Origin of the sequence: Klebsiella quasivariicola (assembly GCF_002269255.1) — a bacterium.
Taxonomy (GTDB): domain Bacteria; phylum Pseudomonadota; class Gammaproteobacteria; order Enterobacterales; family Enterobacteriaceae; genus Klebsiella; species Klebsiella quasivariicola.
The window spans coordinates 3418659-3471421 of sequence record NZ_CP022823.1; the positions used below are offsets into that span (position 1 = coordinate 3418659).

Genomic DNA, 52763 nt, shown 5'->3' on the forward strand with positions numbered 1-52763 from the left:
TGTGGTGCCGGGTGCCTCCCGGTGAGTCTTTGGTTAAACACCTTAACTCGCATTAACCATGCTAATCAGAAAAGGGTGGAAGCTTATCTCCGGTAGCTGAGGTTACGCCCCTCCGCATAGGGGGATTCACCACGCGCATACATTAGCTATGCAACATTCACTTAGTCAACACGCTGCGATACCAGTGCGCTAACTTCTTCCTTAAGATTCAATAATCAGTCGGATTATGCATAATCAATGCATGAAATATAATTTCAATAACAACAATAAAAAATCATCTAAAATTATAAATTTACCAAAACTATTGATTAGGATTTTTCTTACCCTCACCATAGAATCCTCCCCACAAAAAAACAAAAATGTCCACATACATTTCAAGGGATTAAACCTGCATGGCAAATTTACTCATTTTAGCACTGGCGGTAGTTCTTTTTATAGTCGCTGTACTTTCTTTCGTTTCTTACACCAAGGACAGGAAAAAGCTTAAAAATACTTTTAAGAAGCGGTATTGATCATGCGCTGATCTTTATCTTAAAGAGGCTGAGCCCGTCAGCCTCTTTTTATTCTGATTGGCCAGCACACCGCCAGCGCCCCGACGATAACCACCAGCAGAACCAGATCCATCAGCATGCCAGCCACCCGCCAGGCTACGAACAGTAGAACGACAAACAGCGCCCAGAAACACAGCCTGCGCAGCATGATTACTTACCGTTGGTGCCGAGTACCCGGCTCAGGTTTTTCAGCAGGACAGTCGAGGCCGTTTCCAGCATGTCATCACCGGCATCGGTATTGGCGACCACCAGCGTCTTAGTGCAGGGAACCTTCACCTTCGAATCACTCAGCCAGCCGGATTCGGTAACCGCCTTTTTCATCTCGTACACCGGCTTCCCGTTCGGCAATTTATCGTCAACGTGCCAGCCGTTCATATCGATCATCGTCAGGCCGCTGCCTTCCTGGTTAACCGCCTCCAGAAACTTATTCGACCGGTCCGGCGCAGATACCCAAAGGAAGGCGTCATACTCGCCAGTGGTGACTTTCGCCAGCGAGCGCACACCGCCTTTGGCATAGGTCTCTACTTTGGCGTAATCCTTTTCCAGCCCCTGCAGATATTGCCAGGATGCATACGATCCGCTGGAGGGCTCACCGACCGCGATTTTCACACCTGCCTTTAAATCACCTTCATCGCTGACCTTGCCGCCCTTCTTCACCGCGACAAAAACGCATTCATCAGCCAGCTCGCCGATGATGTCCACCTTCTGCGCTTCGTTGCTGTGGCGGCTGCGCCAGAACTGGAAAGCATCAGCCTGAGTGAAACCGATCTGGGCGGTACCGCTGGCGACCTTGTCGAGATTGTCCAGAGAGCCTTTACTGGGGATCACCGTCGAGCTGTAACCATACTCGCTGAGTGTGCTGGCGAGATTAACGCCGTACACCTGTAAGTATCCCGGCAAAACGAACCATTCACTTTTAGAGATCTTCCGACATACTGATAATGTCCCCTGAGGAGATCGCTATGCGTAAGATCCGATTCACTGAACACCAGATCATCGCCGTTCTGAAGTCCGTCGAAGCCGGACGTACCGTCAAGGATGTGTGCCGTGAGGCCGCTATTTCGGAAGCCAGCTATTACAACTGGAAGGCGAAATATGGCGGGATGGAAGCGGCCGATATTAAAAAAATCAAAGATCTTGAGGATGAGAATCGACGTTTAAAACAGATGTTTGCTGATCTCAGCCTTGAGTGCCGGGCACTTAAAGACGTCATCGAAAAAAAGCTTTAAAACCAGCGATAAAGCGTGAACTCGTCAGCTATCTGACGGTGCAATTTGCCATGAGTTTACGCCAGGCCTGCAGGACGTTATCGCTGAGCAGGACGGTGTATTTTTATCAGCCCGATACCCGGCATGATGAACCAGTGATCCACGCGCTGACTGAGCTGGCAGAACGCTATCCGCGCTACGGTTTTAAGAAACTGTTCCAGCTGCTGCGCAGGCAGGGTAATACCTGGAACCATAAACGTGTTCACCGGATTTACTGCCTGCTGAAACTGAATTTTCGCCGCAAGGGAAAACAGCGGCTGCCTGTGCGTAATCCCGCACCACTGGCGACACCGCAAGCGTTAAACCAGAGCTGGTCCATCGATTTTATGCACGACGCGCTGGTCTGCGGCAGACGCTTCCGAACCTTTAATGTGGTGGATGATTTTAACCGTGAAGCACTGGCGATAGAAATCGACCTGAATATCCCGGCTCAGCGAGTCATCCGGGTGCTGGACAGGATCGTGGCAAACCGCGGCTACCCGCTGAAAATGCGGATGGACAACGGGCCAGAGCTGGTCTCGCTGGCGCTGGCACAATGGGCCGAAGAACATGGCGTACAGCTCGAATTTATCAAGCCGGGTAAGCCGACACAAAATGCTTTTATCGAACGGTTCAACCGAACATACCGGACAGAAATCCTGGATTTTTACCTGTTCAGAACACTGAATGAAGCACGGGAAATTACCGAGCGCTGGCTGATGGAATATAACAACGAGCGGCCTCATGAATCCCTGAATAACCTGACACCGGAAGAGTACCGGCTGATGGCTGAAAAACCGGAACTCTCAAAAAGTGCATGGAACTGAAGCAGGGGTGCTTACACACCGCGTTATAGGTCAGGCCCTGTTGACCCGTAGTGATAACGACATCCGCAGCCGAAGCGGCGTTACTCAGGCACAGCGAAGCGACCGCAATAGCGGCCATGATGACTTTTTTCATGTGACTATCCTTTTGAGGTGAGCCTTCGCCCGGAGTGGTCGCCCTGCAGAACAGTCACACGACCATTCCAAAGGCTCACCCCGAAAAGCTCTGCAGGTTTTATGCGCCGGGCGTGGCGCGGATAAAAAAAGGCCACGCTAAAGCGCAGCCCTTAAATGTCTTATGGTTTGTAGCAATGCCTTAATCAGGCGAAAAAAAGCCCGCTCAGAGGGGCGGGCAGAAGGTAGGCAATACTGATTCTTCAACGGTTCGAGGCGCACCTAATAGTCCGAGCTACCAATTTACCAGGAGAGCGCTCGTTTTCCGTTACTACCTTTTAAACATAGCTGGAGAAGCCGAAACGGCAACCCCACTACCAAATAGCTTAGTAGCATTGCGTGGTGCCGGGTGCCTCCCGGTGAGCATGCCCCAGTCGGCATGGCCCGCGCTGCATTTACAGGTTCTGTAACTGACTGGACGCCCCTCCGCATAGGGGGATTCACCACACCAGAAATTTAACATTCAGTCTTTCTGGTTTCAATGCTCTGCTTGTCTGAGGTATCGGCTCACCATAACCGCCCAGCCTGATGTTATCAGCGTGTAGCGGCTTGTTTTTCTCTTTGATAAAATTGATTCGCAAATGATTAAAACATCAACTGGTGAAAATATGAGTAAGTACTCAGACCTTTTACAGGTAATCAAGTCCCGGGTTTGTCAAAATAACAACTTCCCCCAAACATTACTGGCAGACTCACACAGTTACAGATCCAGGCAGGTTTGGTATCGAATAGGACAAATATTCACTCTTGAATGTATTCTCGATGAGTACAGGAAACATTTTTCATCGGATTATTATTATCTTGATAACGATAAGGCTCTTCATCACCTTATCTTCGAAATGACCAAGTGGAAACCTGAAGAGATTAGAAGACTCTCGCTAAACGACTGTCTCTTTATCATTGCCAGTCAACTAAAGCCCAGTTATATGTCAGAAGATGCTGCCGCTGTCCTGGCGTCACTCAATCTGCCGACTGGCCACTATCCTGTTGAGGATTTTCCACAAGAGGACTGGCATCCCAGGGAAAACTCAGCATTCCTTCAAAGCTACCAGTAGCGACTCGCCCAATCTCCGCAGAGATCTGACTCAGTCGCTCCTCAAGAGCGGCTTTTTCTGCTATCAGACGGTTGAAGTGGGCAAGATAGATTTTCTGTTGCCCAAGCCAGTCTTCAAGCTGTTGAGTGGTCATGCCCGGGTTAAAAAAATATGGTTGCTGCATAGCTTCCCCCAGATAAGTTACGCATTGTGATAGGGATTCGCTTCAGACGCTGGCCCCTCTGCCGTTCTGGTGTGATGCGCCGCGCGATAAATGCGCCCATTTCCGTGAGATAAATGGCATCGCTGCGGCGTTTCAATATTCGCAAAAGAATTACATTCCTACTGCGTTATCCTTCCTCTGACCATCCACCGGAAAGTATCGGTAAAGCGTCGATAACCCTACACCATAGATAATGGCCAACTGCTGGCGGGTGTGCCCCTTCGCCAATAGCCGCCCAATCTGCTCTCGTTCATGCAGTTTTAATGCGTTGGGCCTTCCACCTACGCGTCCTTGTGCTCTGGCTGCTGCCAGCCCGGCCACTGTTCGTTCGACGATTAGCTCGCGTTCCATCTCCGCCAGTGCCGACATCACGTGGAAAAAGAAGCGCCCCATGGAAGTGCTGGTATCAATACTGTCTGTTAAAGAGCGGAAGTGGGCACCGCGTTCATGTAACTCTGATATCAGTGCGATCAGGTTCTTAACGCTGCGCCCCAGCCTGTCCAGTTTCCACACGACCAGGGTGTCTCCGCTATTAACGCACTTTAAAGCGCGTTTCAGACCGGGACGGCTGGCAACTTTTCCACTCATACGGTCTTCAAAAATGCGGTCACAGTTTGCACTTATGAGTGCATTACGCTGTAAATCGCTGTTCTGGTCGATTGTTGATACGCGGATATAACCAATGACGGCCATCAATTCTCCTCCTCTATGTCGCGGTGGGAGGATTTTTACAGATTTCACTATGTGTAACTGCTTTTCCAAAAACCTTGGTTTGGGAGAAGCGGCGAAAAGGGATGTGGGCACAGGAGATAATCAGATACCGGATATGGGAGCATTCGCTTCTGGTTCGGGATGGTTCAGGCTACCAGGTGGATATATTGTTCAGTTTGGCACTTTTGCAGGAAACACGACCCGCTTTATCAGTGGACACTTCCCTATACCATTCCCTAATCAGCCGATGGTTTCAGTCAGTGTTATGTCTGATGCCGTTCAGTCAGACCCGTCGATTCCTGCCCCGCAGGTTTTGTCTGTAAATTTTGAACATATCAGTAATTCAGCGTGGCGTGTGGCAACCAGTGATATCTCACAGCAATACAGATTCAGTTATATTTCGATAGGACGGTAGAAATGCAGAAATATATTTTCAGTGCCGATAAAAATGCGTTTTTCCCTGTGGAGCTTAAAATCGCTTATCAGGAATCCGGCGAATGGCCCGATGATGGAATCGAAATTGACGACACTGTTGCTGCCGAATTTATGAAGGAAGCACCAGAAGGAAAATACAGAGGTGTCATCGACGGAATGCCTGCATGGATTGATATTCCACCGCCAACTCATGAGGAACAAATTGCCGCAGCCGAACTGAAAAAGCAGCAATTGATTAATCAGGTCAACGAATACATAAACAGTAAGCAATGGCCTGGTAAAGCGGCGATTGGTCGCCTGAAAGGTGAGGAACTGGTGCAATATAATTTGTGGCTGGATTATCTGGACGCACTGGAGCTGGTCGATACTTCCGGTGCGCCAGATATTGAATGGCCTACGCCTCCTGCGGAGTAATTTCTGGCGGAGGGGCAAATGCCTCTCCGTCATATGTCCAGTCGATACCAGCCGATATGTCGTCAATATTCACAGTAATATAATCATCGAAAATGTCTCCAGTGCCATCCCATACAACAACATTTTCAACGACGCCATTTTTAACTAGCGCATAATTACTCATTATGCCAGCTCCTCAATGATTACGATTCCCGGGCGTCCCGCTGCGCCTGATTTAGCTGGTTGGGATGAGCCATTCGAACAGCCGGATGCTCCAGAACCATAGCCCCCACCGGGATTTGCCGGGTCATTAATTGCAGGAATCGATCCGCCTACCCCAAATATACTATTTGAACCACGCGAGCCAGCGGCATAGCTATATGTAACAGCTACGGCTGGTTCTGCCCCTGCTCCAGATGAGCCGACAATATTCCACCCAGTCGGGCCATCGCTGTTAGTATTGGCCACGGGCTGAAATGGTGGGTTTGCCGGGCCGGCGGGTAATCCAACTTTCCCGCCGGGCGATGAAATAAACGAACCAACTGAGCTAGCTCCGCCGTCAGCGCCGTATATTGAATCCGCCGTTCCTCCTGCACCGCCTGAACCGATGACGACTGACGCCGTTGTTATTGACGATACGTCATAAATGCCCTCAGCATATGCCCCTGCGCCGCCCCCGTTACTCACGGAAACCTCGTTACTACCCGTTGCCGGTGCAGCTGAACTGCCGCCCCCCCCACCGAGACATTTAATTCGCCATTTTTTTGCGCCTGGCGTTTTTGTCACTGTCCCGCTGGCAGTGAATACCTGTATTTTTAGCAGCCTACCAACGTATCCGCTCGCATCTCCCAAACCAAGGTTTTTGACAAAGAGCGCCGGGTCAGGAATATCTGCGCCGTTCTGGTCTTTGGCCAGCTTCTCCGCCAGTTTGTTAAGCACCGTGGTCGCAAAATTCGGATCGTTACCGAGGGCATCCGCCAGCTCTTTAAGCGTATCCAGCGTCTCAGGGGCGCTGCCTGCAAGCGCTGCAAGTGCTTTGGCCACAAACTCAGTCGTCGCCAGCTTCTTGCTGTTATCGCTATTTGCAGGCGTGGGCGCTGTTGGCGTGCCGGTGAATGTCGGGCTGGCTTTCGGTGCGTACTGGGTATGCGGGTCTGCTGCCGCGATGTGTTTCGCAAGATCAGAACCGCCTTTTTCAACCTGTTGCTTCAGGTACAGCGTGCGGCTGGCCAGTTGTTTACCCTGACGGTTAGAAATTCCGTCAGGCCCACCCAGAACGGGGTCAGAGACCTCAATCTGGTAGATGCCTTCTTCCCACTGCGGGGTTTCAGGTAGGTTTGCCATAATTAACTGCTCCCGTGGTTATAGCTACCGTCATAGTTGACGGTGTTGTTGTAGCGAATGGCGACAGACTGATACTCAAGGCTCGCCAGATGGCAGCGGGCCGGAGCAAAGGCAGCGAGCGTCTGGCGTAAAAGTGCTGCCTGATCGTTAGTAATGGGCTGCTGAAGGATGACGCGATAGACCGCCCAGGCTTCTGCATCGCCATGGACGAAAAGCCCGTTGTACGTGTGTTTGCCGTCGTAGCCAATCTGGCCAGTGCCTTCAATCAGATCCACTTCGCCGAAGCCGAAACGGCGGATAATTTCCCGGATTGACCACGGCGTCCCTTTATAGCGGTGCAGCTCGATAGCAGATTTGATAAGCATGCGGCGTACATCGTCCGATTCCGCCAGCTCCCAGCCATCGCCAAACAGCGAGAACTGCTCGCCCAGCCATGGCAGCGCGGAACTGTCGACGATATCGACGAGATAGACCATCAGTACGCTCAGGTCGATGTTATCCAGCCGCCCGGCCAGTTTTCCCAGCGTTCTGAGGCTGATATCACCCTCAAGCGGCGGCGGGAGTTGTAGCGGCTCAGCCATCGGACACCCCGGTCATGTTAAGAGTGATCGCCGTGCAGTTTGCCCATTCGTTTTCTGCCACCACCTTCAGCACCGGTGTCACCAGTTCGACCTGGTAGACCCCGGCAACGGACAGCACGCTGATAATCTGGCTGGGGACAATATCGCGCCCCAGCGTGGCGGTACGGGACGCTACCCAGTTCTGTATGGCGCTGTTGGCGTTGTCCTTTATAGAGTTAGCATCCTGGTCACGATAGATAGTGATGTTGGCTTCAATGGCGTAATCCACCTGCACAGGTGTTTTAGCCCGCACGGTATCAGTGAGCGGCCTGACTTTTTCGTCCGAGCATAAACTCTCTACAAGCGTAAGGATGCTGTCGTCCGGCAAGCCGGTGCTGAGCAGCGGATACAGTTCTACAGTGCCGGGAACCGGGGAAAGCACGGCAACATCGACAATATTGGGATGGGCCTGCATGGCATGAAAGCGGTATGCCATACGGCTTCCGGCGTTGGTGAATGATTCCGGGGCCAGTTTGATACGCTCGCGGAGCCTGTCATTGTCTTCCTGCTCAGAACCGCCAGAACTGGCCGCCATATTGGTCACCTGCAGGTCGACGTTATCAATCTCATCGAGCAACTGACGGACCTGCGCAGGCTGCCAGCCGTTGCCTGCGGCTCCCGGCTCGGTACAGGTGGCCGTGGCATTGACAAGCAGCAATCCGGCTTTCAGCACTACGTCCGTATCGGTTGCAAAAATAATGCTGTCGGAAGCGCTGACGCGGGTACCTGCCGGAATCAGCACATCAATGGCCAGTTCCTCATCCACGGAGAACTGGAGCGTGGTGGTGGCAGGCTGCGCGGCCAGTCGGTATACACCAACCAGTTCACCGAGGTAATCAATCATCGGCTCACGGGCAAAGGCGACCAGATTCTGTTTGGCCGCTTCCTGCGCCGCCACCCTGACCAGCATTTCGCGGTATGCCCACAGGTCAATCAACAGGCGCTCAGCCTGAGCGGGGTATAGCGTCTTGCCAGTTGCGGCTTCGTACTGTGCAATCATTTCAGCCGTGATTTTGTCAGCATCACGTTCAATAAAATCGGGTTCTGTCAGCGCCATAGCAACTCCTGAGTCCGGGGTTGTCCGTCAGAGCCTTTCCAGCTCACCCGGAGCGTAAGATGTTCGCCGTCGACGGCGGGTTTAACCGACATAAGCTGGCAGCGAGGCTCCCAGCGGCGAATGGCATCGACGGATTCGCGCACCACATGCGGAATAGCCCGGTCAATAGGCCAGTCGATATAAAGGTGCAGATTGCTGCCGAACTCCGGGCGATGCGGGTCGCTGCCGCGAGGAGTACGCAGGATGATTTGAATGGCCTGCCAGATATCATCCAGCCCCCGGACGATTTCGCCAGGGGCCTGCAGAGCCGGTTGCCAGAATACTGAGGTTGTTTTCATGGGGGCAGTATTGCCCCTGTGCGGGAACGCCGATATTAAAGGCGTTTAAGAAGGTCAGTGGGAATGGTGATTAGAGTTCGGGCCGTCAGAGAGCATGCTGCCTGTCGAGTGGGCATTGCCGTTGATTTCAAGGTTGCCGTTCACCGTGGTGGTGTCAGCGGTCAAATCAATGGTTTTCCCCTTCAGGCTGATACCCACTGCAACCTCGATCACCACATGCTCGATACCACCTTTGACTGTCAGCGTATGGGTCGCACGGTTATAGCTGAACTCTGCGCCATCCGCGTATTTCGTGCCCCGGACATGTTTGTCGCTGAACGGCGGTTTATCGACTTCTGAGTACACCGCGCCCAGAATGACACCATCCTCGCCGTTGGCATCGAGCAGCACTTCAACCTGCTCCCCCACGTCAGGGAGCCAGTAATCCTTGTTATCCTGGGTATTGCGCTGCAGCACGTTAAGCCAGTTAGTGCGCAGGTTATCGCATTCCGGCAGACGAACGCGGGCCTGAACCTTGTCGGCATCGACGGCGCTGACCGTACCGACCTGACGAGTGACGCCTGTCATTATTTTTTCTCCTTTATTACCGTGGACGTGCTGCCGTCCGGTTTATAGACGGTCAGCGTCTGGGTTTTTCCGGTCTTTTTACCTTTCTTCGCTTTGCCCTGCGTAACCGGCCCTCGTGCCACTTCCAGTTCGGTGATGTAGCCGCTGTTACGGTCAAACGCATGGCGGGCAGTAGTTATCAGCCATGGCCCGGATAACTGACCAAAACCCACCAGTTCAATTTTGTTGCCTGCAGTCAACTGAGGCGTCCCCATCAGCGTCAGCGAGCCGTTCTGCTGGTATTCGTTATGCCTGGCCAGCGCCGAATCTGCTTTAATCCGGGCGCTGTCCGGATCACTGACGCGGCTGTTGACCTTCAGTGAGTCGGCACTGGTGACCTTACCGCCTTTGGTTTGTTTGTCGCTTTCGCTGGTACCGCCATCAGCTTCATAAACGATCAGCTTTTTATCGCTGCTCTTCTGGTGTTTTACCTTCGCGGATTTGTAGACGCGGTTGATGGTGTCACGCAGGGAAAAGCTGTCCACATCCTGCGGCTTTAACTGCCTGATCGGCTCCTGACCGCGTAACGTGGCAAGATGAGAAAAAACCAGCTGGTCGCTGACCACTTTCACGGCATAACCATACTCGCTGGCCAGTCGGCGCAGGAAGCCCACGTCCGTTTCAGCATACTGGGTCACCCGGTCAATTTTGATGGACTCAATACTGCCAACCAGCTTCAGCTGATGCTTTTTGGCAATCCGTCCGGCGATGGCCGCCAGCGTGGTGCTCTCGAAACCACGACTGGATTTTGTCCGCAGGGCGTTGTTGACCGACGTGGCCACGCCCCGGATAGCGACAACGGACGCGGGCGAACTCACCTCGATCTCGTCTATAGAGAACGTACCGCAGGACAGCAGCTTCTCGCCCTGATAACCCATTTTCAGCGTCAGCGTGTCACCCTTGCCCGGATACCACTTATCCAGCCAGCGGCCATCGGTGTCGTCCAGTTCCACCTCAATGGTATCGGACTCGCTTTTGATGTTATCGCTGTAGGTTACGCGGGTGACATAGGGGGCGATATCGGTGGTGATGTTCTTCTGCAGATACCATAGCGTGAACACCGGACTCAGAACATCGCTGACGCCGGTTAACGCTGATGCGGCTTGTGCAGGGCTGTTTATCTCAGCCATGGGGCAATATCCTCTTCTGTACTGGCTTCTTCAGCCTCGATAACCGGAATCAGTAACAACAGCCCGGAGGGCAGCACCGGCGTGATGGCCACGTGTGGATTGGCGGCAATTATCCGGGGATAGCCCAGCGGGTCGCCGTAGTACTGCCATGCGAGAGAGTCCCAGCGCTCTCCGTCACGGGTGACATGTTCAAGAAACATCACACACTCCTCGCCAGAATTTTGGCTGCCATGGTGCTTAACCCCGGCGACATACGGGTGAAGGTGGTGCTGGCGGAGTTAAGCTGCCCGGAAACGGCATCCAGCGCCGCTGCGATATTGCTGCCGTCCACGCCGCTCAGTGAAGACTGTGCCTGTTGTACATACGTGGCCGCATCACTGGTGGCTCTGGCCAGACTGATGGCATCAGGCATGGATTCAGAAAGCGCATTAAATGCCGGAACGCTTTGACCCAACGCCCCGGACACGTTGCCCAGCCCGCTCATCAACCCCGGTACGCGGGTCAGTGCAACGGCGGGGTTATCCTTCATTTTCTGCGCCACCCGAACGGCACTGATGGTGGTCTGGAGAACAGACTGCGCCTGTTTGGCGTAGTTGACGCCGTCGCGGACGTACTGCGCTACCCCGGAAGGTGAAGGAACGGCACCGGAGACCGCCCCGACGCCGGGAACCTGCGTGCGTATTGCGGGTGGCTGTAGCGGGTTTTTCGGGTCGCCGATGTACTCCCGGAGAGACGCGGTGGCATTGACGGCCAGCACGTTGCCGGTGCTGTCGGTCTGCTCGCTGGTCGCAGTAACATCGGTAATCACGAACCAGCCGCGATAGTCACCGTTGCCGAAGACCAGCGCCAGCGCTTGATGGGCCTTCATGGCCGTTCGCAGTCTCGCCAGCTCCACGTCGGGCACACAATAGTGCTGATGGAAGACCAGGCTTATCTGGATTTCGTCCAGCTTATCGCCAACGAACTGCAGGCCGGGCTTACCCTCGATACGGGGATGCTCCGCATAATCGACGCCGAACGTGACCTCGAAGCCGTCCCAGTAGGTAATCAGTTCAAACTCAATATCACCCAATACTGCAAACATCAGCTGTACCTCCTGCGTTGTTGCTGAGCCAGCAGACGCTCCAGCATTTTCTCCAGCTCATGCAGGCTCATATTCAGTACGCCGGTCAACCCGTCAGGCGCTGCGGTTTCTTTGCCATTGAGGAAAAACTGAGGATTAAAGCTGACCTGGATACCGCCAGATGTTCCGCTGCCAGTTGCAGCTGCGCCACGACCTGAATATCCCGCCGCCATGATTTCCGGCGACGGGATACGGGGAACATCCGGTGTCATTTCAGTGGCCAGACGCTGCCCGGCCAGTGCAGCAAGTGGTGTGGTGCGCTGCAGGCCGATAGCGGCCCCCTGCGCAATGTTGTCACCAAAGCCTATAAACACACGGCTCGGCGAATGAATGCCCAGCTTTTCCTTAAACCAGCCGCCAACACTGTCGCCCATGTCTGTGACGGTAGTTTTGAGCGACTCCCATTTGTTTTTGATGCCGTTTATTAACCCGTCGATAAGATGGCCACCGAAGTCGGTGAACTTCGCTGGCAGATCAACACCGAGGTATTTCAGCGCAGCCGCAAAGGCTTTATAGAGCAGACCAACCGGCGACCAGTTAATCAGCAGCTTACCAATCCCCACGACACCGCCATTAAACGCCTCTTTAATGTCAGCCCAGCGCTGTTTAAACCAGCTACTGACTGCGCCCCAGTTGCGATAAATAAGGTAAGCTGCTGCCGCGACGGCGGTGATGGCGAGACCAATGGGATTCATCAGCAGCGCCCGGCCAATCCAGAGAACGGCCCGCCCGGCGATCATAATGCCGCGAACCAGCCCACCTGACAGCACACCACCCAGTGTTCTGGCTCCTCTGGCGACGGCGCTGAAGCCGGTCACCAGCCAGCGGAGCTTACCGCCTTCACCGAGTGCAAGCGACAGTCGAAGCCAGTTGGCCCGCAGTAAAACGGCATTTTTCCAGACGTTAACAAAGGGGGAAATAAGGAGATTCAGCCCCAGCTTGAGACCGATAGTGGCCATCTTGAAAGCGAGTAATGCTCCTACAACCTTTATGGTGCCGCTGACGATTTGCGGGTTTGCCGCTATCCATTTGCCGACACTGTCCATTAAAGGAATAAAAGTCTCACCCAGTTGGATCAAGGCCGGGCGTAGTGACTCACCAATGCTGATGGCTGCCTCGTTAAAACCAATCTGAGTTCTGCGCCAACGACCTTCGAGCGTATTATTTTGTTTTGCAGCATCCTTATCCAGCGTAGACATTGCTGACGGGGTATTCATTTCCTGCTTGCTGGAAAGGTATTTATCCCAGCCCTGACGCATTGACAGTAAATGGTTAACGGTCTGAATATCAGTGAAGACTTCTGCCAGACCAAATGACTCCATTAGCTTCTGCTGGCCTTCCTGATCGCCTCTTGAGCCTGCTGCTTTCCATTGCTGTAAAAACGCCTTACCTTTACCGTCGATAAAACGGTTGGCAATCATCAGTGAGGCTTCATACTGTGAGAAGCCCTGAGCGACGTAATTCTGCATTGACCCCTGGTAATCCACCCCGGCTTTAGCATATTTCTGGATGGTATCTCCGCGCCCCATCGCCGCCAGCCAGTTTGACATATTGGTGACGGCCTCTTCCGCTGAGCCGCTGCCTTTACCAACTTCCAGACTGGCGACGATCTGGGTAATCGCATCTTTTCCATAAATACCACGAGCAGCGAAGGCTTTAGCCATACCGGGTAATGCTTTTGCCATATCCTTCAGCTCAAATGACCCAAGTTTGGCTCCTGTTGCCGCAATACCAAATGCCTGTTCAAGTTCTTTCGCATCAGTGATTCTGAGTGCATCGCTGAAGGCATAAGTCATTTTGGCAAGGTCGGTCATATCGGCTTTGGTTGCTGTAGCGGTCTTTCCAAGCATCTCTGCAAACGTTGCTGCCCGTTCGGGGGCCATACCATCAGCAACTAATTGTCCGACTCCCCCTAACAGAGACTCCTGCAGTTGGTTAACCTTCAGCGAGGCCTGTCTGATAGCCAGGCCAATTGCACGTTCCTGCCTTGAATCCAGATCACCAGTGACACTGATATCCCGCAACTGCGATTCAAACGAGGCATATTGTTTGACTGAGGCCATGACCGGTGCACCCAGCGTTCGGGCGATGCCGTAAGTCTCTGCTCCCTGACCATAGAGCGCCATACGGTTGGACTTCAGCGCATCACTGGTGGCCGACACCGCCGACAGACGGCGCTGCTGGCGCTCAATTTGCTCCATTGTGCGGCTTACCCGCAGCAGGTCGCTGTTGAGGCGCTGCATCCGGGAAGAACCCAACTGACCATAGCGTTCTGTTGCACGGGTTAAGGCGTTTTGGCGTTCCTGCAGGCGGCGCGATGTATCGCCCAGGGAATCAAGGGCGCGTCGGGTACCGCTGACGGCTGAGCGGAAGCTACTCCCGACAATGCCGCCAATAATGACGCCGACTGAAAATTCACTGGCCACGGTGGTTATCCTCTGAAAGCGGAAAAACGGAAGGAAAATGTCTGAGAGCCATGCAGAACAGCCGCGAGTAGCGGCTGTTAAGTGATGAGGAGTTAATGATTATCGCCGAACTCGCTTCTGATTTGCACTTCAGCCTGCTCCAGCCACATCTCCAGATCGTCAGTATCGAGGGCATCAATCTCCCCCGGCTGAAATCTAAACCACCTCGCCAGCAGCCCCTGCGCCTGCATCAGCGTTTTCGTCGCTCTTGCCCAGCCCAGTGACTTGCTGAAATCGTTTCTGCAGCTCCATGTAGTCGGCAAGATCCATATTATCGAGGTCTTCCGGAAGAATACCGGTGCTACGGGCAATCAGCGGCTCGTCCCAGTCAGCCGGGTCTTTACTGATTTTGCGCACCTGCTTCAGGTCTTTGACCGTCAGGCGTTTCAGTTCAACCTGCTCAACTCTGGTGCCAGCAGCGGTGGTGAAGGGGTAAGACAGCTTAAAAGTATCGGATTGGGTTTGTGACATGATCGTGCTCCTGTGTAAGTTCAGAGCAGTATGTCTGGTGGTGGGACTGGCAGATATTAAAGGGGATTAAGAAGAAAGGGGCCGAAGCCCCTGTGATATCAGTGAGTGCGAAAGCCTTTGCAGTTACGCAGGAAGGCGATAAGAAGTACCTTTCCTTCAGATTTGCCGATGCCGGTGAACCAGTGGTCAGGTGGCTCCCATGCCTCAATCAGGTCAGCGAGCTTTCGTGCTTTGGAGCGTGTGCAGTCAATCGGGTCATTGGTTTTCTGGGTATTAAAAAGGTTTTCCACCCCTGAAATATCAAGGATGGTAAACCACGTACCATTCCCCATGCCAATCGAACCACAGTTCCCGCCTTTATCTTCAATCTCGACGGTCACCGTCAGCCCCCGATGTTGATGCGGTAGTCGGTCAACTGGTCAATGCCGCCGACGCGGAAGATGTTGGCCAGATAGTCCAGCTCCAGCAACTCTTCACCATCCAGTACCTGCTTGATGTACGTGCAGGTGAAGCTACTGGAGAACTCGGCGTTCTCATGCTGTTTGAACGTCCCCAGCGGGTTCTTCTTAAACATGATCGTCAGGAAAGTGACCAGCGGAATTTCGTCAATCAGCCCCTGCGAGCTGTAGCGCTGAACGCTGGAACGGCACTGCAGCGCCAGCGACTTATACGGGTTCGCGGCAGACAGCATCGCGTCGCGGTAAAAGCTGTTCCACTTGATCTCGCCCTCAAGCTTGTCGAAGCCAGCAGGGAGTTCCACCTTGCCCACCATCCCCAGCGCCTTATGCTCCTGCATGGTCATGGAGACGTCAGGCAGTTTGACCTCCTCGGCCCGGCCCAGCAGGTTAGCGCCATCCAGGTAGATGTTGGCATTCGTGATGCGGTTGATCTCAATCTTTGCCATCAGCTATTCCCCTTCAGGGTTAACAGGTATTCCGAGGTGATCTCGGTCTCAAACGTCAGTCGCTCCAGCGGCGGTGGCGGCGTGTATTTGTAGCTCAGCAACAGATGACCGGCGGCCAGCTCCATCTCTTCATTACGGGCCGGATCAAACCAGCAACTGAAGCCCAGCAGTGCACCGTCGCCAATCAGCTTGCGACCGTAGGCGTTGACCGACTCCGTCAGCGCATCAATCAGTGCCTGGGTAATCGGCATGTCGATGTACTGCTGGCTGAAATAACGCAGGGACTCGTTGATAACATCACCGGTGCGGCGAACGTTCTCAAAGTTGCGCATATGGGTGACCGTTGGCCATGCTGCCGTCCGGTTGCCCCACAGACGCAGGCCGCTGCCGTAGCTGCTGAAGACCGTAGTGATGCCCTGTTCGTTGAGCAGGTTCACCTCGCTCTGCGGGTCATCAATCATTGCCGACAGCTGGCGCTCCACGCCGGTGATACCCAGAATCTCCTGGTTGGAGGACGACCACCAGTAGCCCTTGTCCAGGTCGACCTTGGCACGCAGACCTGCAGCACGCTGGCTCAGCGGCTCCAGCCGTTCGCTGTTGGTGGCCGCGTCGTACACCTTGACGTGCGGATAGCACAGACGGACGCGGTCGGAGCTGGTATTGAAGTTAATGGTGCCTTCCGGGCCACGCCCCGCCAGAGCCTGCGCAAAAGTGGTACCAATCGGCGCGTCGATGTAGGTCACCGCGCCCAGCTTCTCAGCCATGGCGATAAGCTCAACCGAGACGCTGTTCTGGGTGCAGAATACCGGGGCAATCAGAATTTTGGCGAAGTAGCCAAACAGGTTGAAGCTGTCGTTAAGCAACTTCATGCCGGTACGGTTGCCTGCCGCGTTAACGGTACCGATGATATCAGCCGGGGTGACTTTGGTCGGATCGGCATAGTTATAGCTGGCCTTCACCGTTGCATCTGCAGCAATGCTTTTACCAAGATTAGTAATCACCCCGGTCTGCGCATCAAGCGAGTAGTCCTGACCTTCCACATAAGGCTGACCGTCGCTGTCCGGTTTCAGTACCAGCTGCGCGATCACCGGATTAGCCAGCTGTGCCTTGCCCGTCGCCTTTTCGAATGTTACGTCTTCATCGGCCACAGCGGTTTTATGCACAGCCGGATCAAGCACGTTAATGACCAGAACGGTGCCTGCCCCATGGTCGTAGATCGCATCCAGTGCCTGCGGAATGGTAAAGCCAGTGAGCTGGCTGCCAAACGCCGCTGCATCTTTCTCAGACAGGCACTGCACCAGCGTATTGACGTCTCCCATTGGGGCGGTACCAATCAGGCCAATGACGGCGGATTTCACCGTTTTAACCGGGCGGGCACCGTTTTCCACCTCAATGGTTTCGACGCCATGCAGATAGTTAGCTGACATGGGAGTCCTCCGTTTTCACATCGCTGTCGCCGCCGTTCCTGCGCTTTGGTGACTGCACAGCCGGTATGCTGGCGGGTTTAGTCTCTTCAGATACCGGCGTCAGATGCTTCAGCGCCACCAGTACCTTCACATAGTCATGCTCCTCCGGCAGGGAAACATTCTTCCCCGGCCAGAGCAGGATTTCGGTTCCGTCCGACAGCGTGACGCCGCTGGCCGGGCCGGAATAGCGGTATTCTTTCATCACTCGCTTTCCTCATAGTTCACTTCGGTTAACAGCGGGCCGGACGGTAAATCGCTGTCTTCGATAAAGACGCTTTCGGTTGCGAAGTCGAGAGCGTACTGCCACAGCCCCTTGGCCTCACCGATAAACACCTCACGGGTCAGCCAGATACGGCGGCGGCAGTTCGGCGGGGTGTAGCCGCCGAGTATGCGGCGGACTGCATCCAGAACGTCAATCGCACCTCTTTTACCGTTGAGCTGGCGGAAGACCACCGTGACGCAGAGCTGGATAGTCTGAGGCTGGATCACCGCACCAATATCATCGGGTTTGTCGAAGCGTGAACCGGCATAGCTCAGCAGCAACGCCCCGACAGGATGATTCAGACGGTATTCGGACGGCTTTTCCGGGAAGTACTCCACCTGCAGCTGGGGCAGCTTCTCGCGCAACCGGGCCAGCACAGCATCGAGGACGGGCAGAACGTTCATCAGTATTTCTCCAGTAAGCCGTCGCGCCCGCCAAAGGTGGGGCGACGTGCCCGCGCCCGGATTTCACCGGACTCAGGTACGTCTTTTTGAGTGGACTGCAGCCCCAGCGTCAGCTTCCCGTCGCGGATAGCCTCAAGCTGACGCCGGGCCTCTTTGTTGTCGTCTTTGACGGTGTCAGGCAGATCACCTTCAGGACGACGGACATACAGGCGGTAACGCACCAGCGTGATGGCAATATCCCGCAGAACGGTAGGCACTTCTGCCAGCGGCAGGGTATAGCGGCCACGAAGGTGCGCATCAATCAACTCCCCGGCGTAGCGAACACAGCTGTCCACAACCGTCACATTCACCGTGGCAGGGGTGTCGAAATCCACGACCTCGTTAGTGAGCTGAATCAGCGTTGACTCAGGCACTTGTTCCTGTAAATCCGCCAGGGTGCAGTACATGTCACACCCCGCGCAGGATGCGGATAACATCGCCTTCGGCCAGTGCTTCATCCAGCGCAATCCCGGCTGAAATACCTGCCGGGGTGTCGCCTGATGCTGCTGTCTGGGGAACGGCGCAGGCATTTGCATCCGACTGAACGTTCAGCCCCCTGGCAATCGCGGCACCGGCCTCGACGGCAACAATGCCCAGTACGTTGACCGGGGTTACATCACCGGCTGCGGCATCCACCTCTGCCACGCCGAGCGCGACGGCTCCGGCCTGACAGGGGGCGTTATCGGCACCGACAAAGCGCTGTTGCGTCAGCGCCGCACTGGCCGTCACGGTAGTGGTCAGAATGACCTGCTGTGTTGTACCCATGACCGTCTCCTTATTTCACGATGTTGGTGACGAGATACCCGGCATCGCCACCGACCACGGCGACTTTGTAGATATCGGTATAACGGCAGTACTTCACCTTGCCGCCGACGCCGTCGTATTTATCCGCCACCGGCATCCCTTTACGGCGCAGGGTGTAGCCGAAGGACGGCTCGTTTTCGTCGGCGCTGTCGGTGCCCGGCTGGGGTTTGCCGACGTAATGCAGCATCAGGTTGTCGCCCCAGATATCAGCCGGGACTTTGTCCTTGTTCTGCGCATCTTTCATGGAGGCCATAGAGACCGGCTCGCCGATCACCACATCTTCCAACTGGAAAAGGTCTTTCAGAATTTCGATGGTGATACGCTTGCGCTCGTTGGCTCCAATCGCGGCCTGAATCGCCGGGTGGAACTTCAGCAGCGACATGACGCTGGCCCCCATGGTCATCAGGTTTGGGCGCAGGCCGGTTTTGTTACGTACCGCCTCAATGCCACCTTCAATGATGCCAATTGGATCACCTTTACCACCGACCCAGCGTTCAGCAGCTGCCAGTGCTTTAACGGACGATGCCGGGTAAACGTTTTTGTCCTGCGCCAGACGGGCCGCATACAGTTCGCGCTTCAGGTTGACGCCACTGGTCACGCGACGAATGGCCTTGGCCTCTTCGTTGAACATCGACTCCGCCTGCTCGCGGTAGTCCACCGGCGCGGCCAGATCGTGCTCGTTAAGAACCAGATCCAGTTTGCCGGTCTTCTCACGTACCAGGACGTTACTGTCAGCCCCCACGGCACGCTCGGTGTCGTACTCAACAAAGGCGGATTTACCGAAGGTCGGGACGGTCACACCTTCCTTATCGGTCTGGACAATGGGGAAGATGCGTTCGCCGATAAATGCGGCATTTTTATAACCGCGAGCGATGCTGGTCAGCACCGGGTCAACAACGCGCTTACCCTTTAAATAGTCAGACATGTTCTCTCCTTAATTACAGGCAGCGGGAGACAGCAGCGTCGTAGCTGATGCCTTCTTTTTTCGACAGTTCCAGCGCTTTCTGATGCAGCGCCAGACGTTCCGGGTCGGCTTCAGCGAACTCTGCTGACGTCGTTTTGATCTCCGTGTTCACGCGGTCTTTGGTCGCGTGCTCACTGAAATTCAGTACCGGCTCAGTGCTGTCCAGCAGCGTCTTAAACGCCGTGGCCAGAGGGGTGCGGATATCGCCTTCGGCAAACTCAACCGGCTTGTCGCCTGCAGAGACCGCGTCCAGAATGGCCACGACAACCGACTTCGCTTTAGGAGCCAGTCGGCCATCGCCAACCAGCTTCTCGGCAAAGGAGACGTTGTCCGCGTGCAGTTTGTCCTGCTTAGCCTTCGCTTCCTGTTCCGCCCGCTGGGTGGCTTCCGCTTTCAGACGCGTGTTTTCCGCCTGAAGCGCTTTGATTTCGTCTTCAGTCATGGTGCTGTTCTCTTTTTGAGGGGTGGGATTGTGTTCACTGAAGTCCGGTTCAGACTTCCCGGTGTCGCGGTAAGCCTCTTCACGCAGGGAGTCCACCTGCCATGAAGGAAGCACCTTGTCGGTCTCGTCCAGCCCGAACTGGGCGATCAGAAAATCGCGCAGACGGCCCCATAAAGAGGCATTGGTGATATCACTCCAGTCGGCAAACTCCACGACGCCTTCTTCTTTCTCACCAAACGAAACCTGCTTAAGCCCCTTAATGGACGGTGGCTGCGCCCCCAGAAAGCCGACATGACGCAGGTAAAGCGTGCCGGGCTTCGGGTTGTTCGGTGAGTCCGGGAGATAGAACGAGGCTGAGACCTTCTTGAAGCGCCCGTTGCCCACCAGTTCGGCAAACTGCGGGTCGAGCTGGTCAGGCTCAGCCAGCAGATCGCCGCCGTTAAGCGACAGGGATTTCACCCAGCCCCACGCCGGGTCTTCCGTTTTGGGGTGGCCAATAACGAGTGGTGCTTCATGGACGGACGGGTCATAGGCTTTCACGCAGGCGGCAAGATCGCTTTGCGTGAACGGCAGTTTCGTGCCGTGCATATCGGTATGAGTACCGGCTTTAAAAATGTGAATGGCTGGCATTTTGCTGTCCCGCGTTACGTTGTCGGGGACAGTCTGTGGAAAAAGCGTCAGCAGCGCTTTTAATCTGCTTTAGAAAAAATCGGGGGTATCAGTACGGGGAATGTCACGCTGCGGGCGAATAGTGGTGCAAAGCGGGGGCTGTAAAGCCTTTATAAAGGTAATACAGCCCCTCAGCGGCTGGCAATGATAAATCACCCGCCTGCAGAGACAAAACTCAGCGACGGGCCGCTGCTTCAAGATGGCGGACAATCGTATCGAGGATAGGGACAACCACTTCAGGCTGCAGCTCACCGTCCCCCGTCAGCGGCAGGAACGGACGGGCAGGAAGTTCAACGGACTCATTACGCCCCGTTTTACCCCCAAACTGGTGAATCGGCCCATAAACGACATTAGTGCCAACCGCTGCCTGCCGGTCGTCATGGTCGGTTGATACCGACCCCATCAGACGCCCGGTATCCTGCAGCGTTTGCCCGTCGCGCTCCTGCGCTGCCAGCGAGGGAGTCCACCCCGGACGCCCCTCATCGAGAAAGTTAAACTGCGTTTCCGCCAGCAGGGTTCCGGCGATTTTGCGCATCGCGGGTTCCAGGTCTGTGGCAGCAAGATCCAGCGCACGGAGGCTCCGGCGCAGGGATTCATCGTTAATGGTGACATTGACCAGGTTATCGGAAGCCATCGTTATCCTCTCAGTTCCTGCTGTGCCAGCGGTTGAAGCGTCCCCTGATAGCGGGCAAGGTCGGGACGGTATGCTGCCCCCGGCGCATAAGACCAGCCGACGTCGGTAGCCACCTTCGTGGTGCCGGTATTGAAGGTGGCGACGTTCTGCATCTCGCCGGTTTTCTCTGAGACCAGCTTCAGCTCCCATCCCAGAGCTGCGCCAGAACCTGACACCTTCAGGCCACGGGCACGCACATCCGCCGCGCTCAGGGCAATCACGCCACAACGGCAGCGCCAGCCGTTCGGCGGATAGAACGCCTGCCAGAACGGGTCATCATAGCGCAGCACCAGACCATGCAGCGCCAGATGGCTCTTGCGGGTATGGCTGTCGTTGATGCCGGTATACATCCAGTACGGCCTGTCGTCGACGTTCTCCATCTGCTCAGCCCAGCGACCGGCGCTGTAGAGTACGGACATATTTGTGCGAAAGATGGTGTCGAGACGCCATGGGCTGCCCTGCTGGATGGTGACCGGCTCGCCCGTTACCGGGTCGGTGGTGTCACGTGACCCCCACCATCCCTTGCGCTGCAGCTCCGGCTCCAGCTCCTGCCGGAACCAGCGGCCTGTTTTTCCTTCATCGACAGCCTGCTGCAGTGCCCCGCGAATATCTTCCAGGATATCAAGGCGGGTCACTTTGGCGACGGTAAAGGCGCGGGCATGGGCATCCTGCCACATCTCCTCCCAGTCCCACGTGAAGCTATACCCTTTGGACTTCAGGTAACTGATAGCCCGTTTGGGGGGCAACGTCATGCAGTACGCCAGTTCAGCCGTTGTCACGCTCATGCAGACGCCCCCAGACAGTTGCAACAAACATAATCCGTGCCAGCCGTTCCTGCAGGTCTTCAGCGTTCATCTGCGGGTACAGCTCGGCCAGTTCGCCCAGCAGCTCAGACGGATTGACGCCATCTTCAACCCGCTTAAACAAAGGAGCCAGTACGGGTTCCAGCGTGCCATTTAACGCGCCTCCGTTCATCAGAATATCCAGCGCGTCGTCCAGGGCCTGCTGTGCCTGAATATCGGCATCAATAGCTTCGGCAAATGACAGCGGCAGCATGTTCTTCTGGCGTTCTGACGGTGGTGTCTCGTCAATATCACCGTCCTGCAGCTGGTACTCACGCTTGAAGTATTGCGGGGTGAAGACCACACCGGCGCGGCTGAGTTTCTCGTCGCGGGTTGCCTGGGTATCGTCGACCGTTCCCTGTTCCCACATCTTCCAGACGGGGCTGGCCACGTCGCCAAAGTTCATTGATACCGCCATCCTGATGGCCTGATTCACCGCGCTTTCCACGATATCAGCGTCAGCGTCACGGATATCATCAGTAACCTCCAGTCCGGCCTGCGCGGAGGCGCGGTTACTGTTGGCCTCGGTGGTCTGGTTCTGCCCCAGCAGGGCGATGGAGATTTCACTGCGGGCAAGCGTTATCAGGTTCTGATAAATATCGCTGCTGTCGGCCTTGCCTGCGGCCTCCTTAATTTCAATGGAGGAATCGTCGGGGATAGCGGCCACCGCGTCTTCCACCATTGCCTCCATGGAATCCAGCAGCAGGTCAATCTCACCCTGAGCGGTACCGCGCGGATGCTTGCCGATAACCCACGGTGAGCCATATTTCTCGGCAAAGCGCACCCAGAACTTCATGCCGCCTTTTTTGAAGGTCACGGGCCAGAAGCACATCGACAGGTCAGGGAAGCCATACGGGTTATCGTAGGTCGCGTCCTGACGCGGTACCACAAACTTGTTCAGCGGTACCGGCTCGCCTTCCAGCCCGGCGTCCTTGGCGCGAAAGCGCAGCAGGTTGTCGTTGTCGAACTGGAACCACTCAGGGGGTTTACCTACGATATCGGCAATGGCCCAGGATTTAACAGAGCGTCCCCACATGATCTCACAGGGCTGATACCCGTAGAGAACGGCGTCGGTCATCTCGCCGATGATGCGGGACAGATCCAGATCGTCGAGCATATCCCGGATGAAGCTGAATACCCGCGCCGGGGCATGACCACGTTCAAGACCGCGCTCCAGCGATTTGACCGCCGCCTTACGCCTGCGGATGCAGCCACCGACCAGCGGGTCGGTACGCAGCTCGCGATAGATGCGGATATCCCGGCCCTGAGATTTCAGAATGGGGTCAGGGTTAGGCAGGTACATCCCCAGCCCGAAGAAGTCGATGGAACGGCTGCGCGAGGCGATCTGCTCCGTCAGTGTTTTATTAGGTTCGGCAAATTTGACGAACTCACTGGGTGAAACCCAGAGTCCACGGGCCATCAGTAATCCTCCAGCATACGGGCCGCCTGACGACGACGGCGTGAGCTTGCCTTCACCGGCCCTTTGTTAATTTCACGACTGGCGAAGTACGCCAGCGCCAGTGCGATGGCTGAATCCCCGTGACGCTTGCCACTGTCAGACTTCGCTTTTGAGCGCTGTTCCGGCACGCGGGGAACGCCGTTTACCACCTGAACGGCCCGCAGGTCATCCAGCGTATCTTCATCCTTCGGTAAATCCACCAGGTTGCCATCTTCCAGCGCAGCCTTGACCGGCGGCATATGCTCGCGATACCAGTTTTCAGTTGGCATCACCTGCTTAACCCGGCTGGAGCCGTAGCGCTGCATGGCGTATTCGGCGAGGTAAGAGCCGTTACCACGGGCATCAAGCGCCGCGCCCATCAGGTTTGGCAGGCCATCCATCAGGTACCAGGCGATTTGCTCCTGCTGTTTGAACGGCACGTTGCGCAGCTCCAGCACGAACGGCACGCGGCGAACCAGGTTCTTCTCCTGCAGCAGGGGATAGTCCACCGACAGGTCACCGCTGCGGCCAAAGTCGCGACCCAGGAAAGAACGTGCGTCAGCGGGGAGCGCCTCCAGCAACGGTTTCAGATGTGTATCAAGCCACTCCTGCGTCTCGCTCCAGCGGACATCATCGGGCTTCAGCTCGTAACCCTCCGGGCAGGTCAGACGCAACACCGGCGTGCCAGCCGACATACGGGACTCAATCAGGGCGCGGGACAGCCAGGCTCCGCCACCGTTGGCCGGAACACAGTCAAGCTCCTCCGATGCACCGGCACCGTAGAATTTGTACACCGATGCCATCCACGCCTGCTCGGATGCTTCCGACCATTCTTTCCCGGTACGCAGGCAGACGCGGTGGAACAGCCCTTGGGACACAGCCTCCTGAAAAGTAATGCGATGTACGCTGCCCCCCTGACGCCCGGCCCGGATATCACCGATAAGCGTATTGAACGGGTTATCGTCACCGTCATGGGTGGAGATAACGCGCACTTTACCGCCCCAGATAAGCATCGCCAGCGCCGCCTTCAGCAGTTCGTCCAGTTGCTCATGGAACGCCGCTTCGTCGATAACGATGATGCCCTGACGGCCACGCAGGTTAGACGGACGGCTGGAGAGCGCGACAACGCGGAAGCCGGAGTCAGGGAATTTGATGGTGTAGGTCTTGATATGCTTGTCGTCTTCGTCCTCTTCCCAGAAACCCTCTTCGATTTCACTGGCGGCATAGTTGAATGCCCGCGCCCACATCGCACACGCCTGGATATATTCGACGGTCATGTCCTGGTTATAGGCGATGTAATACACGTTCATCCCACCCGCAGGGGCTGAAGAGGCTGCGGTCAGCACGTCATCGGACGCCTCAGCCCAGGTGATACCGGTTCGGCGGCTCTTCTCAATCACCTTGAGCGGAGACGTGTCAGCCACCCAGCGCTGCTGGTAGGGCATCAGAACGGCGGGGATATCCAGCGCCGAGGTGTCAGGCAAAACAGGAGCAAGCTGGCTCATGAGGCAATCCCCAGAATTTCACGACGCAGCGCCTGTACCGCATCGGTTGACAGTCCACCCTTACGGGCAATTTTCTCGGCGTTGCTGGCCGCCTGCTGCGCTCTGGCCCGGACTTCAGACTGGAACTTCTTGAGGTTGACGGAAGCGCGGGACAGCGTGGCCACGTTCTTTGCCACCTTCGACAACAGCGCCACGCGCTCTTTGGGGTCGACTTCGCCTTCTTCCGCTTCCTGCAGCTGGACGATGCTCTCGAACAGCTCGGTCTGAATCAGGGCGATCACCGCCTCCGAACGTGCATCCTGATCGTCAGCCGCACCTTCGGTCAGCATCCGGGCCGCTTCAGTGGCTGCACGGATAGCGCCATAGCGGCGCTCAATCTTCTGGCCATAGCGATGGATAGCCGATTTGCTGATGACATAACCCTGCTCACGCAGCAGGGACTCCAGCTCGTTATACCCGCTGAAGCCGGATTCAGTCAGCGCCCGCTCAAGCCAGCGACGCACGTCTTCCGGCAGCTTTTCTATCGTGCTGCGTCTGGCCATCATTCACTCCAGTACTTTTCCGGGCGGGCGATACCGGGGCCGCATTCCACGGTATATTCCACCAGGTCAACGCCGAGGCGGGTCAGGTCGGCAAACCAGTCGCCGGAGGGTTTTTTCTCCAGATCAACCATCTTGCGGTCGGACAGATAATCCAGCTCACGGCGCAGCTCCAGCGGAGTGGTGTCCGGGTAGATGGCGCGGGACACGTCCAGCAGCAGCGTCTCGCTGGCGGTGTACGGGCGGGTTTTGTTCAGAGCAACCAGCAGACTCCAGCGCAGGGATTCCCGGCGCACGCGGGCGATATCAACCATGGTGACCTCCTGTATGACGATACTGCTGTACCACTTCCAGTTTGTTGTAGAGTGCGTCCAGCTTGGCCTCGATGACCGTCTGCCCACGGATGTAATCCTCGCGGCGGACGTAGTTCAGCGGTAAATCCGCCTTAAACCGCATAAATTCTTTTTCCAGCTCGCCCCAGTTGGAAGCGGACTGTTGCAGCGACTGCTCAAGAGAGGCGAACCGCGCCGCCTGGCGCTCCTCCGCTTTACTGAACAGCCACTTGGCCATACCGCCGACAAAGCTCATGAAGGTGATGAGAAAGCCCACCACCGTCCAGAATTCAACCTGCAACGTCATTTCTGTAATCCTTCCCGTTCGTCCAGCAGCCCGTTTATCTGGCTGCGCCAGATGCGGCACTGCTTCGCGTTGTCGATGATGTTGGCGAGGACATCACGCTGGGAGACGCCTGAGTTGCGTAGCCAGGCGTCAGCGGCTTCAGGTTGCCCGGACGCTGCGCCAGTGCCGGTGCCAGCGGCGGCAGTTGCGTCTGAATGACCGGTGTCGACGGATGCGTTGTCATATCCGAGCGCGGCGTTGTACTGGCGCACGAAACCGCGAGTAAACACGCACTCAATGGGATGGCTCTTACCTTTTTCATCAATCCAGCGCTGTGTGACATCGTTAATTTGCCCCTGTAGTTGTTTGTTCTGGCTCTCCAGTTGAGCAATCTGCTCAAGGTAACTGGCTTCAGCCTGCTGCCCGGCGGCTACCTGTTCCTGATACCGTTTCGCCCAAGCCCGCAACGCAGCGTTCTCAAGCGTTGCCTGCTCCGTTTTGTACGTGTCGAATGCTGACTGCAACTCACTGACCGCCTTATCGCCGTCGCGCGTGGCGTTTTCATGCCCGCTTTTGTAGCCCAGGTAATAAAGCCCAATCAGAAAAGCATTTATGACCACCGCCAGCAGCAGACTGCGCCACGGCAGATTTTTTAGCAGGTTAGTCCACACAGCTGCCGCCTCCCCAGGTGAGATAACGCGGGGCCAGTTCGTGCAGGATGCGCTGCGGATAATGACGGTTCTCCCGCCAGTTGGCAGTGCTGCGTCCGGCATTCACCGTGGCGACATGACCAAACCAGCGGGTGCTGTCCAGCCCCTGCTGCGAGGCCAGCCGTTTGTCCCGCTGTACCCAGCCCAGACCACCGTTATAGCCTGACAGCGTCATGGCCATACGCTCGCAGTCATTGACGGCGCTGACGCGTTGCCACAGCCAGCGGTCATAGCTGACCAGCGCCCGGATGGCCCAAGACGGATTAAACGGTTCACGGCTGTTAAGCCCCGGCATCAGCTGACTTATCCAGTCAGCGGTGGTGGGCATAAACTGCGCCAGTCCCTGAGCGCCAACCGGCGAGACCGCATCAGGTCGCCAGCCGCTTTCCTGATGCAGCTGCGCGGCGAAGTCGGCCACCGGCGCAGACATTCCCCATTCAAGCCGGGCATTACGGATCACATCGTCGCGATACTGCAGCGCGGTCTGCGGTGGCTGGGCAGCGCGGGCCTGACTGAAGAAGCCGCCACACCAGAGCAGCCAGGCTACCGTTACTGAACCAAAGAGCTGCCACCAGAAACTGTGCTTACCCGTTCGGGCCTGCCCGTGGCGGGCCAGTTCGATGCCCAGCCCCAGCAGTACCAGCACGGCCCAGACAACCTGAGGCCAGTACATATAGAGGGTCATCATTAAAGCCCCATCGCTACGGCCAGACAGACTGCAGCAACAATCAGCGCACGGCGGATTAGCGCAGCAGAAAAGACCAGGTGAAGGCCAGTCTGGACAGGGAAGCGACCATCAGCCATCAGCCTGTCATCATGCTTCAGGTACTGACCGGGACGGGCTTTGGGGAAAAGCGAACGGTCAAGCCAGTAGCCCAATACTGCCGCCAGCGTGATGAGTGATAGCTTGTAGACAACCACCGGCAGCTGCTGGGGCGATACCAGACCGATGGTGCCGAGCAGCAGCACAGCGGTCAGCAGCCAGCCGCTGAGACGTGGCTTTTTAACAGGGGGAATGAATTTTTTCAGGTTTTTCATGAGCGTCTCCTTGTGTAGTGGAGACAGCATCACAAATGGTCGGGGAAAGGGATTTTAAACAGCGTTAATAGTGAGGATGCAGACGTGAACCGCATGATGGCTTTGAAAGAACGACCAGCCCGGTGCGGTAACACCAGGCTGGTCATCAACCCACAGGTATGCACTGTGAGCCGACCAGGGTTCAGTCAGTCTCGCGAGACCAGACTAGCCTGCCATATTTTCATTGATTGCAAAAGGCTTACGGATAATGAAAGAACAATCTTTACCCATCGTCCCATGGATTGGCGGTAAACGTCGTCTGGCGAAGCATATTTTACCATTGTTTCCGGCCCATACCTGCTATGTGGAGCCGTTCTGCGGGGCAGCTGCGCTCTATTTCCTAAAGACTCCCAGCAAGACCGAAGTCATTAACGATATCAACGGGGAACTGGTGAACCTCTATCGGGTGGTCAAGCATCATCTGGAAGAATTTATTCGCCAGTTCAAATGGGCGCTGGTCAGCCGTCAGATTTACAAATGGTTGCAGGATACGCCGGAAGAAACGCTCACCGACATTCAGCGGGCGGCCCGGTTCTACTACCTGCAGAAACAGGCATTTGGCGGCAAGGTCGCCGATCACACATTCGGTACCTCTACAACCAGTGCGCCGCGCTTCAATTTGCTGCGTATTGAGGAAGAACTGTCGATGGCACACCTGCGCCTGTCGAGAACGCTGATAGAGCATCTGGACTGGCACCAGTGCATAGAGCGATATGATCGCCCGCATACGCTGTTCTACTGTGACCCACCGTACTGGGGAACGGAAGGCTATGGTGTGGAGTTCGGGCTGGAAAACTATGATCACATGGCAGATTTAGCGCGAAGGATCAAAGGGAAGATGATTATATCAGTGAACGATATCCCGGAAATGCGGCAGGTATTCAACGGTCTGAACATGCAGTCGGTTGATATCAGCTACAACCTTAAGGTAACAGGCAAACCCAGCCCGAAGAAAGAGCTGGTAATTTGTAATTTTTGAAAGAGGTAGTTAAAGGTGGTGGTGCATCTGCAGCACCACCTAAACATTTAATCCTGCCTTGGACAAGTCCAATAATCATTATCTGGCTCTGGTGAATAAGCTTTCAAACAACCTGCTCGCGGGGTCTTACCATCATCTGTCATAGGAACTTTTTCCTTATCAAGTTTCACGGTCAGGTCTCCACCAGGAACATCCGTTTTATCGAAAAAAACAGCCTGACATGCTGATTTAGATATTTTCACTTCGTGGGCATTATTTGATATGAACAAATAACAATTATGACCAGAGGCTATGTAGTCACTTGGAATATTATTTTCGTCTTTAATATGAAACTGCACCGTTGTCACCGGGCGTTCGCTATCCTCGGATACTTCGACTTTTTCAAAACTGTCCGCGTACTTATCCAGGCCGGGGAGTTGTTGGCGAATAAACGGTAATTCGCGATTTACAACCGGATTATCTGTTTCAACGCTAAAAACCGCGTGCTCCTTAGCTGTGGTGGACGTATCAGCAGGATCGGTATTATCTCCACACCCAGATAAAACAAATATCAACGGTAAAAATAATTTGCGCATAGTCATGTCCTTATACCTCTAATGTTCTTAATAGGAACAGATTAACCCGTATTTTTTAATCTTTCGAACGCTGCGGACAGCTCCTTAAGCTGTTTTTCCATATCAATCATTCGCTGTTTTTCCTCAGCGCCTCGCAGCAACTCTTTTCGCACCTCTGGCTCCAGTTGGTTGAGCAGCTCCAATAACTTCAGATCAGACTGGTTGAAATGCTGCTCCTGATTAGCTGGCTGTGCTTTCTCTACCCCAACAGCTTCCCCTTTACCAGTAAGTAGCCAATCTATTGATATGTTCAAATGGGTGCTTAGCGCAACAAGAGCCTCTGCATTAGGTTCTCTCTCTCCACGCAGATAGTTTTGAAGTGAGCGATATGGAATTTTTGACAAGTCTGACAATGCCTTAATTGTCAGACCCTTAGCATCCATCGCTTCGCGCAATCTCTCTTTTATACTCATTTGAACATATCTCAATTTGACATACCCGTTTGGGTGCGTACAATAGACCCAATAGAGTACATCATAACCCAACAGGAACACGGTGCATATGAACAAACAACAAGTTCGGGCACGGCTGGTTGAAAGAGGCAGTAGCTTGCGCCAGTTCGCGCTTAACGCGGGCTATGAGCCACGAACAGTCACCCAGGCTGTCAGCCGCTGGGCAGGCAAAAGCGAACTTCCACGCGGTCGTTTGACTTATCGGATTTTGCGAGACCTTTCGGTCGCAATAGGCAAAGAAGTTACCCCCGGCATCCTCAAGGAGGCGTCATGAGTAAACCAAATACATCAAGCTCAGGTACCCGTATTTTGCGTGTCCTTAAGGCTTTACGCGGTCACGCTCTGAACGGTGTTTCTAACGGCGAGCTGGCGTCAGCTCTGGGCGAGTCCCCGGCGAATATCAATCGGGCGCTCAATACCCTTATCGAAGAAGGACTGGCCCTGAAACTGGATAACGGGCGTTTTGCCCCAGGAGTCCAGCTCTTACAAATCGCCATGGCGCACAGTACCGAAATGGCGCGGGCGCAGGATCGTATCAATGAAATTAACCAGCGTGTTATGGCTGGTAGTCGCTAAGGAGTTGAAATGGGACGCACAAAATCACAACCAGTTGAACTAGTGGAAGATGCACCGCTGACCGATGGTCTCAGTGTCAGTCTTAATGCTATGTCCGAACATCGCCTCGAAATCATGCAGCAGTTTGGTGATGGCCTGCCGTATGAACGTGATCGTATTGTCCATGAAACACGTTTTTATATGGCTCAGAGTGCTGAAGCCATGCTGGAGGCGGGTAAACGACTGGTAATTCTCAAAGAAAATGAACCACATGGTGACTTCATCGACATCGTTGAGTCTCAGTTGTCCCTATCCAAACGTACCGCGCAGGTGATGATGCAAGCATCCCTCAAATATTTGTCTCCCAAGCTTGAACCAAAAGCGCAAGCGCTTGCGCTTTTGGGTAAAACAAAGCTGTTTGAGTTGATGACGGAAGATGACGAAGACCTCGTCGAATTAGCCGATGGCGGCACGATTGCTGGTATGAGCCTCGATGATATTGATCGCATGACAAGCCGCGAACTGAAAGCGGCCCTACGCGAAGCGCGTGAAACCAACGCAGCACAACAGCGCGTGCTTGCCGACAAAAACGAAAAAATCGACTCGCTCTCCACAAAACTGGAGAAGAAATCCCGTATCCAACCGCCCAAGCCTGACGAAGAGGTGAAGAAGCTGCGTGCGGAAGTTACAGCGTTAGCGGTTGAGGCGGAATCTGCCATCGCCGTTCGACTGTCCAGCGCCTTTGAGACCCTGTGCGCATACTGTGCTGAAAATATGATTGATACCCCCAGAGACTTTATGGCCGGTCTGGTCTGCCAGTTGGAAAGCACCGCGCGTAGCCTGCGCTCCACATTTGACCTGCCGGACGAGCCGACAGGCAACGCCGCCCCTTCATGGCTGACTGACCCGACGCCAGAGATTAACGGGCAGGAGGCATAACCCATGAGTGCCGCCCTGACTGAACGACTGGTTTATGTTGCCCGCGCGGCACGTGACGCGGGGCATGGTAAGCGTGGTGCGATATATGATGCCGCCTGCGCCGAACTGGGCATTTCCCGCGCCACCCTGCTGCGCAAGCTGAAGGAGGTATCAGTGACTGACAAACGTAAAAAACGCGCCGATGCCGGGCGCAGTGCCCTGAGCCGCGACGAAGCCGCGCTGATATCTGCCACGCTGCGCGAGGCCACCCGTAAGAACGGTAAGCGCCTGTATTCCATCGCGGATGCGGTGGAGACCCTGCGGTCAAACGGCTTTATCACTGCTGGCAGAACGGACGAGGCCACAGGCGAGTTTTTCCCGCTGTCCGAGGACACCATCAGCCGCGCCCTGCGGAACTATGGTCTGCACCCGGAACAGCTTGACGCACCGGCCCCGTCGTCCGAGATGGCCAGCCTGCATCCCAATCACGTCTGGGAGATTGATGCCTCACTTTGTACGCTTTACTACCTGAGCAACGGCCATAAAGGGTTGCAGGTGATGGACAGCTCGAAGTTCTACAAGAACAAGCCTGCCAACATCGCCCGCATCGCCAGTGACCGCGTGTGGAGTTACGAGATTACCGACCATACCAGCGGCTGGATTTACGTTGAGTACGTGATGGGTGCGGAATCTGGTGAGAACCTCTGTTCTGTGCTTATCAACGCCATGCAGGAGCGCGGCGGCGCGGACGTGCTGCACGGCGTGCCGAAAATACTCTACCTTGATCCCGGTTCGGCGAACACCGCTGGCATGACGAAAAACATGTGCCGCTCGCTGGGCATCAATCTGATAGCGCACAAGCCGCATAACGCCCGCGCCACCGGGCAGGTGGAAAAGGCCCGTGACATTATCGAACGTAAACTGGAGCCGGGTCTCAAATTCCAGCCGGTTCATAGCCTGGACGAACTGAACGCGCTGGCGGTGAAATGGCGCAGCCACTTTAACGCCACGGCGGTCCACAGCCGCCACGGTAAAACCCGCACGGATATCTGGCTGAAGATTACTGCTGACCAGCTGAAAAAAGCGCCATCCGTTGAGGTTTGCCGCGAACTGGCGGTGGCCGCACCGGAACTCCGTAAGGTCACACCAAAACTGCGCGTCTCGTTCCGGGGCAATGAGTTTGACGTTTCGACGGTACCGGGCGTACTGGTCGGCGAAAAACTGATGATTACCCGTAACCCGTGGCGCAGCGATGTGGCGCAGGTGGTGCTGACCGGTGAGGACGGTCACGAGACGTTCTTCCTGGTCGAGGAGGTCAGAAAGAACGAGTTCGGCTTTGCCGAAAGCGCGGCGGTATTTGGCGAAAACTACAAAGCCCTGCCGGAGACCCCGGCGCAGACGGCGGCAAAAGAAATCGAAGAGCTGGTTACGGGCACCGATAACGCCACCGATGCAGCTGCTGCACGCAAGGCGAAGGCGCTGCCGTTCGGCGGGCGACTTGACCCGTACAAACATATCGACGACACCACGCTTCCTGCCTATATGCCGAAGCGCGGTCAGGCTTCAGACGTGCGCGGGCCGCGTATTGAGCAGCGTCCGCTGACCCATGTGGAGGCGGCGAAAGCCCTGCGCGAGAAGTTTGGCGCTAACGGCCATATCTGGACGCCGGAACATTACCGCCAGTTAACGGCGCAGTACCCGGATGGCGTACCTGAAGCCGCGCTGGATGAGGTGATGGTTACCCTGACCACTCCGGCCCGCAACAGCGTTATCAGCATCGTTAACGGTAACTGAGGAGGAAGGCATGCTGGTACTGAAGCAACAACTGAAAGAGGCCCGCATCCCGCAGGCGGTGGTGGCAAGAGCCGTCGCCGTTTCCGAGGCCACGCTGGCCCAGATTGTGAACCATAACGAGTGGCCACGCACCAGCCCCGAAGAGGTACGCCAGCGTCTGGCGTTGTATCTGGAAAGTAAGGGGATTGATACAGCGAAAAGTTTTGATGCTGCACAGGGCGCTGTCACGCCCCGTACAGCGGGTACTACCGATAAAACCAACCTCAGTGAGGAAGAGAACATGTTACTCAAAAAGCAGGTGTTATTTCCAGCAACCAAAAAAGCGTTTGGCCTTTTCCGTGATCCGTTCGCCGATGAAGCCATGCAGGGCGCGGACGATGTGTTCACCACGCCGGATATCCGCTACGTGCGTGAGGCGCTGTTCCAGACCGCCCGCCATGGTGGCTTTCTGGCGGTTATCGGCGAGTCCGGTGCGGGTAAATCCACGCTGCGCCGCGACCTGATTGAACGCGTCAACCGCGAGAACGCGCCGGTGATTGTAATTGAGCCATACATCATCGCCATGGAAGACAACGACGTGAAGGGCAAAACCCTGAAGGCGGCAGCTATCGCCGAGGCCATCATCAGCACCATCGCGCCGCTGGAGAGTATCAAACGCAGCCAGGACGCCCGCTTCCGCCAGTTGCACCGCGTCCTGAAGGACAGCAGTCAGGCGGGTTTCAGCCACGTTCTGGTGATTGAGGAGGCCCACAGCCTTCCCATTCCGACGCTGAAGCACCTTAAACGCTTCTTCGAACTGGAGTCCGGCTTCAAAAAACTGCTGTCCATCGTGCTGATTGGCCAGCCTGAACTGGCGGACAAACTGTCCGAACGCAACATGGAAGTCCGTGAGGTCGTCCAGCGCTGCGAGGTGGTTGAATTGCTGCCGCTGGACAACAGCCTCGAAGAGTTTCTGACGTTCAAACTGCAACGTGCCGGTAAGCAGCTGGCCGACATCATGGACGCCAGCGCAGTGGAAGCCATCCGCGCCCGTCTGAGCAATCTGGGTGGTAGCCGTAAAAGCATGGTCAGCCTGCTGTATCCGCTGGCCGTCAGTAACCTGGTGATAGCCGCCATGAATCTGGCTGCTGAAATCGGGGTTCCGCAGGTCAACGCCGACGTCGTCAAAGGAGTTTAATCATGAAATCCATCGCCGATATCAACCAGCAGATGAACAAGGTGCAGTCCGCCATTATGGCGCTCAACGCCATGAACACTACCGTGCAGAGCGTCATGATTGCTGGCAGTAAGCCGGTTATCCGTATCGCCCGCAACGGGCACTGTGCCCGCCTGCTGGAGCAGGGCAAAGCGAGTTATACCCATGTTGGCCATGACGGCTCAGGGCGCTTCCGTCAGGGCGTCTTTGAGTTGCATGGCTGCCGTATTACCTGGTCAGAGTCGTTACATTAACCATAAGGTGAACAGAGATGAGCGAAGTAAATAAAGAAAACTACATGAAAGACCGCAAGGGGCGTCTGGTGCCGGTTGACCAGGTGTCTGACTATGACCTTGCGATGGACTCTTTCGTTAAAGAACAGGTTGTCGCCGCGAAGGTTAAACGCGATGAACTCAGTGACTTCAAGCGTCGTGCCTTTGACGAGTGCTATGCCTGGCTTGACCTTGTGGCCGAGAAGTACGGCAGAACGCGTGGCGGTGCCAAAGGCAACGTGACCTTCAGCAGCTTCGACGGTGCTCAGCAGATCACCATCCGCGTGCAGGAAACCCTGACCTTCGGGCCAGAGCTGCAGATTGCCAAAGACCTGATAGACGAGTGCGTCACCGAGTGGTCGGAAGGCGCGAACGCCAACCTGCGGGCCATCATCAGCGATGCTTTTCAGGTGGACAAAGAGGGCCAGCTTAATACCGGACGTATTCTTTCCCTGCGCCGCGTCAAGATTCAGGACGAGCGCTGGAACCGGGCAATGGAGGCCATATCGGAATCACTGCAGGTGGCAATGTCCAAAACCTATATTAATTTCCGGGAGAAAGATAAACACGGGAAGCTAATTAATATTCCGTTAGATATCGCTGCCATTTAATTTTAATTCAATTTCTTTTTATTTCGGCGTCAGTGCCGTGGGCTTCTGCACGCCGAAAACAGCATTAAGGAATAAATCATGTCCATCAAATGTATCAACTGCCAGAAAGGTATCACCACCCTGAAGTTCAGCGACGCCAGCGTCATTTCCTCCGGTAAGTACCGCGTACCAGCCGTCCTCATCACGCTGGTATGCCCACACTGTAGCCAGCATTACTACACCGAAGTCCCGGCCATGGAATTCATCCCTTGTGAGGCAAAGAAATGATTACTGCAAAAGAAGCCGAAAAACGGACCCGTGAAATTGTCGCGGAATATATCAGTGAATGTGGTTGTGAAAATCCCAACCATATCGGCAGGTATTAATCAAATTAATCAGCATGGCTTCACACGCCATCGTAGCAACAAATGGCCTAGATCAGGCTATTTACGTTCTTCACGCCACCAGTGACCACCTGAGAAAAATGCCGCCGCTGTACGAGCTGGAAATTACTGAGGACGGCCACGTGAAAGTTATCGGCGTATCACGCCATTGATTTGGGGAAGATAAGATGAAAGGCATGAAATTATATAACCGTTCGACGATCTACAATCTGGCCCTCAAAACCTTCGGCCCAGAAGCTCAGGCTCTGAAGCTGATGGAAGAAGCTGCCGAACTGGCCGCTGCTGCTGCCCGCAACATGAACGGACTGGGCAATGAAGTTGATCTGGCAGGCGAACTGGCTGACGTTGAAATCATGATTGAACAGTTCCGCCTAAACGGGATGGGCCTGATGATTGATTTTCATAAGCAGAAAAAGCTGGAACGCCTTGCCGAACGCCTGGGGGTGACTTATGCCGCAGAATAATGAAAAGCTGCTGGAGAAGTTAAAAAAGCTACTTGCGCTGGCTAAATCCGATAACCCCCATGAAGCGGCACTGGCACTGCAACGCGCCCAGAAACTGATGCAGGCCTATAACATCACCCAGGCTGACCTCGCACTCAGTGATATTGATGAAAGCGTCAGTAACTACTGGGCTGCAGGTAGCGTTAATCCGCCGCGTTATATGCTGGGTCTGCTGGATATTATCCAGGTGGCATTTGGCGTTAAGTCTATTATTCACTCCGGCTTTAAACCCGGCGTTGGCTTTTACGGTAATAAAGACCGGGTTGAACTGGCCTCATATACATGGGAGGTACTGGCCAGACAGTTAATCATGGCCCGTAAAAACTATATTCGACAGCAGAATAAAAGAATCAAAAACACGACCAAGACCAGCCGTGGTGACAAATTTGCCGAAGGGTGGGTTCTGGCCGTGCGTAGCGAGGTTCATTTATTTGCTATGTCCCGCGAAGAACGGGAGCTGGCAAACCTCTGGCTTGAACAAAAATACCCTGATTCAGGAACAACCTCTGGCCGCAAAGCCGGTAAATCCCGTGACGCGGACATGTCCCGCCACATCGGTTACAGAGAGGGAGAAAACGTCCGTCTACATCAGCCTGTCAGCGGGCAGGAACAGCGGAAGCTGGGGAGTGGCTTATGATGGCTGAATCAATTGTATGTGCCTTGTTCTGGTATGGTCTCGTGGGGTGGTGTACTGCTGAACTGCACCGCCGTTCAGGGTTTTACTCACGTTACAGCGGTACCGGACACTGGATCAGTTGGGCCGTTATGTTCCTGTGCTGGCCTGTCGCGCTTCCTTTATATGTCGACTATATCGGTGGCGCAGGTAAAAGGAGTGGCAATGATGACTAAGCAGCGTCTTATTCAACTCATTCATATTGCCCGCAGCGACCTCCAGATGGATGAGGACACCTACCGCCAGATGCTACAGGGGCTGACCGGCAAAGCCTCAACCAAAGGGATGGATACCCCACAACTAAACCGCGTGCTGGAATCAATGAAAAAGAAAGGCTTTCGCATTAAGCCTGCCGGGAAAGCCAAGTCCGGCTTACCGCTCGACAGCCATCCGCAGTCAAAGAAAATCCGTGCGCTATGGCTTGAAATGGCTGCCGCAGGCATCGTCCGTGACAGTTCAGAGCAGGCGCTGGCGCTGTGGGTTAAACGGGAAACCGGCATCAGCGCGTTACGCTGGCTCAGCAATGAGCAGGCAAGTAGCGTGATTGAGAAACTGAAGAAGTGGCAGCGCAGAGCTGCGGGAGTGAAGCAATGAGCGACCTGAATCAGTTTCGTAGTAAAGGGCCGGAACTGTTGGTGGAACTGGCACAGCATACCTCTGAGACTGTCCGCGAGATTATTGATATCGAACCCGCAGTTGCCGACCAGATTGGTCAGGCCGTCGCGAACCGCATGATGCAGGTCTGGGGTGGGCAAAACGTCTATTTTCCGATGGGCATGGTCTGGAAGGTCAGCCAGCGCGACCGGGAAATTTTCCTGGAGTTTGACGGGCGCAACCATCACGAACTGGCCCGCAAATTTGGTGTTTCACTACAGTGGGTTTACAGCGTGGTGAAGCGGGTCAGAAAAGAAGAACTGGATCGGATGCAGGGCAAACTGTTTGATGGCGAACCTGATGCCGATACAGGGAAAAAGGAGTAATATCTGCAATCAGGCTGGTGCGAGTTCTGTTTTTTTCGGGCCGGTCTGATTTTCACATACTGTAAGGTTATTGCATATTCCATCCAGTCTCTTCCCATGTTGACCCAGTACTTCCCATAATTATCTCACTTATCCCCTGTCATTTATCTCAAGTCTAATCACTGGTGCTGGTTGACGGAATCGAACCGCCGACATCCTGCTTACAAGGCAGGCGCTCTACCTTCTGAGCTAAACCAGCAATCTGGTTCAGGGCTCTGCGCAGAGGGCTTTAACGTATCGTGCAGCACGTCTCTACCCAAGAGCCCTGACCGGAGTGCAGAAATGACAAAGCCCAAGGGGGTTAGCCTTGGGCCTTTAATTTATTTCATGCTGCTCAGTTCGCTTTAACGTCCCGAGCCTATCACAATTCAAGCAGTTTCTGGCTCACTTTGCAAGTAAAATCTGTCGCCATTTGTGCCGAATGCGTCACACATTGGTGCGTACAGCATCGATTCTGCCAAACTAAGCCACGTATCAACTCTGCGTCTACAGGTCATAAAGCACCAGTCGGGATGCTTTTCATAGAGCTCTTCCGCTATGCGGCGTTTGCTCTTCCGTAACCGGTAATGCTCCACCAGCAGGTGATACAGCTCTTTGTGACCACCCGTAATAAGGACTGCCCCCAGTACCTTATCAATCAGCAGTCCTTCATCGTCTGTACAGAAGGCCAGGCCGCTTTTGTTTTTCCCCGCGAGTATTTCACGAAAAAACGCCTCAAGCTCTGGCTTCGAGATGCCAGACTTCTTCATCCGGCGTAATGCTTCGTTGATGGCTGTTTTAGTGACTTTCCCGGAAGCCAGTAACTGGTTAAACATATTGCCGCCACTACCGCCGCCGATGTAAGACCAGCGGCCCCACATGCGCAGCTTCCCTTGAATCCAGATGGCCTCCAGCGTTTTCAGCCTGACCATTTCACCAGCTTTTCCAACCTCGGACGGGTTAATCATTATGCGTTCTCCACTATGCCAGCACGCCAATTGCCAGCGAACGATCCAGAAATCGAAACAGCAGCTCCAGCTGTGAGCCGTGCTTCTCCTCAAATGCCACGGTGTCAGCGTGCAACTCGTCGTGATGCGCTCTGCAAAGCGGCAACACAAACAGGTCATGCGCTTTTGTTCCCATTCCACCTTGTCCGTGGCCTATCAGGTGATGGGGATCATCTGCTGGTTTGTTACAGCAGACACACGGCTGGGACTTAACCCAGCGCGTCCAGCTCTCGTTTACCCAGCGGCGGCGCTTTGGTCGCAGCATGAATGATTCCGGCGTTTCAGGATCTACGCGAAGACCGAGAATTTTTTTCTGCACCACTTCGCTCGCCGCTGGCTCCGGCACAATATCGCTCTCCTTCGTCACTGGTTGATGCTTTATTTCCGGCAATCGCAGGGCTTTACGGGCCAGCGATTCAGGGATTACGTGTGCCAGATTGTTTATCACCAGCCACCAGCACAACTCGGGGATCGTCAGTTGATGGTCTTCGTTGAACCCCAGCTGTGAGCGGATGACCGTTATCAGCCAGGATACCAGGTTCTCACGCGCAATGCCTGCCAGCGTCTCTGTGTACTGATCACGCAGCAGGTTATCGCAGGCCCAGCAAAGGCGGATGCTGCCAGGCTCATGCCGGAACAGCGTAAAATTTTCGCTGTGCCATGAGCCATGGGGATACTGGCATTCAAAATGACGCTCCAGCTCGGCCTCCAGCGAGCTGATACCACCCGCGCGCAGAATGACGTCTTTGTTTTCGAAGACTGGCTTCAAAACCGGGTCTTCTGCCAGTGGCTGTGTGGCGGGAGGGATAGCGCCGGTTGCGTAGTCGCTGTATTTTTCCGGTGCAGGCTCAATCAGTACCCGTCCTCTCCTGAACATCGGCATGAGATCAGCACTTGGGCGAAGAAGAACAACGCCCATGCGTGGGGCAATCTCAGGGGTTAGTAGTGCTCTCATATCATCTCCACGTCAGGCAGCTGCACGAAAACGACGGATGGTGATTTCTACTTTCCCTTTCTTCACGATGTTCCCCCACTCCACCAGCATGCGCTTAACCTGACTGTCATCCTCCCAGACGCCGGTTAGGGTCAGGGCATCGAACAGTGCTTTGTTGTAGTTATCGATATCCCGACGGCGCTGATCCGGCGGATACAACACAATGTGAACCTCAGCCAGATCTGAGGATGGCCGGGGAACGGCCCGCAGTTGCTCAATAATCGCCGCTCTCGCTGCCTGCTGGAACTTGCGCCCTGTCTCGCTTACCAGATGCCTGCCTTTCAGCGGTCCCTTGCTCGGGGCGCGCCAGTAACTATTTACGCTCGGTGGAAATGGTAAAGTCAGTTTCATTTAGCCCCCTTAAAGGATCGCTACAACGTCTTTTGCGACTTCCCGCGTACTGCTTTTGCAGGAGATCGAACGGCGCGCATTGATGAATTGCAGGTTAAAACCATGCTCCCGGTACAGGTCGAGAACCTTCGGGGCGGATGAGTTTGAAATCACGACCCGAGCCCCACGATGAAAGGCAGATACACATTGCTTCGCCAGGTCTATTTGGTTCTCCCAGTTAAAACCACCAGCGGCGTAGGCGGTGAATCCGGTTGTTCCCGGCATTGGTTCGTAAGGCGGATCGCAGTAAACCACATCCCCTTTCCCGGCCAGGCTGATTGTCCGGCGGTAATCAGCAGTCATGAATACGCAGTTATGCGCCATAGCCGCGAAGGCTTTCATCTCATCCATCGGGTAATACGGGGCCTTGTAGCCTCCCCAACCCACATTAAACTTGTTCGCCTGGTTGTAGCGCATCAGGCCATTGAAGCAATGCCGGTTGAGATACAGGAATGCAGCTGCGCGTTCAGTAGCATCCAGCGTCTGAGCGTTGAACTCGGAACGGATCAGCTCATAGCCATCTGGTGACCGCATGTGCTCGAACATCCAGCGGGCCTTTAATTCCACTTCATCCGGCACCACCGCTAACATCTGATACAGATTAATCAGGTCCGGGTTAACGTCCGCCAGCAGGTAATCTGCGTGCTTTTCGCTGTTCAGGAACACAGACCCACCACCAACGAATGGCTCTATCAGGCGTTTCCCTGCCGGGATATGCACGAACAGATCAGCCAGCTGGGTATACTTTCCACCAGCCCATTTGAGAAATGGCTTGCTCATGTGCGGAACCCCGAGTTTTCTGGCAATGAGTAATCAACCCCGTCGAAGCTGGCTCGCGAAATGGACGACTCCTGGCGGGAGCTATTGAGTGGAGCAGAAAGTTTTAACGACAGCTCATCCCATTTTTCCCTAAGTTTCGACGGGCTAAGCACGTTTTTGCACCAGAACGAATCTTTGTTGGCGCGTTTGAAAAGTGAGCAAATTTGTTTATGGGTTCGCCCGTCCTGCATCACCATCAGGCGCACCTCATTCGCCCATGCGGTCCAGTTTGGTTCTTTAGGCCGAACTACCTCACCATCACTTTCAGCGGCCAGTTCGTACATGCTGATAATTTTCCCCCAAATGAACTCGGCGCAGGTTAAATCGTCCTGACTTCCCCACTGCCGCTTTGCAGCGCTGTACACCACCGCGTCAGGATGTCGTGACAGAAATTCATCTGCAGAGCCCTGTTCGTCCGGTTGCGAAGCGTCCGGACAAGAAGGATTTATATCTGATGGATCAGTAGTTGATTTTACTGACGGATCCCCCCCAGATTCTGACGGGTCAAAACCGGTTTTTTTGGTGGATTCCGACGCCTCAAATTTTGAGGGGTCAATTTTTGACGCATCAGATTTTGACGGTTCAGATTTTGATGTGTCAGATTTTGACGTGTCAGAAACTGACAGGTGAGAAAATGCCGCTTTCTGTAGTTTGGAAACGTTGAGCTGGTAGACGTTCGATGCATTACGGTTGCCGTTGCGGCGTTGCGTACGAGTGAGCCACCCCTCTTTCTCAAGCGCAGTAATCGCCGTTCTGACAGTACTCTCACCAGCGCCAATCTGACGGGATATGGTTGCGATAGAAGGCCAGCAAACACCCTCATCGTTGCTGAAGTCAGCCAGGCGCGCCATGATTGCCACGCTGGATAGTTTCATCCCAGAAGATGCGCAAGCGTCCCAGACGTATCCTGTTAATTTAGTGCTCATGATCGTCCTTTATTTCTCTGAATTTACGTCTGAACTGCTCAAGGGGGCTAAAGCATTCATGCTCGTACCCTTCACGCAGGTATATAACGCGCTGTGTCTGGGGCTCCCAGCGTATGACCCTGACCGGGACTCCGTAGTGATCTCTGAAGCATCGGTTGAGCTCTCGCATACTTTCTCCGCCTGGCCGTTGAAGTCCCCTACCACCCACTGAGCAAACTGGTAGCAGACAGGCTCGAACCCGCCTGGTACTCTTACCCCATACACGAACTGCACCGGCCCTGCTCCACCAGGAACTGGCCGCGCTACAAGTTGCGACCTGCGGTATTGTGTTGATAAACTGTTCATGCGTTAGTAATCTCCACTGATAACGACACGCCACGACGCCAGGAGCTGCAACTCGCTGGCGTCACTTCTTTTTGCGTGAAAAAAGCGTGATGATTGCGGCAATCTCTTCTTCACGAGCTGCCAGGTGACGGCGGTGATGCACCATGATTTCTTCGGCCTCGTGCCTTTCAATAACGCCATCTTCAAGCGCCTGTTCGATAATCTGATCAACCTGCCCCCTGGCGGCAGAGGTACGCATTGCCCGGCTAAACAAGTCCACGCGGTCCAGTTCTTCCAGGTGCGGAACATCCACCAGCAGAGCACCACGACGGCGGGCAAAATATTCAGCCAGGTGAGATGTATTCGAGATGTCCTCCATCGCTTCCAGTTCGCTGACTTCGAAGAAACGACAGCCGTTTTTCTCGTAAAGGTTGTTGTTAAACTGCGTCACCGTCATTCCCAGTGCGCCAGCCATTGCTTCGCGCCCACCTGGATATGCTTTGCACATAGATTTCACGACTTCTTTGAGGTTCATACCTACTCCTTTCAAACTCGGGTGGTAGTTACAAATTTGATGCAGTGACATTAAGCTTTCGCATTGCTGCACCTCTTAAATAGGCCCAGTCAATGTCAGGACGAAGCTCTTCGCAGGTGACAGCACCACCAGTAGCTTTCTCAATCGCAGGACATCGTTCCGCAGGTATTTGCCTAATGCCCGTTGTCCATTGATTCACTGTTGGTGATGAGATGCCTAGATTCCTTGACAAAGCGGCTTGTCCCCCAACAATGCGGCAGGCTTCACTGATTGCTTCAAGGCTACTTCTCATAAACGGATTCCTATGATTTCCACACAAGCAGATATTAGGCTAAGCCTAATAAACAATCAATAGGAATTGCCTAAGCTATAGGTTATGAGGATTATTAGGCAATGCTTAGTGGTAAAGAATTGGGCCGAGCGATCGAGCAGGCCATAGACAAGAAGCTTTCAATAGGTTCTGCCAAGAGTAAGGCGGAAATCGCACGTCATTTCAAAATAAAACCCCCATCAATCCATGACTGGATCAATAAAGGCTCCATATCGAAAGAGAAGCTACCAGAGCTTTGGAACTACTTTTCTGATGTTGTGGGCCCCGAGCACTGGGGACTAAAGGGATACCCGCTAACTGATACATGTGAGCCCGCAACAGATCCCATAGTTAAAAATGGTTCTATTGACGAGCTCTATAATAAGGCTTCGAGAGAAAAAAAGGCTATCATTGATTTTGTCCTCTTAGAGCAAGGACAGCGTATACCTGGCTGGGTAGATAGCGATGCTAAAGCATATTTAGACTCATTAGAGATGAAGATAAGGAGATGGGCAGAGCAGGAGGAAGATGGAAAAAAACAAACGAAAGCCAGAGCTTAAGCTTATATGGTCTAACGGACAATATCTCTAAGCTCCATACATGTTAAAAGCTCTGAGATTGATTCGCTTGCATAACTCAATCCCTGTGGGGGATTGGCTTGTATGAAGCCTATCCGGGATTGTGACTTGCTTTGATTTAACAGCAGGTTTTCACTTTGCATGGAGGATGCATGGAAAACTTCAAAGTACGTCTTAAAAATCACATTGAACATGTTAAAAATGTTAGAGAACACTGCACAACGGAAGAGACAACCAAGCAGGCTTTGATACTTCCTTTTTTGGACATCCTAGGCTTTAACGCATATGATCCGCAAAAAGTCAAAGCTGAATATGGTGCGGACTTCCCTGGTGTGAAAGTGGGTGAGCGTGTAGATTATGCTCTATTCTGCCAAGGTGTTCCCGTTATGTTTATTGAGGCCAAAGGTTGTAAAGAAAAAATGGACAACCATTGTCCTCAATTATCTAGGTATTTTAATTCTACTCCTGAGGTGACAATATCAGCAATTACTAATGGAATTGAATGGCGCTTTTTTACGGATCTCAATGAAAAAAATATAATGGATTCAACGCCATTTTTACGAATCATGATGGATGACATTAAAGATTCTGATGCTGAGCAATTATTTAGATTCCGCCATGACAAATTCAAACCAGAGGCCCTAAGAACCCTTGCAGAAGAGAGTGTTTATATTTCTGCATTTGTTAAAGTCGTGAGTACAAGCCTTCGGGAAGTAGATCATGAATTTGTTAGATATGTTGCAGGACGAGCAAATATTGGTCGTCAATTAAATCAAAGATTTATAGAAACAATAACTCCATTGGTGAGGCAGGCCGTAGAGAGGTCAGTAAGTGAAATGGTTGTTTCTGGTCTTTCATCAAGAACATCTATTCCTGAATTAGAATCCCCTGCTGATGTAACTGAAAATAATGTAATTGATGAGCGCGCAGATATTGTCGATGCAGAGAACCCCAACATAGTAACAACCTATAATGAAAGAATTTTATTTGAAAAAATCTGTTCTATTATAGGCCCTGCATACGAACTTCAAGCCAAAGATACAGAGTCCTATTACTCTATTCTTTTCCAAGGAAAAACAAACCGCTGGCTGGTTCGCTATTATGACAAGAAGAATCGCTCAAACATACAGTTACCAATTGATATCAATGAAATAACCGGTAATGAAATTAAAAGAGCCGGACTTGAACATGATAACAATCGTATTTTCATTGAACATCCCGAGGATGTATTAAGGATTTCAGGTTTAATCCTTGATTCTTTACAATATGTACAGAATGATGAGAATTTCAGAAAGCGTCGTCCATAATCATAAAAACACTAGCTTTATTTCACACAAATCCCGCTTATGCGGGATTTTTTTTGACCGCCGACCAACATTAGGCTAAGCCTATTGACATGACATTAGGCATAACCTAACATCAAGTGAGTCTGATGGACTATGTCATCTTGGCGGCACCAGTTTCCCCATTGTTTCTGGTTCGCCCTTTTACAAAAGACATCAGAGCACCACCGAGTGACGTGCCCTAACACAATCCGCCCGAGCGGATTTGCGGCCGCAGGTGCTCTTCTGTGTTGTGTGGAGAACTAACGTACCGCCATTGCAGTGGCGGTCCCCCATCAGCAAGAAATTTTAACCAGCTATTCACCCATTCTCATGGGTTGGGTTGCTGCACCCTAAATTTACGCGTTGCAGCGCGTCAGATGGAGAACAAAAGATGGCTAAGACAGCAAATCAACTTATTAAACAGGCGTACGAAATAGCCAAAACTATGCCACCAGCACAGGCAGCAATCATCAAGGAACTGGCTACCGTCCTCGATGTTTCGAATGTAGCTCTGCGCCAGACGCGCACCGAACGTGACGCCCTTCTCGCAGAGGTCAAATCATGGGCGAAAGAGTGTGATCGTCTGACCGAGCGACACACCAAGAAGCGCACAAATCTGCATGTCCTCGAAGCAATGCGCGACTTGAAAGCAATTTGCCCCACCAGATTCCGTAACGTGGAGGCTCTCTGATGGCTAAAGACTCAAAGCTTGTATACGGCGCCAGTGGCAAAACGAACGTATTAGCGTTTGAACCTGAAAAACTGCACCTGGTTACCGACAAAACGCACCCGCTTTACGATGAGCGTATCCACCTGCCTATCAGCGAAGCAATGGTACTGAACATCATGGACCAGGGCGTTCTTGAGCCGATTATCGTCTGGAAAGACCCGGAGACTGGGCTGTCTTGTGTAGTCGATGGTCGCCAGCGTGTGCGCCATACACTGGAAGCCAACAAGCGACTGTTGAAAGAGGGTAAAGAACCGTTACTGGTTCCAGCAGTCGCTAAACGTGGCTCCGCCGTTCGCATGGCGCAGGCGATGGTAAGTGCTAACGAAATCCGCCAGGCAGATACGCCACTGGGCCGAGCAAAGAAAATGGCTGATGCGCTGGAGCGCGGGCACGATGAGGATGATTTAGCGCTGATGTTTGGCGTGAGTGTCCAGACCGTACGCGCAACTCTGTCACTGCTGGATGCCACCCAAGCTGTTCGCGATGCAGTGGAGTCCGGAACGGTCACTGTTACCCAGGCGCGTCAGTTGGCATCGCTTAAACCCGAAGAGCAACGGGAGAAGGTCTCTAAAATCGAAGCGGCAACTGCTGGCACAACCGGTCATGAAAAAGCCCGGCGTCAGCGTCAGATCCTCGGTGATGCAAAGCCACGCCTGAAAACCCGCAAAGAAATCACAAAAGCCCTGGAATCAGCCGAGGGTGAGTATGCAAGCGCACTTCGTTGGGTGCTTGGGGAGGAATCATTATGAGCAAAATAGGCGATCATTTCTTTGAATTTCCGGCGTCGCGTGGAACTCAGGGGGATTCAATTGTCCTGATGCTGACAGTACCTGCACGGACACTAACGCGAGTCCTCGCCAGCGATAACTACGGGGACACCCTTGATCGATCTCAGCGAGAACTGAACCCCGCCAGGGCGAAAAAGTTTTATCAGTATCTCCTTGAAGCATACGAGAACAAGGAGCCGTTCATTATTCCGCCACTTGTGGGTAACTGCGACTCGTATGTTGAATTCGAAGAGTTCGGAAACACTAATGTCGGGGTGGCCCGTTTCCCGATGGATGCCGAGATTAAATTGTTTGATGGTCAGCATCGTGCAGCCGGTATTGCGGAGTATTGCCGCACCATTGATGAACCTATCCATGTTCCGATGATGCTTACTCTGCAGTTGCCACTGAAGACGCGGCAGCAGTTTTTCTCGGACATTAACAACAATGTTTCGAAGCCATCTGCGGCTATCAACATGGCCTATAACGGGCGCGATAAGAACGCGCAGGAGATGGTCAGCTTTATCAGTTCACACGACGTCTTTTCTGAAGTCACCGATTTTGAGCATAACGTCGTTCCTGCGAAAAGTGATAAGTGGGTCAGCTTCAAAGCCCTTAGTGATGCTACAGCAAAATTTTCAGGTTCCTGCTCACAGGATGATCTTGAAGGGTTATGGAATGCGTGGCTTATGCTGACAGGTTTAGATGATATTCGCCGCGGTACGAATCAGGTCGAATATAAACGCGAGTATATCCAGTTCCATGCCGTGATGATTAATGCCTTTGGTTACGCAGTTCAGCGGCTAAGCGAAGGCCGGGGAGTTCGCGGGGTCACGCTGATGATTGAGGATCTGGTTATGAATACCGGCATTGCCGAGCGTGAAGACTTTTTCCTTATTTCATCATGGGACGGGATTTGTGCCAGCTGTGAGAAAGCCAGGCCAACGGTCATTGCGAATGTATCTGCTCAAAAGGCGGCTGCAGCACGTCTGATGGATGCCATCGTGAATAAAAACTTGTCTGTTAGCCGCGGTAAGGAGGCCAGCCATGACTGATATCACCGAACTGGCGCAACTGCGTGGCCGTACTGTCGACTATCCGTATTACCTGGTTGAGTGCGACTGTGGAAAAATTTATCCCAGCAGTGAATTGAGTGGTGGCGAACCTATGGGCGACTCTGGTGATTATTCAGATTGCTATTGTCCGCACTGTGGTGAAGGCGAAGAGCATTTTGCGGAATGCGCAGACCCAGAAACTGCGTGGAAAGCGCAGCAAGACAAGATTGATGCGCTGGTAGAGGCGCTGGAGAAGGCGCAGGGGATGGAAACCTACTGGAAAGCTCAATGCCGTGGGATAACGGACCACTGCGAGGAGTTGCAGGCGCGCATCGCCGAGCTGGAGTCCCGCACCGTCAGTGTGAAGTTGCTTACTCCTGAAGTCCGTAATGCACTGAAAGCCGAAGGGCTTGCTGATGTGCTGAAAGACGCTGCCGAATACGCGCCTCTTACAGTTGGGCAGTGGGAAACACTCACAAAAAACTGGTATCAAACATTCATTGGGCTATCCGGTTCCGCCGCTGGCATCAAGGTGGAGGCTGAGTAGATGGCTATAGAAAACCCGAGTTCATGCCCGCACTGCGGCGGTGAGAATGGATTCCACACGAAAGAGGTTGTGGATTTCAAGCAGTTTTATGCTTGGGATGGTTCATTCCTTGAGGGGCAGCACACCAGCGGCATTCGCGGCGGGAAAGCTTTCTACTGCTGCGACTGCGGTCGGAATATAACATCGCGCATCAATAAGCCAGGAGCGGACCAATGAACAGCAAATTAACCAGAGAGCGCCTGCAGGAAATCGCTGAAGATGGATTCCTGAAGCATGGTGAAAGCAAAGAGCTGGCCCGCATGGCGCTGGCCGCAATGGACGGCGAGCCGGTGGCGTGGACATGGCACTATCGTGAGCAATGGCATGTTACAAACGATGAACGTCGCGCAGAATTTGTCGCAAAAGATGGTGATGTGGCTGTACTGCCGCTCTATCGCCACGCGCAGCCAGCGCCGGTAGTGCCGGAGAATTGCGTAACAGCAGAACACCGTCGCGTTATTGAAATGCTCCTAAACGTTTGCGGGGCCGCATTCGAACTCGCTGATGATAGTTGTCAGCAAGATGTTGACGGGGGGGATTGCCATGTTGTTCCAGACGACTCATTTCAGAAGCTAAGCGATGCGCTGGACGAAATCGAAAACACTCTCCCGACCGAGGATATCGACAGGCCTAGCGTATTTCTTGCCTGGTCGGCAATGCCGAGGGCGGCACTGAAATCTATTCTCCAGGCTGGCAACCCTCCGGTAATTCCAGATGGTTACGTGATGGTACCGATGAGGTTAACTGCTGAGAACGGTGCAAAGGGGGCGCTATCCGGTGAGTTTTCAGAAACCAAGTTCGTAAACTGTCCGGAATGCTTTGGTGATGATGAGTGCGAAACCTGCGACGGCAGCGGGAGAATTGAAATCACAGTACCTGTCACCTGGACAACCATCAAAGAAATCTGGGCTAAAGGCGTTGAGCATTTTTCAGCCACACCAAGGGAGGTGAAAGGTGAATAAGGTCGAACTGCTTGAGAAGATATCGGCGCTCGCTACTGAATGCCACACGCTGGCCTGTGAGCTTGATGTTGGTGATGAGCGAACCGAAATGTTCGAAATCTACAGCGTGCTACACAACCTCGGTCGCCGCGGGTACGCCTGCCAGGTAGGGCGGCGAATGAATCCATTGCTCGCATCCTGCGATGACGACGATGATGAGGATGATGACTGATGCCAAGTAAATTAAAGCGCCGGCGATGGAGGCGTATGCGGGATGATTTAGCCTGGTATAAGTATGAAGCAAAGGTCCTTCATTGCCGTCTTATGGAATTAGCCGATGAAGTTGCAAACCTTCGCAAACAGATTCTCCCAGAATCTAAAACGGTGATTGCCAAACTGAAGATGTACGAAACAGATAAGGATGATCGAGACCACCAGCTATGCAGAAGATGTAATGACGGGATTCGTGGTGGTTGCTCGTCATGTGCTTATAACGTTCGATAACCGGGTGCAGCCGGTATGTGGAGAAGAAATGTCACGTATGGTCTCTTTACTCGAATGGGCGAAAGATGAATTCGGCAGTGAAGCCCCTAGCGAGCGAGTATTAAAAAAATACGCTAAAGGTCAGATGATAGCGCCACCACCGATGAGAGTCGGACGGCGCTGGATGGTTGACAAAGAAGCTCGTTTTATAGGTGTAGTTGCTGAACCGCAACTTCCAATAAATGTTAACCCAAAACTGAGACGGATAATTAGCGATGGCAGCTAGACCGCGTACCCATAAAATCACTATTCCAAACCTATATTGCAAACTTGATAAACGTACCGGAAAGGTTTACTGGCAATACAAACACCCGATATCTGGTCGTTTTCACAGCCTCGGCACGGACGAAGCTGAAGCAAAGCAGGTGGCAAGTGAAGCAAATACTATTATTGCAGAGCAGCGAACCAGGCAGATCCTTGGTATTAACGAGCGCCTAGCTCGCATGAAAGGAAACCGCACGGATATTACAGTTTCTTCATGGCTCGACAAATATGAATTGGTGCAGGAGGAAAGATTGAAACACAACGAGCTGCGCCCAAACTCTTTTCGACAGAAAGCTAAACCAATCCGTCTTTTTCGGGAACATTGTGGAATGCAATATCTAAAAGATATTACAGCACTTGATATTTCCGAAATAACAGATGCTGTTAAGGCAGAGGGTCATAACAGGATGGCTCAAGTTGTACGCATGGTACTAATAGATGTTTTTAAGGAGGCTCAACATGCTGGTCACGTTCCGCCAGGATACAACCCTGCCCAAGCAACGAAACAGCCACGAAACAAGATAAGCAGACAAAGGCTATCTCTGGAGGAATGGAAGGCTATTTATACATCCGCCGAACAACAACAACCTTATTTACAATGTGGAATGTTGCTTGCCATTGTAACAGGGCAACGCCTAGGAGATATTTGCAATATGAAGTTTTCGGATGTATGGGATGATATGCTGCATATTGAGCAGGAGAAAACAGGAACTCGATTAGCCATTCCCCTTTCTCTCAGAAATGAAGCGTTAAATATTACTCTGAGTGATGTTATTTCAAAATGTAGAGATGCTGTGGTGAGTAAATACCTTGTTCATTTTCGCCATAGCACCTCACAGGCTAGTCGTGGTGACCAAGTGTCAGCCAAGACACTTACTTCAACGTTCAAGAAAGCACGGGATAAAAGCGGTCTAACCTGGGAAGAGGGAACAGCTCCGACTTTCCATGAACAGAGATCACTTTCCGAGCGCTTGTATCGTGAGCAAGGGATAGACACCCAGAAACTATTGGGCCACAAAACAATGAAAATGACTGACAGATACAATGATGACCGCGGTAAAGAGTGGATCATTGTTGGTAAAAAAGCAGTATGATCTTCAATCAGTTTTGGGGAAGAATTTTGGGGAAGTTTTGGGGAAGCCTCCGCACACTCCAAAAAAACGGGAGCCCATCGGCTCCCGCTTTTACTTAATCCACCAACGGGATTACATGTTCGCGATAATCGCGTCGCCAAACTCTGAACATTTCAGCAGCTTAGCGCCTTCCATCAGACGTTCGAAGTCATAGGTCACGGTCTTGGCGGCGATAGCGCCTTCCATGCCTTTGACAATCAGGTCTGCGGCTTCGAACCACTGCATGTGGCGCAGCATCATCTCTGCGGACAGGATGATGGAGCCCGGGTTCACTTTGTCCTGACCGGCATACTTCGGCGCAGTACCGTGAGTCGCTTCGAACAGCGCGCATTCGTCACCAATGTTGGCACCCGGGGCGATACCGATACCGCCAACCTGTGCCGCCAGGGCGTCAGAGATGTAGTCGCCGTTCAGGTTCATACAGGCGATAACGTCGTATTCCGCCGGACGCAGCAGGATCTGCTGCAGGAACGCATCGGCGATCACGTCTTTTACCACGATCTCTTTGCCGGTGTTCGGGTTCTTGATTTTCACCCACGGGCCGCCGTCGATCAGCTCGCCGCCAAACTCTTCGCGAGCCAGCTGGTAGCCCCAGTCTTTGAACGCGCCTTCGGTGAACTTCATGATGTTGCCTTTGTGCACCAGGGTGACGGAATCACGATCGTTGGTGATCGCATATTCAATCGCGGCGCGCACCAGGCGTTTGGTGCCTTCTTCAGAGCACGGCTTGATGCCGATGCCGCAATGTTCCGGGAAGCGAATTTTCTTCACGCCCATCTCATCGCGCAGGAATTTGATCACTTTGTCTGCTTCCGCAGAGTCGGCTTTCCACTCGATACCGGCATAGATATCTTCTGAGTTTTCACGGAAGATAACCATATCGGTCAGTTCAGGGTGCTTAACCGGGCTCGGGGTGCCCTGGTAGTAACGTACCGGACGCAGGCAGACGTAAAGATCCAGCTCCTGACGCAGCGCTACGTTCAGAGAACGAATGCCGCCGCCGACTGGAGTGGTCAGAGGACCTTTGATAGCAACGCGGTAGTCACGAATCAGATCGAGGGTTTCAGCTGGCAGCCAGACGTCCTGGCCATAGACGTGGGTCGATTTCTCACCGGTATAAACTTCCATCCAGGAAATTTTACGCTCGCCCTTATAGGCTTTCTCAACGGCGGCATCAACCACTTTCAGCATCGCTGGGGTAACGTCAACGCCGATACCATCACCTTCAATGAACGGGATAATCGGATTATGCGGGACGTTCAGTTTGCCGTTTTGCAGGGTGATTTTTTGACCTTCCGCCGGAACTACTACTTTGCTTTCCATTAACCTCTCCTTCGAGCGCTTCTGGTTCTGCTCTTCCCTCTTCACGCGAGCCTGGTGTTGGCTGAGTCGGCCAGCTTCGGCGTACCGGGTCTTCCCGCTAACCGGAGCTATCGCGTCCGTGTCGCCTTCCTGCCTGTAGTGCGAATCGGTTTGAGCAATTTTTT

General features: G+C 53.7%; 75 protein-coding genes and 1 tRNA gene. 29 read left to right on the plus strand and 47 right to left on the minus strand.

Features of this window, described 5'->3' with window-relative positions; translation table 11 throughout:
• Window positions 1-392 precede the first annotated feature (392 nt).
• Window positions 393-512 carry a small membrane protein gene (locus B8P98_RS32040; RefSeq protein WP_048334541.1) on the plus strand — a complete coding sequence of 40 codons (120 nt, stop codon included), beginning with the start codon at window positions 393-395 and terminating at the stop codon, window positions 510-512.
• Between the two features lie 37 nt (window positions 513-549).
• Here B8P98_RS32040 and B8P98_RS31045 read toward each other — a convergent pair whose 3' ends face one another.
• Together B8P98_RS31045 and B8P98_RS17110 are read right to left on the minus strand one after the other, a co-directional pair.
• Window positions 550-699, minus strand: coding sequence for a hypothetical protein (locus B8P98_RS31045; RefSeq protein WP_032692691.1), 150 nt, complete (start codon window positions 697-699; stop codon window positions 550-552).
• A 2-nt stretch (window positions 700-701) separates the two neighbouring features.
• The gene (locus B8P98_RS17110) at window positions 702-1433 is read right to left on the minus strand and encodes a TAXI family TRAP transporter solute-binding subunit (RefSeq protein ID WP_095033257.1); all 732 of its coding nucleotides are present in this window, start codon (window positions 1431-1433) and stop codon (window positions 702-704) included.
• A gap of 80 nt (window positions 1434-1513) precedes the next feature.
• On the opposite strand from B8P98_RS17110, the gene B8P98_RS17115 reads away from it, so the two are divergent.
• Window positions 1514-2625, plus strand: a protein-coding gene (locus B8P98_RS17115; protein ID WP_087812879.1) for an IS3 family transposase whose coding sequence is annotated in 2 segments (ribosomal slippage) — window positions 1514-1775 and window positions 1775-2625 — 1113 coding nt in all. Because the reading frame shifts where the segments join, the coding sequence is not laid out codon by codon here.
• A gap of 779 nt (window positions 2626-3404) precedes the next feature.
• Window positions 3405-3851: an ECs1072 family phage-associated protein gene (locus B8P98_RS17125; protein ID WP_095033258.1), complete on the plus strand. Its 447-nt coding sequence runs from the start codon at window positions 3405-3407 to the stop codon at window positions 3849-3851.
• Here the strand turns inward: B8P98_RS17125 and B8P98_RS17130 are convergent.
• Both B8P98_RS17130 and B8P98_RS17140 read right to left on the minus strand, forming a co-directional pair.
• The gene (locus tag B8P98_RS17130; RefSeq protein ID WP_095033259.1) at window positions 3757-4014 is read right to left on the minus strand and encodes a hypothetical protein; all 258 of its coding nucleotides are present in this window, start codon (window positions 4012-4014) and stop codon (window positions 3757-3759) included. The two genes, B8P98_RS17125 and B8P98_RS17130, sit on opposite strands and share 95 nt — an antisense overlap.
• Before the next feature lie 150 nt (window positions 4015-4164).
• Complete coding sequence (locus B8P98_RS17140) at window positions 4165-4746, minus strand: recombinase family protein (protein WP_006686032.1); 582 nt, start codon at window positions 4744-4746, stop codon at window positions 4165-4167.
• On the opposite strand from B8P98_RS17140, the gene B8P98_RS17145 reads away from it, so the two are divergent.
• Window positions 4736-5179, plus strand: a complete 444-nt coding sequence (locus tag B8P98_RS17145; RefSeq protein ID WP_032195634.1) for a gp53-like domain-containing protein — start codon at window positions 4736-4738, stop codon at window positions 5177-5179. The genes B8P98_RS17140 and B8P98_RS17145 overlap by 11 nt on opposite strands.
• Before the next feature lie 2 nt (window positions 5180-5181).
• Window positions 5182-5613 (plus strand): tail fiber assembly protein, encoded by a 432-nt coding sequence (locus tag B8P98_RS17150; protein WP_032195635.1) that lies wholly within the window; start codon window positions 5182-5184, stop codon window positions 5611-5613.
• On the opposite strand, the gene B8P98_RS17155 is transcribed toward B8P98_RS17150, so the two are convergent.
• The 31 genes from B8P98_RS17155 to B8P98_RS17305 all read right to left on the minus strand — a co-directional run bounded on the left by B8P98_RS17155 (window position 5594) and on the right by B8P98_RS17305 (window position 28063).
• Window positions 5594-5776 (minus strand): hypothetical protein, encoded by a 183-nt coding sequence (locus B8P98_RS17155; protein ID WP_050485498.1) that lies wholly within the window; start codon window positions 5774-5776, stop codon window positions 5594-5596. The two genes, B8P98_RS17150 and B8P98_RS17155, sit on opposite strands and share 20 nt — an antisense overlap.
• Window positions 5776-6936, minus strand: coding sequence for a glycine-rich domain-containing protein (locus B8P98_RS31920; RefSeq protein WP_323807387.1), 1161 nt, complete (start codon window positions 6934-6936; stop codon window positions 5776-5778). Before B8P98_RS31920 ends, B8P98_RS17155 begins: the two co-directional genes overlap by 1 nt.
• Window positions 6937-6938: 2 nt before the next feature.
• Window positions 6939-7517 (minus strand): phage tail protein I, encoded by a 579-nt coding sequence (locus tag B8P98_RS17165; RefSeq protein ID WP_006687313.1) that lies wholly within the window; start codon window positions 7515-7517, stop codon window positions 6939-6941.
• The gene (locus tag B8P98_RS17170; protein WP_032195637.1) at window positions 7510-8613 is read right to left on the minus strand and encodes a baseplate assembly protein; all 1104 of its coding nucleotides are present in this window, start codon (window positions 8611-8613) and stop codon (window positions 7510-7512) included. Before B8P98_RS17170 ends, B8P98_RS17165 begins: the two co-directional genes overlap by 8 nt.
• The gene (locus tag B8P98_RS17175; RefSeq protein ID WP_000859115.1) at window positions 8604-8951 is read right to left on the minus strand and encodes a GPW/gp25 family protein; all 348 of its coding nucleotides are present in this window, start codon (window positions 8949-8951) and stop codon (window positions 8604-8606) included. The genes B8P98_RS17170 and B8P98_RS17175 overlap by 10 nt, the downstream gene beginning before the upstream one ends.
• A 54-nt stretch (window positions 8952-9005) precedes the next feature.
• On the minus strand, window positions 9006-9518 hold the full coding sequence (locus B8P98_RS17180) for a phage baseplate assembly protein V (protein ID WP_006687308.1): 513 nt from the start codon (window positions 9516-9518) through the stop codon (window positions 9006-9008).
• On the minus strand, window positions 9518-10687 hold the full coding sequence (locus B8P98_RS17185; protein WP_032195639.1) for a phage late control D family protein: 1170 nt from the start codon (window positions 10685-10687) through the stop codon (window positions 9518-9520). The genes B8P98_RS17180 and B8P98_RS17185 overlap by 1 nt, the downstream gene beginning before the upstream one ends.
• The gene (locus B8P98_RS17190) at window positions 10675-10887 is read right to left on the minus strand and encodes a tail protein X (protein ID WP_021544461.1); all 213 of its coding nucleotides are present in this window, start codon (window positions 10885-10887) and stop codon (window positions 10675-10677) included. The genes B8P98_RS17185 and B8P98_RS17190 overlap by 13 nt, the downstream gene beginning before the upstream one ends.
• On the minus strand, window positions 10887-11771 hold the full coding sequence (locus tag B8P98_RS17195) for a phage tail protein (protein ID WP_006687304.1): 885 nt from the start codon (window positions 11769-11771) through the stop codon (window positions 10887-10889). Before B8P98_RS17195 ends, B8P98_RS17190 begins: the two co-directional genes overlap by 1 nt.
• A complete protein-coding gene (locus B8P98_RS17200) occupies window positions 11771-14236 on the minus strand; it encodes a phage tail tape measure protein (RefSeq protein WP_006687302.1) in 2466 nt (821 codons plus the stop codon). The genes B8P98_RS17195 and B8P98_RS17200 overlap by 1 nt, the downstream gene beginning before the upstream one ends.
• A 92-nt stretch (window positions 14237-14328) precedes the next feature.
• Window positions 14329-14466, minus strand: coding sequence for a GpE family phage tail protein (locus B8P98_RS17205; protein WP_095032859.1), 138 nt, complete (start codon window positions 14464-14466; stop codon window positions 14329-14331).
• Entirely contained in the window at window positions 14432-14746 is a 315-nt protein-coding gene (locus B8P98_RS17210) for a phage tail assembly protein (RefSeq protein ID WP_000084225.1), read from the minus strand. The genes B8P98_RS17205 and B8P98_RS17210 overlap by 35 nt, the downstream gene beginning before the upstream one ends.
• A gap of 98 nt (window positions 14747-14844) precedes the next feature.
• Window positions 14845-15126 (minus strand): hypothetical protein, encoded by a 282-nt coding sequence (locus B8P98_RS17215; protein ID WP_021553505.1) that lies wholly within the window; start codon window positions 15124-15126, stop codon window positions 14845-14847.
• A 2-nt stretch (window positions 15127-15128) separates the two neighbouring features.
• Window positions 15129-15653, minus strand: a complete 525-nt coding sequence (locus B8P98_RS17220) for a phage major tail tube protein (RefSeq protein WP_164965982.1) — start codon at window positions 15651-15653, stop codon at window positions 15129-15131.
• Window positions 15650-17077 (minus strand): phage tail sheath subtilisin-like domain-containing protein, encoded by a 1428-nt coding sequence (locus B8P98_RS17225; protein ID WP_032195640.1) that lies wholly within the window; start codon window positions 17075-17077, stop codon window positions 15650-15652. The genes B8P98_RS17220 and B8P98_RS17225 overlap by 4 nt, the downstream gene beginning before the upstream one ends.
• Window positions 17067-17318 carry a hypothetical protein gene (locus B8P98_RS17230; RefSeq protein ID WP_021544466.1) on the minus strand — a complete coding sequence of 84 codons (252 nt, stop codon included), beginning with the start codon at window positions 17316-17318 and terminating at the stop codon, window positions 17067-17069. Before B8P98_RS17230 ends, B8P98_RS17225 begins: the two co-directional genes overlap by 11 nt.
• Window positions 17318-17782, minus strand: a complete 465-nt coding sequence (locus tag B8P98_RS17235; protein WP_006687295.1) for a Gp37 family protein — start codon at window positions 17780-17782, stop codon at window positions 17318-17320. Before B8P98_RS17235 ends, B8P98_RS17230 begins: the two co-directional genes overlap by 1 nt.
• A complete protein-coding gene (locus tag B8P98_RS17240) occupies window positions 17782-18228 on the minus strand; it encodes a gp436 family protein (RefSeq protein ID WP_006687293.1) in 447 nt (148 codons plus the stop codon). The genes B8P98_RS17235 and B8P98_RS17240 overlap by 1 nt, the downstream gene beginning before the upstream one ends.
• Window position 18229: 1 nt before the next feature.
• On the minus strand, window positions 18230-18586 hold the full coding sequence (locus tag B8P98_RS17245) for a DUF2190 family protein (RefSeq protein ID WP_006687291.1): 357 nt from the start codon (window positions 18584-18586) through the stop codon (window positions 18230-18232).
• A 10-nt stretch (window positions 18587-18596) separates the two neighbouring features.
• A complete protein-coding gene (locus B8P98_RS17250) occupies window positions 18597-19550 on the minus strand; it encodes a hypothetical protein (RefSeq protein WP_006687289.1) in 954 nt (317 codons plus the stop codon).
• Between the two features lie 13 nt (window positions 19551-19563).
• On the minus strand, window positions 19564-20661 hold the full coding sequence (locus B8P98_RS17255; RefSeq protein ID WP_032195641.1) for a hypothetical protein: 1098 nt from the start codon (window positions 20659-20661) through the stop codon (window positions 19564-19566).
• Window positions 20662-20875: 214 nt separating this feature from the next.
• The gene (locus tag B8P98_RS17260; protein ID WP_000135510.1) at window positions 20876-21334 is read right to left on the minus strand and encodes a phage virion morphogenesis protein; all 459 of its coding nucleotides are present in this window, start codon (window positions 21332-21334) and stop codon (window positions 20876-20878) included.
• A 2-nt stretch (window positions 21335-21336) separates the two neighbouring features.
• Window positions 21337-22158: a phage head morphogenesis protein gene (locus B8P98_RS17265; RefSeq protein WP_006687285.1), complete on the minus strand. Its 822-nt coding sequence runs from the start codon at window positions 22156-22158 to the stop codon at window positions 21337-21339.
• Window positions 22139-23635: a DUF935 domain-containing protein gene (locus B8P98_RS17270; RefSeq protein WP_006687283.1), complete on the minus strand. Its 1497-nt coding sequence runs from the start codon at window positions 23633-23635 to the stop codon at window positions 22139-22141. Before B8P98_RS17270 ends, B8P98_RS17265 begins: the two co-directional genes overlap by 20 nt.
• Window positions 23635-25158, minus strand: coding sequence for a hypothetical protein (locus tag B8P98_RS17275; protein ID WP_000080258.1), 1524 nt, complete (start codon window positions 25156-25158; stop codon window positions 23635-23637). Before B8P98_RS17275 ends, B8P98_RS17270 begins: the two co-directional genes overlap by 1 nt.
• Window positions 25155-25700: a DUF3486 family protein gene (locus B8P98_RS17280; protein WP_000124057.1), complete on the minus strand. Its 546-nt coding sequence runs from the start codon at window positions 25698-25700 to the stop codon at window positions 25155-25157. Before B8P98_RS17280 ends, B8P98_RS17275 begins: the two co-directional genes overlap by 4 nt.
• Window positions 25700-26011 carry a hypothetical protein gene (locus tag B8P98_RS17285; protein WP_000227551.1) on the minus strand — a complete coding sequence of 104 codons (312 nt, stop codon included), beginning with the start codon at window positions 26009-26011 and terminating at the stop codon, window positions 25700-25702. The genes B8P98_RS17280 and B8P98_RS17285 overlap by 1 nt, the downstream gene beginning before the upstream one ends.
• Window positions 26004-26336, minus strand: a complete 333-nt coding sequence (locus B8P98_RS17290) for a hypothetical protein (protein WP_000175096.1) — start codon at window positions 26334-26336, stop codon at window positions 26004-26006. Before B8P98_RS17290 ends, B8P98_RS17285 begins: the two co-directional genes overlap by 8 nt.
• Complete coding sequence (locus tag B8P98_RS17295) at window positions 26333-26986, minus strand: lipoprotein (protein WP_006687276.1); 654 nt, start codon at window positions 26984-26986, stop codon at window positions 26333-26335. The genes B8P98_RS17290 and B8P98_RS17295 overlap by 4 nt, the downstream gene beginning before the upstream one ends.
• Entirely contained in the window at window positions 26976-27713 is a 738-nt protein-coding gene (locus tag B8P98_RS17300; RefSeq protein WP_006687274.1) for a transglycosylase SLT domain-containing protein, read from the minus strand. The genes B8P98_RS17295 and B8P98_RS17300 overlap by 11 nt, the downstream gene beginning before the upstream one ends.
• Entirely contained in the window at window positions 27713-28063 is a 351-nt protein-coding gene (locus B8P98_RS17305; protein WP_000793140.1) for a putative holin, read from the minus strand. The genes B8P98_RS17300 and B8P98_RS17305 overlap by 1 nt, the downstream gene beginning before the upstream one ends.
• Window positions 28064-28310: 247 nt before the next feature.
• Here B8P98_RS17305 and B8P98_RS17310 point away from each other — a divergent pair, with 247 nt between their 5' ends.
• Window positions 28311-29081 carry a DNA adenine methylase gene (locus tag B8P98_RS17310; protein ID WP_000664222.1) on the plus strand — a complete coding sequence of 257 codons (771 nt, stop codon included), beginning with the start codon at window positions 28311-28313 and terminating at the stop codon, window positions 29079-29081.
• A 47-nt stretch (window positions 29082-29128) separates the two neighbouring features.
• On the opposite strand, the gene B8P98_RS17315 is transcribed toward B8P98_RS17310, so the two are convergent.
• On the minus strand, window positions 29129-29656 hold the full coding sequence (locus B8P98_RS17315) for a hypothetical protein (protein ID WP_001228474.1): 528 nt from the start codon (window positions 29654-29656) through the stop codon (window positions 29129-29131).
• A 41-nt stretch (window positions 29657-29697) separates the two neighbouring features.
• Window positions 29698-30108: a helix-turn-helix domain-containing protein gene (locus B8P98_RS17320; RefSeq protein WP_021544473.1), complete on the minus strand. Its 411-nt coding sequence runs from the start codon at window positions 30106-30108 to the stop codon at window positions 29698-29700.
• Window positions 30109-30196: 88 nt separating this feature from the next.
• On the opposite strand from B8P98_RS17320, the gene B8P98_RS17325 reads away from it, so the two are divergent.
• The 13 genes from B8P98_RS17325 to B8P98_RS17390 all read left to right on the plus strand — a co-directional run bounded on the left by B8P98_RS17325 (window position 30197) and on the right by B8P98_RS17390 (window position 38031).
• Entirely contained in the window at window positions 30197-30421 is a 225-nt protein-coding gene (locus B8P98_RS17325) for a hypothetical protein (RefSeq protein WP_001041677.1), read from the plus strand.
• On the plus strand, window positions 30418-30723 hold the full coding sequence (locus B8P98_RS17330) for a helix-turn-helix domain-containing protein (protein ID WP_000042842.1): 306 nt from the start codon (window positions 30418-30420) through the stop codon (window positions 30721-30723). Before B8P98_RS17325 ends, B8P98_RS17330 begins: the two co-directional genes overlap by 4 nt.
• A gap of 9 nt (window positions 30724-30732) precedes the next feature.
• On the plus strand, window positions 30733-31641 hold the full coding sequence (locus B8P98_RS17335; RefSeq protein WP_006687266.1) for a DUF3102 domain-containing protein: 909 nt from the start codon (window positions 30733-30735) through the stop codon (window positions 31639-31641).
• Window positions 31642-31644: 3 nt separating this feature from the next.
• The gene (locus B8P98_RS17340) at window positions 31645-33414 is read left to right on the plus strand and encodes a DDE-type integrase/transposase/recombinase (RefSeq protein ID WP_011410680.1); all 1770 of its coding nucleotides are present in this window, start codon (window positions 31645-31647) and stop codon (window positions 33412-33414) included.
• Window positions 33415-33424: 10 nt separating this feature from the next.
• A complete protein-coding gene (locus B8P98_RS17345) occupies window positions 33425-34591 on the plus strand; it encodes an ExeA family protein (protein ID WP_032195642.1) in 1167 nt (388 codons plus the stop codon).
• Window positions 34592-34593: 2 nt separating this feature from the next.
• The gene (locus B8P98_RS17350) at window positions 34594-34863 is read left to right on the plus strand and encodes a hypothetical protein (protein WP_000835317.1); all 270 of its coding nucleotides are present in this window, start codon (window positions 34594-34596) and stop codon (window positions 34861-34863) included.
• 17 nt (window positions 34864-34880) lie between these two features.
• Complete coding sequence (locus B8P98_RS17355; protein ID WP_000005725.1) at window positions 34881-35492, plus strand: DUF3164 family protein; 612 nt, start codon at window positions 34881-34883, stop codon at window positions 35490-35492.
• Window positions 35493-35570: 78 nt separating this feature from the next.
• The gene (locus B8P98_RS17360) at window positions 35571-35759 is read left to right on the plus strand and encodes a hypothetical protein (protein WP_001569384.1); all 189 of its coding nucleotides are present in this window, start codon (window positions 35571-35573) and stop codon (window positions 35757-35759) included.
• A 283-nt stretch (window positions 35760-36042) separates the two neighbouring features.
• Window positions 36043-36339, plus strand: a complete 297-nt coding sequence (locus B8P98_RS17370) for a nucleoside triphosphate pyrophosphohydrolase family protein (protein ID WP_001569383.1) — start codon at window positions 36043-36045, stop codon at window positions 36337-36339.
• Window positions 36326-37015, plus strand: a complete 690-nt coding sequence (locus tag B8P98_RS17375; protein ID WP_001135926.1) for a DUF2786 domain-containing protein — start codon at window positions 36326-36328, stop codon at window positions 37013-37015. Before B8P98_RS17370 ends, B8P98_RS17375 begins: the two co-directional genes overlap by 14 nt.
• On the plus strand, window positions 37012-37227 hold the full coding sequence (locus tag B8P98_RS31690; RefSeq protein WP_000967768.1) for a hypothetical protein: 216 nt from the start codon (window positions 37012-37014) through the stop codon (window positions 37225-37227). Before B8P98_RS17375 ends, B8P98_RS31690 begins: the two co-directional genes overlap by 4 nt.
• Complete coding sequence (locus B8P98_RS17385) at window positions 37217-37645, plus strand: gp16 family protein (RefSeq protein ID WP_000988476.1); 429 nt, start codon at window positions 37217-37219, stop codon at window positions 37643-37645. Before B8P98_RS31690 ends, B8P98_RS17385 begins: the two co-directional genes overlap by 11 nt.
• Window positions 37642-38031, plus strand: a complete 390-nt coding sequence (locus B8P98_RS17390) for a Mor transcription activator family protein (protein ID WP_001281697.1) — start codon at window positions 37642-37644, stop codon at window positions 38029-38031. The genes B8P98_RS17385 and B8P98_RS17390 overlap by 4 nt, the downstream gene beginning before the upstream one ends.
• Before the next feature lie 162 nt (window positions 38032-38193).
• Here B8P98_RS17390 and B8P98_RS17395 read toward each other — a convergent pair.
• The 9 genes from B8P98_RS17395 to B8P98_RS17440 form a co-directional block, all read right to left on the minus strand.
• Window positions 38194-38269, minus strand: a tRNA-Thr gene (locus B8P98_RS17395).
• A gap of 169 nt (window positions 38270-38438) precedes the next feature.
• Entirely contained in the window at window positions 38439-39017 is a 579-nt protein-coding gene (locus tag B8P98_RS17400) for a DUF1133 family protein (protein WP_004899672.1), read from the minus strand.
• Between the two features lie 13 nt (window positions 39018-39030).
• On the minus strand, window positions 39031-40011 hold the full coding sequence (locus B8P98_RS17405) for a DUF968 domain-containing protein (RefSeq protein WP_095033260.1): 981 nt from the start codon (window positions 40009-40011) through the stop codon (window positions 39031-39033).
• Window positions 40012-40023: 12 nt separating this feature from the next.
• Entirely contained in the window at window positions 40024-40401 is a 378-nt protein-coding gene (locus tag B8P98_RS17410) for a RusA family crossover junction endodeoxyribonuclease (RefSeq protein ID WP_000779146.1), read from the minus strand.
• Window positions 40402-40410: 9 nt separating this feature from the next.
• Window positions 40411-41220: a DNA adenine methylase gene (locus tag B8P98_RS17415; RefSeq protein ID WP_095033261.1), complete on the minus strand. Its 810-nt coding sequence runs from the start codon at window positions 41218-41220 to the stop codon at window positions 40411-40413.
• The gene (locus B8P98_RS17420) at window positions 41217-42185 is read right to left on the minus strand and encodes a helix-turn-helix domain-containing protein (protein WP_095033262.1); all 969 of its coding nucleotides are present in this window, start codon (window positions 42183-42185) and stop codon (window positions 41217-41219) included. Before B8P98_RS17420 ends, B8P98_RS17415 begins: the two co-directional genes overlap by 4 nt.
• Window positions 42175-42354 carry a DUF4222 domain-containing protein gene (locus tag B8P98_RS17425; RefSeq protein ID WP_095033263.1) on the minus strand — a complete coding sequence of 60 codons (180 nt, stop codon included), beginning with the start codon at window positions 42352-42354 and terminating at the stop codon, window positions 42175-42177. The genes B8P98_RS17420 and B8P98_RS17425 overlap by 11 nt, the downstream gene beginning before the upstream one ends.
• A gap of 237 nt (window positions 42355-42591) precedes the next feature.
• Window positions 42592-43044, minus strand: a complete 453-nt coding sequence (locus tag B8P98_RS17435; RefSeq protein ID WP_024250321.1) for a YmfL family putative regulatory protein — start codon at window positions 43042-43044, stop codon at window positions 42592-42594.
• A 28-nt stretch (window positions 43045-43072) separates the two neighbouring features.
• Complete coding sequence (locus B8P98_RS17440) at window positions 43073-43336, minus strand: helix-turn-helix domain-containing protein (protein WP_004202052.1); 264 nt, start codon at window positions 43334-43336, stop codon at window positions 43073-43075.
• Window positions 43337-43437: 101 nt separating this feature from the next.
• On the opposite strand from B8P98_RS17440, the gene racR reads away from it, so the two are divergent.
• The 10 genes from racR to B8P98_RS17500 all read left to right on the plus strand — a co-directional run bounded on the left by racR (window position 43438) and on the right by B8P98_RS17500 (window position 51237).
• Entirely contained in the window at window positions 43438-43914 is a 477-nt protein-coding gene (gene racR / locus B8P98_RS17445) for a DNA-binding transcriptional repressor RacR (protein ID WP_004184740.1), read from the plus strand.
• Window positions 43915-44084: 170 nt separating this feature from the next.
• Entirely contained in the window at window positions 44085-45239 is a 1155-nt protein-coding gene (locus tag B8P98_RS17450; protein WP_004184742.1) for a type I restriction endonuclease, read from the plus strand.
• A gap of 409 nt (window positions 45240-45648) precedes the next feature.
• Entirely contained in the window at window positions 45649-45948 is a 300-nt protein-coding gene (locus tag B8P98_RS17455; RefSeq protein ID WP_095033264.1) for a hypothetical protein, read from the plus strand.
• Window positions 45948-46736, plus strand: coding sequence for a ParB/RepB/Spo0J family partition protein (locus tag B8P98_RS17460; RefSeq protein ID WP_095033265.1), 789 nt, complete (start codon window positions 45948-45950; stop codon window positions 46734-46736). The genes B8P98_RS17455 and B8P98_RS17460 overlap by 1 nt, the downstream gene beginning before the upstream one ends.
• A complete protein-coding gene (locus B8P98_RS17465; protein WP_095033266.1) occupies window positions 46733-47809 on the plus strand; it encodes a DGQHR domain-containing protein in 1077 nt (358 codons plus the stop codon). The genes B8P98_RS17460 and B8P98_RS17465 overlap by 4 nt, the downstream gene beginning before the upstream one ends.
• On the plus strand, window positions 47802-48356 hold the full coding sequence (locus tag B8P98_RS17470; protein WP_095033267.1) for a hypothetical protein: 555 nt from the start codon (window positions 47802-47804) through the stop codon (window positions 48354-48356). The genes B8P98_RS17465 and B8P98_RS17470 overlap by 8 nt, the downstream gene beginning before the upstream one ends.
• A 212-nt stretch (window positions 48357-48568) precedes the next feature.
• Entirely contained in the window at window positions 48569-49357 is a 789-nt protein-coding gene (locus tag B8P98_RS17480; RefSeq protein ID WP_095033268.1) for a hypothetical protein, read from the plus strand.
• On the plus strand, window positions 49350-49568 hold the full coding sequence (locus tag B8P98_RS17485; RefSeq protein ID WP_095033269.1) for a hypothetical protein: 219 nt from the start codon (window positions 49350-49352) through the stop codon (window positions 49566-49568). The genes B8P98_RS17480 and B8P98_RS17485 overlap by 8 nt, the downstream gene beginning before the upstream one ends.
• 300 nt (window positions 49569-49868) lie before the next feature.
• Window positions 49869-50105 carry an excisionase gene (locus B8P98_RS17495; protein WP_000089156.1) on the plus strand — a complete coding sequence of 79 codons (237 nt, stop codon included), beginning with the start codon at window positions 49869-49871 and terminating at the stop codon, window positions 50103-50105.
• Complete coding sequence (locus B8P98_RS17500; protein ID WP_000741346.1) at window positions 50095-51237, plus strand: site-specific integrase; 1143 nt, start codon at window positions 50095-50097, stop codon at window positions 51235-51237. The genes B8P98_RS17495 and B8P98_RS17500 overlap by 11 nt, the downstream gene beginning before the upstream one ends.
• A 111-nt stretch (window positions 51238-51348) precedes the next feature.
• Here B8P98_RS17500 and icd read toward each other — a convergent pair whose 3' ends face one another.
• Window positions 51349-52599 (minus strand): NADP-dependent isocitrate dehydrogenase, encoded by a 1251-nt coding sequence (gene icd / locus B8P98_RS17505; RefSeq protein ID WP_004150800.1) that lies wholly within the window; start codon window positions 52597-52599, stop codon window positions 51349-51351.
• Between the last annotated feature and the right edge of the window lie 164 nt (window positions 52600-52763).

Coding starts and splice junctions, on each gene's coding strand:
- B8P98_RS32040 (WP_048334541.1), top strand. CDS start 393: ATGGCAAATTTACTCATTTTAGCACTGGCGGTAGTTCTTTTTATAGTC.
- B8P98_RS31045 (WP_032692691.1), bottom strand. CDS start 699: ATGCTGCGCAGGCTGTGTTTCTGGGCGCTGTTTGTCGTTCTACTGTTC.
- B8P98_RS17125 (WP_095033258.1), top strand. CDS start 3,405: ATGAGTAAGTACTCAGACCTTTTACAGGTAATCAAGTCCCGGGTTTGT.
- B8P98_RS17130 (WP_095033259.1), bottom strand. CDS start 4,014: ATGCAGCAACCATATTTTTTTAACCCGGGCATGACCACTCAACAGCTT.
- B8P98_RS17145 (WP_032195634.1), top strand. CDS start 4,736: ATGACGGCCATCAATTCTCCTCCTCTATGTCGCGGTGGGAGGATTTTT.
- B8P98_RS17140 (WP_006686032.1), bottom strand. CDS start 4,746: ATGGCCGTCATTGGTTATATCCGCGTATCAACAATCGACCAGAACAGC.
- B8P98_RS17150 (WP_032195635.1), top strand. CDS start 5,182: ATGCAGAAATATATTTTCAGTGCCGATAAAAATGCGTTTTTCCCTGTG.
- B8P98_RS17155 (WP_050485498.1), bottom strand. CDS start 5,776: ATGAGTAATTATGCGCTAGTTAAAAATGGCGTCGTTGAAAATGTTGTT.
- B8P98_RS31920 (WP_323807387.1), bottom strand. CDS start 6,936: ATGGCAAACCTACCTGAAACCCCGCAGTGGGAAGAAGGCATCTACCAG.
- B8P98_RS17165 (WP_006687313.1), bottom strand. CDS start 7,517: ATGGCTGAGCCGCTACAACTCCCGCCGCCGCTTGAGGGTGATATCAGC.
- B8P98_RS17170 (WP_032195637.1), bottom strand. CDS start 8,613: ATGGCGCTGACAGAACCCGATTTTATTGAACGTGATGCTGACAAAATC.
- B8P98_RS17175 (WP_000859115.1), bottom strand. CDS start 8,951: ATGAAAACAACCTCAGTATTCTGGCAACCGGCTCTGCAGGCCCCTGGC.
- B8P98_RS17180 (WP_006687308.1), bottom strand. CDS start 9,518: ATGACAGGCGTCACTCGTCAGGTCGGTACGGTCAGCGCCGTCGATGCC.
- B8P98_RS17185 (WP_032195639.1), bottom strand. CDS start 10,687: ATGGCTGAGATAAACAGCCCTGCACAAGCCGCATCAGCGTTAACCGGC.
- B8P98_RS17190 (WP_021544461.1), bottom strand. CDS start 10,887: ATGTTTCTTGAACATGTCACCCGTGACGGAGAGCGCTGGGACTCTCTC.
- B8P98_RS17195 (WP_006687304.1), bottom strand. CDS start 11,771: ATGTTTGCAGTATTGGGTGATATTGAGTTTGAACTGATTACCTACTGG.
- B8P98_RS17205 (WP_095032859.1), bottom strand. CDS start 14,466: ATGCAGGCGCAGGGGCTGCTGGCGAGGTGGTTTAGATTTCAGCCGGGG.
- B8P98_RS17210 (WP_000084225.1), bottom strand. CDS start 14,746: ATGTCACAAACCCAATCCGATACTTTTAAGCTGTCTTACCCCTTCACC.
- B8P98_RS17225 (WP_032195640.1), bottom strand. CDS start 17,077: ATGTCAGCTAACTATCTGCATGGCGTCGAAACCATTGAGGTGGAAAAC.
- B8P98_RS17230 (WP_021544466.1), bottom strand. CDS start 17,318: ATGAAAGAATACCGCTATTCCGGCCCGGCCAGCGGCGTCACGCTGTCG.
- B8P98_RS17235 (WP_006687295.1), bottom strand. CDS start 17,782: ATGAACGTTCTGCCCGTCCTCGATGCTGTGCTGGCCCGGTTGCGCGAG.
- B8P98_RS17240 (WP_006687293.1), bottom strand. CDS start 18,228: ATGTACTGCACCCTGGCGGATTTACAGGAACAAGTGCCTGAGTCAACG.
- B8P98_RS17245 (WP_006687291.1), bottom strand. CDS start 18,586: ATGGGTACAACACAGCAGGTCATTCTGACCACTACCGTGACGGCCAGT.
- B8P98_RS17250 (WP_006687289.1), bottom strand. CDS start 19,550: ATGTCTGACTATTTAAAGGGTAAGCGCGTTGTTGACCCGGTGCTGACC.
- B8P98_RS17255 (WP_032195641.1), bottom strand. CDS start 20,661: ATGCCAGCCATTCACATTTTTAAAGCCGGTACTCATACCGATATGCAC.
- B8P98_RS17260 (WP_000135510.1), bottom strand. CDS start 21,334: ATGGCTTCCGATAACCTGGTCAATGTCACCATTAACGATGAATCCCTG.
- B8P98_RS17265 (WP_006687285.1), bottom strand. CDS start 22,158: ATGAGCGTGACAACGGCTGAACTGGCGTACTGCATGACGTTGCCCCCC.
- B8P98_RS17270 (WP_006687283.1), bottom strand. CDS start 23,635: ATGGCCCGTGGACTCTGGGTTTCACCCAGTGAGTTCGTCAAATTTGCC.
- B8P98_RS17275 (WP_000080258.1), bottom strand. CDS start 25,158: ATGAGCCAGCTTGCTCCTGTTTTGCCTGACACCTCGGCGCTGGATATC.
- B8P98_RS17280 (WP_000124057.1), bottom strand. CDS start 25,700: ATGGCCAGACGCAGCACGATAGAAAAGCTGCCGGAAGACGTGCGTCGC.
- B8P98_RS17285 (WP_000227551.1), bottom strand. CDS start 26,011: ATGGTTGATATCGCCCGCGTGCGCCGGGAATCCCTGCGCTGGAGTCTG.
- B8P98_RS17290 (WP_000175096.1), bottom strand. CDS start 26,336: ATGACGTTGCAGGTTGAATTCTGGACGGTGGTGGGCTTTCTCATCACC.
- B8P98_RS17300 (WP_006687274.1), bottom strand. CDS start 27,713: ATGATGACCCTCTATATGTACTGGCCTCAGGTTGTCTGGGCCGTGCTG.
- B8P98_RS17305 (WP_000793140.1), bottom strand. CDS start 28,063: ATGAAAAACCTGAAAAAATTCATTCCCCCTGTTAAAAAGCCACGTCTC.
- B8P98_RS17310 (WP_000664222.1), top strand. CDS start 28,311: ATGAAAGAACAATCTTTACCCATCGTCCCATGGATTGGCGGTAAACGT.
- B8P98_RS17315 (WP_001228474.1), bottom strand. CDS start 29,656: ATGCGCAAATTATTTTTACCGTTGATATTTGTTTTATCTGGGTGTGGA.
- B8P98_RS17320 (WP_021544473.1), bottom strand. CDS start 30,108: ATGAGTATAAAAGAGAGATTGCGCGAAGCGATGGATGCTAAGGGTCTG.
- B8P98_RS17325 (WP_001041677.1), top strand. CDS start 30,197: ATGAACAAACAACAAGTTCGGGCACGGCTGGTTGAAAGAGGCAGTAGC.
- B8P98_RS17330 (WP_000042842.1), top strand. CDS start 30,418: ATGAGTAAACCAAATACATCAAGCTCAGGTACCCGTATTTTGCGTGTC.
- B8P98_RS17335 (WP_006687266.1), top strand. CDS start 30,733: ATGGGACGCACAAAATCACAACCAGTTGAACTAGTGGAAGATGCACCG.
- B8P98_RS17340 (WP_011410680.1), top strand. CDS start 31,645: ATGAGTGCCGCCCTGACTGAACGACTGGTTTATGTTGCCCGCGCGGCA.
- B8P98_RS17345 (WP_032195642.1), top strand. CDS start 33,425: ATGCTGGTACTGAAGCAACAACTGAAAGAGGCCCGCATCCCGCAGGCG.
- B8P98_RS17350 (WP_000835317.1), top strand. CDS start 34,594: ATGAAATCCATCGCCGATATCAACCAGCAGATGAACAAGGTGCAGTCC.
- B8P98_RS17355 (WP_000005725.1), top strand. CDS start 34,881: ATGAGCGAAGTAAATAAAGAAAACTACATGAAAGACCGCAAGGGGCGT.
- B8P98_RS17360 (WP_001569384.1), top strand. CDS start 35,571: ATGTCCATCAAATGTATCAACTGCCAGAAAGGTATCACCACCCTGAAG.
- B8P98_RS17370 (WP_001569383.1), top strand. CDS start 36,043: ATGAAAGGCATGAAATTATATAACCGTTCGACGATCTACAATCTGGCC.
- B8P98_RS17375 (WP_001135926.1), top strand. CDS start 36,326: ATGCCGCAGAATAATGAAAAGCTGCTGGAGAAGTTAAAAAAGCTACTT.
- B8P98_RS31690 (WP_000967768.1), top strand. CDS start 37,012: ATGATGGCTGAATCAATTGTATGTGCCTTGTTCTGGTATGGTCTCGTG.
- B8P98_RS17385 (WP_000988476.1), top strand. CDS start 37,217: ATGATGACTAAGCAGCGTCTTATTCAACTCATTCATATTGCCCGCAGC.
- B8P98_RS17390 (WP_001281697.1), top strand. CDS start 37,642: ATGAGCGACCTGAATCAGTTTCGTAGTAAAGGGCCGGAACTGTTGGTG.
- B8P98_RS17400 (WP_004899672.1), bottom strand. CDS start 39,017: ATGATTAACCCGTCCGAGGTTGGAAAAGCTGGTGAAATGGTCAGGCTG.
- B8P98_RS17405 (WP_095033260.1), bottom strand. CDS start 40,011: ATGAGAGCACTACTAACCCCTGAGATTGCCCCACGCATGGGCGTTGTT.
- B8P98_RS17410 (WP_000779146.1), bottom strand. CDS start 40,401: ATGAAACTGACTTTACCATTTCCACCGAGCGTAAATAGTTACTGGCGC.
- B8P98_RS17415 (WP_095033261.1), bottom strand. CDS start 41,220: ATGAGCAAGCCATTTCTCAAATGGGCTGGTGGAAAGTATACCCAGCTG.
- B8P98_RS17420 (WP_095033262.1), bottom strand. CDS start 42,185: ATGAGCACTAAATTAACAGGATACGTCTGGGACGCTTGCGCATCTTCT.
- B8P98_RS17425 (WP_095033263.1), bottom strand. CDS start 42,354: ATGCGAGAGCTCAACCGATGCTTCAGAGATCACTACGGAGTCCCGGTC.
- B8P98_RS17435 (WP_024250321.1), bottom strand. CDS start 43,044: ATGAACCTCAAAGAAGTCGTGAAATCTATGTGCAAAGCATATCCAGGT.
- B8P98_RS17440 (WP_004202052.1), bottom strand. CDS start 43,336: ATGAGAAGTAGCCTTGAAGCAATCAGTGAAGCCTGCCGCATTGTTGGG.
- racR (WP_004184740.1), top strand. CDS start 43,438: ATGCTTAGTGGTAAAGAATTGGGCCGAGCGATCGAGCAGGCCATAGAC.
- B8P98_RS17450 (WP_004184742.1), top strand. CDS start 44,085: ATGGAAAACTTCAAAGTACGTCTTAAAAATCACATTGAACATGTTAAA.
- B8P98_RS17455 (WP_095033264.1), top strand. CDS start 45,649: ATGGCTAAGACAGCAAATCAACTTATTAAACAGGCGTACGAAATAGCC.
- B8P98_RS17460 (WP_095033265.1), top strand. CDS start 45,948: ATGGCTAAAGACTCAAAGCTTGTATACGGCGCCAGTGGCAAAACGAAC.
- B8P98_RS17465 (WP_095033266.1), top strand. CDS start 46,733: ATGAGCAAAATAGGCGATCATTTCTTTGAATTTCCGGCGTCGCGTGGA.
- B8P98_RS17470 (WP_095033267.1), top strand. CDS start 47,802: ATGACTGATATCACCGAACTGGCGCAACTGCGTGGCCGTACTGTCGAC.
- B8P98_RS17480 (WP_095033268.1), top strand. CDS start 48,569: ATGAACAGCAAATTAACCAGAGAGCGCCTGCAGGAAATCGCTGAAGAT.
- B8P98_RS17495 (WP_000089156.1), top strand. CDS start 49,869: ATGTCACGTATGGTCTCTTTACTCGAATGGGCGAAAGATGAATTCGGC.
- B8P98_RS17500 (WP_000741346.1), top strand. CDS start 50,095: ATGGCAGCTAGACCGCGTACCCATAAAATCACTATTCCAAACCTATAT.
- icd (WP_004150800.1), bottom strand. CDS start 52,599: ATGGAAAGCAAAGTAGTAGTTCCGGCGGAAGGTCAAAAAATCACCCTG.